At 73.2% G+C, this 55,712-nt stretch carries 51 protein-coding genes (2 of these 51 running past the window's edge); 19 read left to right on the forward strand and 32 right to left on the reverse strand.

Annotation, left to right across the window (positions count from 1 at the left end; translation table 11 throughout):
• The 3 genes from BOQ63_RS32265 to BOQ63_RS32275 form a co-directional block, all read left to right on the forward strand.
• Positions 1 to 1,150: the 3' portion of a DUF5919 domain-containing protein gene (locus BOQ63_RS32265; RefSeq protein ID WP_094742868.1), read on the forward strand. It extends 125 nt beyond the left edge of the window; only the last 1,150 of its 1,275 coding nucleotides appear in the window; the start codon falls outside the window, past its left edge; the stop codon is at positions 1,148 to 1,150.
• A 471-nt stretch (positions 1,151 to 1,621) separates the two neighbouring features.
• Complete coding sequence (locus BOQ63_RS32270) at positions 1,622 to 2,356, forward strand: exonuclease domain-containing protein (protein ID WP_037828831.1); 735 nt, start codon at positions 1,622 to 1,624, stop codon at positions 2,354 to 2,356.
• Entirely contained in the window at positions 2,353 to 2,820 is a 468-nt protein-coding gene (locus BOQ63_RS32275; protein WP_030281749.1) for a GNAT family N-acetyltransferase, read from the forward strand. The genes BOQ63_RS32270 and BOQ63_RS32275 overlap by 4 nt, the downstream gene beginning before the upstream one ends.
• A gap of 3 nt (positions 2,821 to 2,823) precedes the next feature.
• Here BOQ63_RS32275 and BOQ63_RS32280 read toward each other — a convergent pair whose 3' ends face one another.
• From BOQ63_RS32280 to BOQ63_RS32290, 3 genes are all read right to left on the reverse strand, one after another.
• On the reverse strand, positions 2,824 to 3,639 hold the full coding sequence (locus tag BOQ63_RS32280) for a YwqG family protein (RefSeq protein ID WP_167395800.1): 816 nt from the start codon (positions 3,637 to 3,639) through the stop codon (positions 2,824 to 2,826).
• A gap of 33 nt (positions 3,640 to 3,672) precedes the next feature.
• On the reverse strand, positions 3,673 to 4,767 hold the full coding sequence (locus BOQ63_RS32285; RefSeq protein ID WP_223886095.1) for a polysaccharide deacetylase family protein: 1,095 nt from the start codon (positions 4,765 to 4,767) through the stop codon (positions 3,673 to 3,675).
• A 205-nt stretch (positions 4,768 to 4,972) separates the two neighbouring features.
• Entirely contained in the window at positions 4,973 to 5,866 is an 894-nt protein-coding gene (locus tag BOQ63_RS32290) for a phosphotransferase enzyme family protein (RefSeq protein WP_030281742.1), read from the reverse strand.
• Positions 5,867 to 6,302: 436 nt separating this feature from the next.
• Here BOQ63_RS32290 and BOQ63_RS32295 point away from each other — a divergent pair, with 436 nt between their 5' ends.
• The 4 genes from BOQ63_RS32295 to BOQ63_RS32310 all read left to right on the forward strand — a co-directional run bounded on the left by BOQ63_RS32295 (position 6,303) and on the right by BOQ63_RS32310 (position 11,954).
• Positions 6,303 to 8,513, forward strand: a complete 2,211-nt coding sequence (locus BOQ63_RS32295; RefSeq protein WP_030281740.1) for an MMPL family transporter — start codon at positions 6,303 to 6,305, stop codon at positions 8,511 to 8,513.
• 324 nt (positions 8,514 to 8,837) lie between these two features.
• Complete coding sequence (locus BOQ63_RS32300; RefSeq protein ID WP_030281737.1) at positions 8,838 to 9,044, forward strand: cold-shock protein; 207 nt, start codon at positions 8,838 to 8,840, stop codon at positions 9,042 to 9,044.
• A gap of 170 nt (positions 9,045 to 9,214) precedes the next feature.
• Entirely contained in the window at positions 9,215 to 10,966 is a 1,752-nt protein-coding gene (locus BOQ63_RS32305; protein WP_150476196.1) for a DEAD/DEAH box helicase, read from the forward strand.
• A gap of 274 nt (positions 10,967 to 11,240) precedes the next feature.
• Entirely contained in the window at positions 11,241 to 11,954 is a 714-nt protein-coding gene (locus tag BOQ63_RS32310) for a ricin-type beta-trefoil lectin domain protein (RefSeq protein ID WP_030551135.1), read from the forward strand.
• A 64-nt stretch (positions 11,955 to 12,018) separates the two neighbouring features.
• Here the strand turns inward: BOQ63_RS32310 and BOQ63_RS32315 are convergent, their stop codons facing one another.
• The gene (locus BOQ63_RS32315) at positions 12,019 to 12,867 is read right to left on the reverse strand and encodes a helix-turn-helix transcriptional regulator (RefSeq protein ID WP_030551132.1); all 849 of its coding nucleotides are present in this window, start codon (positions 12,865 to 12,867) and stop codon (positions 12,019 to 12,021) included.
• 113 nt (positions 12,868 to 12,980) lie between these two features.
• On the opposite strand from BOQ63_RS32315, the gene BOQ63_RS32320 reads away from it, so the two are divergent.
• From BOQ63_RS32320 to BOQ63_RS32330, 3 genes are all read left to right on the forward strand, one after another.
• A complete protein-coding gene (locus tag BOQ63_RS32320; protein ID WP_143174812.1) occupies positions 12,981 to 13,991 on the forward strand; it encodes a hypothetical protein in 1,011 nt (336 codons plus the stop codon).
• Positions 13,992 to 14,267: 276 nt separating this feature from the next.
• Complete coding sequence (locus tag BOQ63_RS32325) at positions 14,268 to 14,489, forward strand: type II toxin-antitoxin system VapB family antitoxin (RefSeq protein ID WP_030281729.1); 222 nt, start codon at positions 14,268 to 14,270, stop codon at positions 14,487 to 14,489.
• A complete protein-coding gene (locus tag BOQ63_RS32330) occupies positions 14,486 to 14,896 on the forward strand; it encodes a PIN domain-containing protein (RefSeq protein ID WP_030281727.1) in 411 nt (136 codons plus the stop codon). Before BOQ63_RS32325 ends, BOQ63_RS32330 begins: the two co-directional genes overlap by 4 nt.
• Before the next feature lie 12 nt (positions 14,897 to 14,908).
• Here BOQ63_RS32330 and BOQ63_RS32335 read toward each other — a convergent pair whose 3' ends face one another.
• From BOQ63_RS32335 to BOQ63_RS32385, 11 genes are all read right to left on the reverse strand, one after another.
• Positions 14,909 to 15,637, reverse strand: coding sequence for a sirohydrochlorin chelatase (locus BOQ63_RS32335; RefSeq protein ID WP_191093606.1), 729 nt, complete (start codon positions 15,635 to 15,637; stop codon positions 14,909 to 14,911).
• A 10-nt stretch (positions 15,638 to 15,647) separates the two neighbouring features.
• Positions 15,648 to 16,541, reverse strand: coding sequence for an ABC transporter permease (locus BOQ63_RS32340; protein ID WP_030281723.1), 894 nt, complete (start codon positions 16,539 to 16,541; stop codon positions 15,648 to 15,650).
• Positions 16,528 to 17,331: an ABC transporter ATP-binding protein gene (locus BOQ63_RS32345; protein ID WP_030281720.1), complete on the reverse strand. Its 804-nt coding sequence runs from the start codon at positions 17,329 to 17,331 to the stop codon at positions 16,528 to 16,530. Before BOQ63_RS32345 ends, BOQ63_RS32340 begins: the two co-directional genes overlap by 14 nt.
• Before the next feature lie 179 nt (positions 17,332 to 17,510).
• The gene (locus BOQ63_RS32350) at positions 17,511 to 18,674 is read right to left on the reverse strand and encodes an aliphatic sulfonate ABC transporter substrate-binding protein (protein WP_072655395.1); all 1,164 of its coding nucleotides are present in this window, start codon (positions 18,672 to 18,674) and stop codon (positions 17,511 to 17,513) included.
• Between the two features lie 243 nt (positions 18,675 to 18,917).
• Entirely contained in the window at positions 18,918 to 20,246 is a 1,329-nt protein-coding gene (locus BOQ63_RS32355) for a sulfate adenylyltransferase subunit 1 (protein ID WP_043388332.1), read from the reverse strand.
• Positions 20,246 to 21,184, reverse strand: coding sequence for a sulfate adenylyltransferase subunit CysD (gene cysD / locus BOQ63_RS32360; protein ID WP_030551126.1), 939 nt, complete (start codon positions 21,182 to 21,184; stop codon positions 20,246 to 20,248). Before cysD ends, BOQ63_RS32355 begins: the two co-directional genes overlap by 1 nt.
• Positions 21,181 to 21,777, reverse strand: a complete 597-nt coding sequence (gene cysC / locus BOQ63_RS32365) for an adenylyl-sulfate kinase (RefSeq protein ID WP_072655396.1) — start codon at positions 21,775 to 21,777, stop codon at positions 21,181 to 21,183. The genes cysD and cysC overlap by 4 nt, the downstream gene beginning before the upstream one ends.
• A 35-nt stretch (positions 21,778 to 21,812) precedes the next feature.
• Complete coding sequence (locus BOQ63_RS32370; RefSeq protein WP_030281706.1) at positions 21,813 to 22,514, reverse strand: phosphoadenylyl-sulfate reductase; 702 nt, start codon at positions 22,512 to 22,514, stop codon at positions 21,813 to 21,815.
• Positions 22,495 to 22,674: a hypothetical protein gene (locus tag BOQ63_RS32375; RefSeq protein ID WP_030281704.1), complete on the reverse strand. Its 180-nt coding sequence runs from the start codon at positions 22,672 to 22,674 to the stop codon at positions 22,495 to 22,497. The genes BOQ63_RS32370 and BOQ63_RS32375 overlap by 20 nt, the downstream gene beginning before the upstream one ends.
• 72 nt (positions 22,675 to 22,746) lie before the next feature.
• A complete protein-coding gene (locus BOQ63_RS32380) occupies positions 22,747 to 24,471 on the reverse strand; it encodes a nitrite/sulfite reductase (RefSeq protein WP_030281702.1) in 1,725 nt (574 codons plus the stop codon).
• A 197-nt stretch (positions 24,472 to 24,668) separates the two neighbouring features.
• The gene (locus BOQ63_RS32385) at positions 24,669 to 24,752 is read right to left on the reverse strand and encodes a putative leader peptide (RefSeq protein ID WP_310593185.1); all 84 of its coding nucleotides are present in this window, start codon (positions 24,750 to 24,752) and stop codon (positions 24,669 to 24,671) included.
• Positions 24,753 to 24,941: 189 nt separating this feature from the next.
• Between BOQ63_RS32385 and BOQ63_RS32390 the strand changes: the two genes are divergently transcribed.
• Positions 24,942 to 26,339 carry a YihY/virulence factor BrkB family protein gene (locus BOQ63_RS32390; RefSeq protein ID WP_078958663.1) on the forward strand — a complete coding sequence of 466 codons (1,398 nt, stop codon included), beginning with the start codon at positions 24,942 to 24,944 and terminating at the stop codon, positions 26,337 to 26,339.
• A gap of 126 nt (positions 26,340 to 26,465) precedes the next feature.
• Here BOQ63_RS32390 and BOQ63_RS32395 read toward each other — a convergent pair whose 3' ends face one another.
• Complete coding sequence (locus tag BOQ63_RS32395) at positions 26,466 to 28,217, reverse strand: FtsW/RodA/SpoVE family cell cycle protein (RefSeq protein ID WP_063756531.1); 1,752 nt, start codon at positions 28,215 to 28,217, stop codon at positions 26,466 to 26,468.
• Positions 28,218 to 28,520: 303 nt separating this feature from the next.
• On the opposite strand from BOQ63_RS32395, the gene BOQ63_RS32400 reads away from it, so the two are divergent.
• Positions 28,521 to 29,555: a cytochrome c oxidase assembly protein gene (locus BOQ63_RS32400; protein WP_050366858.1), complete on the forward strand. Its 1,035-nt coding sequence runs from the start codon at positions 28,521 to 28,523 to the stop codon at positions 29,553 to 29,555.
• A 945-nt stretch (positions 29,556 to 30,500) separates the two neighbouring features.
• Here the strand turns inward: BOQ63_RS32400 and BOQ63_RS32405 are convergent.
• A complete protein-coding gene (locus BOQ63_RS32405) occupies positions 30,501 to 31,274 on the reverse strand; it encodes a hypothetical protein (RefSeq protein ID WP_072655398.1) in 774 nt (257 codons plus the stop codon).
• A gap of 656 nt (positions 31,275 to 31,930) precedes the next feature.
• Between BOQ63_RS32405 and rsgA the strand changes: the two genes are divergently transcribed.
• The 3 genes from rsgA (at position 31,931) to BOQ63_RS32420 (ending at position 35,593) form a co-directional block, all read left to right on the forward strand.
• Positions 31,931 to 33,091, forward strand: coding sequence for a ribosome small subunit-dependent GTPase A (gene rsgA, locus BOQ63_RS32410; protein ID WP_079183845.1), 1,161 nt, complete (start codon positions 31,931 to 31,933; stop codon positions 33,089 to 33,091).
• A gap of 334 nt (positions 33,092 to 33,425) precedes the next feature.
• The gene (locus BOQ63_RS32415; RefSeq protein ID WP_079183846.1) at positions 33,426 to 35,030 is read left to right on the forward strand and encodes a DNA-3-methyladenine glycosylase 2 family protein; all 1,605 of its coding nucleotides are present in this window, start codon (positions 33,426 to 33,428) and stop codon (positions 35,028 to 35,030) included.
• Positions 35,031 to 35,083: 53 nt separating this feature from the next.
• Positions 35,084 to 35,593, forward strand: a complete 510-nt coding sequence (locus BOQ63_RS32420) for a methylated-DNA--[protein]-cysteine S-methyltransferase (protein WP_030281687.1) — start codon at positions 35,084 to 35,086, stop codon at positions 35,591 to 35,593.
• 41 nt (positions 35,594 to 35,634) lie between these two features.
• Here the strand turns inward: BOQ63_RS32420 and BOQ63_RS32425 are convergent, their stop codons facing one another.
• Entirely contained in the window at positions 35,635 to 36,144 is a 510-nt protein-coding gene (locus BOQ63_RS32425) for a GNAT family N-acetyltransferase (protein WP_030551120.1), read from the reverse strand.
• Positions 36,145 to 36,241: 97 nt separating this feature from the next.
• Positions 36,242 to 36,757: a MarR family winged helix-turn-helix transcriptional regulator gene (locus tag BOQ63_RS32430; RefSeq protein WP_072655399.1), complete on the reverse strand. Its 516-nt coding sequence runs from the start codon at positions 36,755 to 36,757 to the stop codon at positions 36,242 to 36,244.
• Between the two features lie 144 nt (positions 36,758 to 36,901).
• Here BOQ63_RS32430 and BOQ63_RS32435 point away from each other — a divergent pair, with 144 nt between their 5' ends.
• Positions 36,902 to 38,398 (forward strand): MFS transporter, encoded by a 1,497-nt coding sequence (locus BOQ63_RS32435; protein ID WP_150476198.1) that lies wholly within the window; start codon positions 36,902 to 36,904, stop codon positions 38,396 to 38,398.
• Here BOQ63_RS32435 and pth read toward each other — a convergent pair.
• From pth to BOQ63_RS32455, 4 genes are all read right to left on the reverse strand, one after another.
• A complete protein-coding gene (gene pth, locus BOQ63_RS32440; protein ID WP_030281681.1) occupies positions 38,388 to 38,972 on the reverse strand; it encodes an aminoacyl-tRNA hydrolase in 585 nt (194 codons plus the stop codon). The genes BOQ63_RS32435 and pth overlap by 11 nt on opposite strands.
• A gap of 130 nt (positions 38,973 to 39,102) precedes the next feature.
• Positions 39,103 to 39,735, reverse strand: coding sequence for a DUF305 domain-containing protein (locus BOQ63_RS32445; RefSeq protein ID WP_037828900.1), 633 nt, complete (start codon positions 39,733 to 39,735; stop codon positions 39,103 to 39,105).
• A gap of 101 nt (positions 39,736 to 39,836) precedes the next feature.
• On the reverse strand, positions 39,837 to 40,499 hold the full coding sequence (locus BOQ63_RS32450; protein WP_030281671.1) for a thioredoxin-like domain-containing protein: 663 nt from the start codon (positions 40,497 to 40,499) through the stop codon (positions 39,837 to 39,839).
• Between the two features lie 104 nt (positions 40,500 to 40,603).
• Positions 40,604 to 41,146, reverse strand: a complete 543-nt coding sequence (locus BOQ63_RS32455; RefSeq protein WP_143174813.1) for a hypothetical protein — start codon at positions 41,144 to 41,146, stop codon at positions 40,604 to 40,606.
• 338 nt (positions 41,147 to 41,484) lie between these two features.
• Between BOQ63_RS32455 and BOQ63_RS32460 the strand changes: the two genes are divergently transcribed.
• Entirely contained in the window at positions 41,485 to 43,185 is a 1,701-nt protein-coding gene (locus BOQ63_RS32460) for a protein phosphatase 2C domain-containing protein (protein ID WP_150476199.1), read from the forward strand.
• Between the two features lie 349 nt (positions 43,186 to 43,534).
• On the opposite strand, the gene BOQ63_RS32465 is transcribed toward BOQ63_RS32460, so the two are convergent.
• The 5 genes from BOQ63_RS32465 to BOQ63_RS32485 form a co-directional block, all read right to left on the reverse strand.
• Positions 43,535 to 44,188, reverse strand: a complete 654-nt coding sequence (locus tag BOQ63_RS32465) for a class I SAM-dependent methyltransferase (RefSeq protein WP_072655403.1) — start codon at positions 44,186 to 44,188, stop codon at positions 43,535 to 43,537.
• A gap of 73 nt (positions 44,189 to 44,261) precedes the next feature.
• Positions 44,262 to 44,861 (reverse strand): TetR/AcrR family transcriptional regulator, encoded by a 600-nt coding sequence (locus BOQ63_RS32470; RefSeq protein ID WP_030281663.1) that lies wholly within the window; start codon positions 44,859 to 44,861, stop codon positions 44,262 to 44,264.
• A gap of 86 nt (positions 44,862 to 44,947) precedes the next feature.
• Positions 44,948 to 45,991 carry an agmatine deiminase family protein gene (locus tag BOQ63_RS32475; RefSeq protein ID WP_030281660.1) on the reverse strand — a complete coding sequence of 348 codons (1,044 nt, stop codon included), beginning with the start codon at positions 45,989 to 45,991 and terminating at the stop codon, positions 44,948 to 44,950.
• Between the two features lie 25 nt (positions 45,992 to 46,016).
• Positions 46,017 to 47,738, reverse strand: a complete 1,722-nt coding sequence (locus BOQ63_RS32480; RefSeq protein ID WP_030281658.1) for an urease subunit alpha — start codon at positions 47,736 to 47,738, stop codon at positions 46,017 to 46,019.
• The gene (locus tag BOQ63_RS32485) at positions 47,735 to 48,445 is read right to left on the reverse strand and encodes an urease subunit gamma (RefSeq protein WP_072655404.1); all 711 of its coding nucleotides are present in this window, start codon (positions 48,443 to 48,445) and stop codon (positions 47,735 to 47,737) included. The genes BOQ63_RS32480 and BOQ63_RS32485 overlap by 4 nt, the downstream gene beginning before the upstream one ends.
• 504 nt (positions 48,446 to 48,949) lie before the next feature.
• Between BOQ63_RS32485 and BOQ63_RS32490 the strand changes: the two genes are divergently transcribed.
• Both BOQ63_RS32490 and BOQ63_RS32495 read left to right on the forward strand, forming a co-directional pair.
• Positions 48,950 to 49,495, forward strand: coding sequence for an ATP-binding protein (locus tag BOQ63_RS32490; protein WP_107488674.1), 546 nt, complete (start codon positions 48,950 to 48,952; stop codon positions 49,493 to 49,495).
• A gap of 342 nt (positions 49,496 to 49,837) precedes the next feature.
• Complete coding sequence (locus BOQ63_RS32495) at positions 49,838 to 52,090, forward strand: SpoIIE family protein phosphatase (protein WP_078867202.1); 2,253 nt, start codon at positions 49,838 to 49,840, stop codon at positions 52,088 to 52,090.
• Between the two features lie 31 nt (positions 52,091 to 52,121).
• Here the strand turns inward: BOQ63_RS32495 and BOQ63_RS32500 are convergent, their stop codons facing one another.
• From BOQ63_RS32500 to BOQ63_RS32515, 4 genes are all read right to left on the reverse strand, one after another.
• Complete coding sequence (locus BOQ63_RS32500; RefSeq protein ID WP_072655406.1) at positions 52,122 to 53,195, reverse strand: DUF2637 domain-containing protein; 1,074 nt, start codon at positions 53,193 to 53,195, stop codon at positions 52,122 to 52,124.
• A gap of 237 nt (positions 53,196 to 53,432) precedes the next feature.
• Positions 53,433 to 54,350, reverse strand: a complete 918-nt coding sequence (locus tag BOQ63_RS32505) for a (2Fe-2S)-binding protein (RefSeq protein ID WP_078867216.1) — start codon at positions 54,348 to 54,350, stop codon at positions 53,433 to 53,435.
• Positions 54,351 to 54,508: 158 nt separating this feature from the next.
• Complete coding sequence (locus tag BOQ63_RS32510; RefSeq protein ID WP_223886098.1) at positions 54,509 to 55,396, reverse strand: hypothetical protein; 888 nt, start codon at positions 55,394 to 55,396, stop codon at positions 54,509 to 54,511.
• 224 nt (positions 55,397 to 55,620) lie between these two features.
• Positions 55,621 to 55,712: the final stretch of a hypothetical protein gene (locus BOQ63_RS32515; protein WP_223886099.1), read on the reverse strand. The gene runs 769 nt beyond the window's last position; only the last 92 of its 861 coding nucleotides appear in the window; the start codon falls outside the window, past its right edge; it ends in the stop codon at positions 55,621 to 55,623.

Here is a 55,712-nt window from a genome sequence, read left to right on the forward strand (position 1 = left end):
GGGCGGCCCCGTCGAGGTCCCCGCGCTCGCCTGGTCGGCCGGCGAGTGGGAGGACGCCTACCAGCGGGTCCGGCTCTCCGGTCGCGCCTACGTCTGGCTCAACCTGGTCGAACAGCGGCTGCGCTCCCTCGTCGACGAGGTGCTGCACCCCATCTACGCCCCCGCCCACGGCGAGGACTGGGTCACCGCCGCCGCCGGACCGGCCGGGGAGGAATGGGCCCACCGGGCCGGCGCGGTGCGCGAGGTCAGCCGCCGCAAGGGCTACCTGCTCGACCCGGCCGACGACGACCCGCTGGTCTTCCTCACCCTGCCCCAGCTGCGCGAACTGATGGTGCAGCACTGGCCCTGCTTCGAGCCCTACCTCGCCGACCGGCGCGAGATCGAACTCGCCCTGGACGAGCTGGAAGTGGCCCGGCACGTGGTCTCCCGCAACCGGGTGCTCACCCAGACCGTGCTGGCCCAGACCGAACGCGCCGCCGCCCGGCTGCTCGCCGTCCTCGACGGCGGGGCGGGCGGGGTGCCCGCCGACGTGGTGGAGTCGCTCGTCGCCGGGCGCTACGCGGACGTGGTCGCGGTGCACGCCGACCGGGTCCGGCTGCAGCGCGACCTGCCCGTCGAGGACCTGCTCGACGGCGCCCGCCGCCTGGACGCCCTCGGCATCGGCCTCGGCATGCTCTGCCAGAACTACACCGGCAAGCGGCTCGTCCGCCTGGCCGGCGAGGGCTGCCGGGTGCGGCTGCTGTTCCTCAACCCGGCGAGCAGCGCCGTACGCCGCCGCGAGCGGGAACTCGGCCTGTCCCGCGGCGAGTTGTCCCGATCCATCGAGATGAACATCATGCACGTGCGCAGGGTCCGGGCCCGGCTGCGGGACCAGGGCGGCTTCGAGATCCGGGTCTTCGACGAGACCCCGCGCTTCACCGCCTACCTGGTCGAGGGCCCCCGCCCCACCGGCCCGGTCGCCGGCCGCCGGCAGAGCCGCGACCTCGGCGTCATCCAGCCCTACCTGCGCCGCTCCCGCGGCATGGAGTCCCCGGCCCTGATCCTGCGCGGCGGAGCCGGCCAGCAGCCGGGCGGCACCGAACCGGGGCTGCTGGAGGTCTACCGCGAGGAGTTCGAGGGGATCTGGGCGGACTCCCGCAACGTATCGTGAGACATCCCGTGGTCGGCGGGCCGCCGCCGGTGGAACACTGCGGGCCGTGAACAGCCTCCCCGTCTGGACGCACGGCACGGCTTCGAGGTCGTCCACGAGGACCCGATCGACGTCACCATGCACCGGGAGCCGGCCCGACCCCCGCGGGCCCGGCGAGTTGACGGGTGGAGGGTGTGCGACGTCCGGACAGCCATCGGGCGGCAGGCGCCCGAGGCCCGGGAGACCGAGTCGGCCGGGAACCGGGGCGCGGTAGGAACGCGCCCCGAACTCCGGCCCCTCGAACGGCGTCGACAGCAGGAAGTCGGGGAAGCCGTCGGTGCCCGGCGTCGCCCAGCGGTGCAGGACCGCCGGAGCCCGCCGACGGCGGTTCAAGGCCGCGGAGCAGCCGGGACGCCTCCCCGGGCGGTCGGGTTGTCGGTGGGGCGGGTGATGATGGGGGCTGTTTCGCTGGAGGACGGAAGGACACACCTGATGAGCTGGTGGCAGCAGCCACTGGTCGGCTTCGACCTGGAGACCACGGGCACCGACCCGGCCGTGGACCGCATCGTCACGGCCGCGCTCGTGGACACGGTCGGCGCCGTCCGGGTGGAGGCCGCCAACTGGCTGCTCGATCCCGGGGTGCCGATCCCCGCCGAGGCGGAGGCGATCCACGGGATCGGGGACGCGCTGGCGCGCAGCAGGGGGCGGCAGGCCAAGGAGGCGGTGGAGGAGATAGCCGCGGCGCTGTGCGCGCGGATCGCGGACGGGCGGCCGGTGGTGGCCTTCAACGCGCCGTTCGACCTCTCGCTCCTCGACGCCGAGCTGCGCCGGTACGGGCTGCCGACGCTCGCCGAGCGCCTCGGCCGGCCGGTCGGGCCGGTGCTGGACGCGCTGGTGATCGACCGGGCCGTGGACAGGTACCGCAAGGGCTCCCGCACCCTGCAGCGGGTGTGCGAGGTGTACGGGGTGGAGCTGACGGACGCCCACGAGGCGGGCAGTGACGCGCTGGCCGCCGTACGGGTCGCCGTCGCGCTGGCCGGGCGCTACCCGGCCGAGGTGGGGGAGGTGGCGCCGGCCGAACTGCACGCCCGGCAGATCGGCTGGTACCGGGAGTGGGCCGAGGGCCTCCAGGCCTGGCTGCGCCGCGGCAAGGACCCGCTGGCGGTGGTGGATCCGCGCTGGCCGTCCAGAGTGTCCGAGCAGCAGCTGCCGGGGCCGACCGGATGACCGCGGCCGTACGCCCGGCCCGGCCCGGGGACCTGCCCGGCTTCCTCGCCCTCGCCGCCGAGGTCGAGCACTGGTTCGGGCCGATGGTGGCCGAACCCGGCTTCCACCGCGCGGTGGAGAGGTCCGTCGGCCGGGGGAGCGCGACCGTCGTGGCGGACGACCGGGGCCTGCTCGGCGGCCTGCTGTTCGGCGGCGGGCCCCCGCTGCACCACCTGCACTGGCTGGTGGTGGCCGAGCGCGCCCGCGGTACGGGCATCGGCCGGGCGCTGGTGGAGGACGCGCTGCGCAGGCACGTCCGCGCCCCGGCCGCGGTCGAGGTGGTCACCTTCGGCCCCGACCACCCCGGCGCGGTGACCAGCGGCGCCCGGGTGTTCTACGAGCGGCTGGGCTTCACGCCCGCCGAGGCCGCCGAGCCCGGACCGGAGGGCGGCTCGCGCCAGGTCTACCGGCTGCGCCTGCCCTGACCGCTACTGAAGGTCCAGCCCCACCGGGTGCGCCACGTCCACCGGGCAGACGAACACTTGCAGTTCGCCGTGCCGCCCGACGCACAGACCAGGGTCGCCGCCGCTCTCCACCGTCAGCAGGTGGTTCATCCGCTCGCCGCAGCGGCCGCAGTCGATCGGGACGAGGTCGGTGGAGTGCCAGGACGGCCAGCCGCCCAGCTTCCAGCCGTCCGCGCGGCCGTGGTCGCGCTGGTACTCGATGCCCTGCCGCGCCGCGAACTCCCTGACGGCGTGGGCGAGTTCCTCTTGCAGCTCGTCCCGGTCGGGCAGGTCGAGGACCTGCTCGGGGCGCAGCGCGCACGGCTGCGGCAGGTAGTAATCCTCCTGGCTGCACCGGGGCGGCGGAGGAGTGGCCGGGGCGAGGTCGGCGGCTCGGTGCCAGTGCAGTTCGACGGCGGGGCCGTAGTAGAACCGCTCGCCCTGGATGTCGTCGTGGTCGTTGGGGCACCAGAGCACCTGGAGGAGGTCGGTGCCCTCCGGCCACGGCAGGTGCGGCGCGTCCTCGGCCCGCAGGTGCGCGAGCGTGATCAGAGCCGTTGGGACGGTGGGGGGTACCGGGGCACTGCGGGGGATCAGGTACTCGTCCTCCGGGTGCCTGGCGGTGCAGTGCGGCCAGGGTGCGCCCACCGCCCACAGCGCCGGGCCGCCGATGCCGCTCGCCCCCGGCACGGGCTGCGCGGCGTACGGGTTGAGCAGGGTGGCGGGCCGCAGGTACTCGGCGAGGCCGGGGACGGCGGCCGCGAGTTCGGCAGGGCTGGGCGCGGGCGCGGTGTGGGTCACGGCGCCCAAGCCTAGGCCCGTCGTCGAACTCCCTTACGCGGCGGGGAGGTCGAAGGTGTACCCCTGGGCGACGAGCCAGGGCAGCAGTTGCTTCAGTGCGGCGACGGTCTGGCTGCGGTCGCCGCCGCCGTCGTGCATGAGGATCACGCCGCCGGGCTTGAGCTGCTGCTGCACGGTGGAGACGATCGCGGGCGCGCCGGGGCGGGCCCAGTCGCGCGGGTCCACGGACCAGCCGAGGGAGGACATCCCGAGCCCGGCCGCGATGTGTTCGTTGTCGGCGTCGAAGCCGCCGCCGGGCGCGCGGAACCAGCTGACCTCGGTGCCGGGCCCGCCGGCCTTGACGATCATGTCGTGGGCGGCGCCGATCTCGTACACCGCCTTGTCGTGGGAGAGCTTCTCGAACGGCTGGGGGTGGTGGACGCTGTGGTCGCAGAGCCGGTGGCCCTCCGCCACCACCCGCTTGACCAGGGCCGGGTTGGCGGCGGCGTTCTGGCCGATCTCGCAGAAGGTGGCCTTGACGTGGTACTGGGCGAGCAGATCGAGGATCTGGCCGGTGGCCGGGCCGGGGCCGTCGTCGAAGGTGAGCGCGACGGTGCGGCCGCCGGAGGCGGTGGAGCCGATCACCTTGGTCGCCGTCCCGGGGTGGGCGGGCGGCGGGGCGGGCGTGCCGGTGGCCGGGGTGGCGGCCGGGGAGGTGGTCCGGGCGGTGGCCGCGGGCTGGGCCGGCGCGCTGGGCGTGCCGGACGCGCCGGGCGTGCCGGACGCGCTGGGCGTGCCGGACACACCGGACGTGCCGGGCTTCGCGGCGGCCGACGGGGCGGCCGACGGGGCGGCCGGGCCGGAGCCGGTGGCACCGTCCGAGCCGGTGGCGGGCGCGGTGGTGGAGGCCGCGGTGCCGGTCGGCTGCTGCTGGGGAGAGGCGGAGCCGGGGGTGGCCGCGGCGGTGGTCGGCTGCAGCGCCCCGCTGGCGGTGCCGCACGCGGACAGGCCCAGGACGGCGGCCACCGCGATGCAGCCCGCGACCAGCCGACTGCGGCCGGCGGCCGGGCGCGCCGGACGGACCGGACGGGCTGGACGGGCTGGACGTATCGGGTGGGCGGGGCGGCGGCGGGCGGCGTTCCGGTGCATGGCGGCGGCTCCTGAGGGGCGGGAAGGGTGCCGATCCATCGGTCCATCGGTCAGGACGACTGGGTGACAGGACGCCGATCGTACGTGCCCCGGTTGCGCGCCGGACCGGTCCGGCCTAAGAGGCTTCTCACACCGGGCCGGGTTTGCGTCCACCGCTCGGAAGGAGTAGCGGTGCGCCCCGTGGAAGGAGCAGCGGTGCGCCCGCTCAGAACGGGTACCACCGCACCTCGGTGGCCCCCTCGCGGAGCGAGGCGACCCGGCGGCCGAACTCGGCGAGCGCCGCCGGGTTCCCGGCCGCCTGCTGGGCGACCCAGGAGGCACTGGCGGTCTCCCGGGCCCCGCGCAGCACCGCGAAGCCGGGCCAGTCCCGTACGTCCCAGCCGTAGGCCTCGGTGAACGCCCGGTACTCCTCGCCCGGCACGCCGTAGCGGTCGTGGCTGAGCGCGAGGACCACCAGGTCGTGCTCGCGCAGGTCGCGCGAGACGTTCTCCAGGTCGAGCAGCACCGGCCCGTCCGGGCCGACGTGGACGTTGCGGGGCAGCGCGTCACCGTGGATCACTCCGGGGTGCAGTCGCGGCACGAGGTCGGGCAGGGCGGCCTCGAAGGCGTCCCGACGGTGGCGCAGGAAGGCGACGTCCGCAGGGTCGACGTGCCCCTCGGCGGAGGCCAGCCAACGCTCGACCGGCGCCAGCAGGTCGCGGCGGCCGAGCGGGAAGGGCGGCAGCGGCAGCCGGTGCAGGGCGCGCAGCAGCGGGGCGAGGTCGGCCGGGCGGGCCGGACGGACGGCGGGGGCGAGCCGGTGCCAGAAGGTGACCGGGTGACCGTCGGCCGACTGCGGTTCGGGCACCACCGCCTCGTACGGGCGGACCACCGGCACGTCCTGCCCGGCCAGCCAGTGCGCGACGGTCAGCTCGCGGTGCGCCCGGTCGTACAGTTCGGGGCCGCGGCCGACCTTGGCGACCACGGCCGGGTCGCCGAGGTCGAAGACGGCGTTCTCGCCGAGCGCGAGCAGCCGGGCGTCGCCCGGGGCGGGGAGTCCGGCGGACTCGCAGGCGTGGGCGAGCAGCAGCCGGGCGCGGCCCTCGTCGAAGGGGATCATGGCTGGGCTCCGTTCCGCCGTCGTCCGTCCGGAGGGCTCCGGACGGAGATCATCATGGCGCACGGGGCGGGGCCGGGACCTTGGTCCCGGGGGGCGGGGTGGGGTTTTCCCTACCCGGGGACCCTGATGCCTCCTCCTCGGAGGTAGGGGGCGGGCTCCACCCTGAGGGGGAGAAGACTCCACCCGGAGCACGAGGTCAAGGGAACTGCGGCCGGGAGAGAATGGGTCGGGGCCGTTCGGGGCGGCCCGCAACGGGGGTTGGACGACGGGGGCTTCCTTGCCGCGCGGCAAGCACGTACTCGTAGGATGACGCCCAGACCTACTTACCTGCCGACCGGCTAGGGAACGCCAGCGTGCGTGGCCCGCCCGGTCCTGCCGTCGCCCAGCGTCCCGTCCCCCAAGGGCTGCGGTGAACCATGCCCAGGAGGCATCGAGCATGTTCCACCGACTAGGACACTTCGTCGTCCGCCGCGCCTGGTGGGTGATCGCGGCGTGGGTCGTCGCGATGATCGCCATCTTCATCTCGGCGCCCAAGGTCAGTTCCCAGGCGGACGAGGCGTCGTTCCTGCCCAGGCACTACGAGTCCATCCAGGCCGCGGAGGTGCAGGCACGGGCCTTCCCGTCCGCCTTCACGCCGGACGCCCTCGCCCTGTTCGAGCGCAACGACGGCGCCGCCTTCACCGACGGTGACAAGACCGCGATCGGCAAGCTCGTCCAGGACCTGACGGACAAGAAGATCGACGGCGTGGTGAAGATCATCCCGCCGACCAAGGACATGGGCTACTCGCAGGACCAGAAGTACGCGATGGCCCTGGTCTCCATCGACAAGGCCAAGCAGCAGGACCAGAACCTGATATCGGACGTCGCCAAGGCACTGCGCGACGACGGCAAGGCACTGGCCACCGGCACCGACCTGAAGTTCCAGCTGGGCGGATCCGCCGCACAGGCCCTGGACCAGAAGGACGCCTCCGGTTCGGCCGAGGGCATCATCACCATGGCCACCCTGCTGCTGGTCATCGTGATCGTCGGCATCATCTTCCGCAGCATCCTGGCCGGCCTGCTGCCGATCGTGGTCTCGCTGATCATCGGACTTCCCACCTCGATGGGGCTGATCAACTACGCCACCAAGGCCTTCGACCTCAAGAGCACGCCGATCCTGATGGCGATCCTCATCGTCGTCGTGCTCGGCGTCGGCACCGACTACTTCCTCTTCCTCGCCTTCCGCTACCGCGAGCGGCTGCGGGCCGGTGACGACCGCAAGGAGGCCGTGGCCAACGCCGTCGGCCGGGTCGGCGAGGCGATCGCCTCCGCGGCCGGCGCCGTCACCATCGCCTTCGCCGCGCTGATCCTCTCCAGCCTCGGCATGTTCCAGGCCCTCGGCCCGGCGCTGGCCATCGCCGTCGTCGTGACCGCCCTGGCCTCCGTCACCCTGGCCCCGGCCCTGCTCGCCGTCATCCCGGCCCGGGCCGTCTTCTGGCCCGGCAAGAAGTGGATGCGCGAGCCCAGCGACGCGCGCTTCACCGCGATCGGCCGGGTCGTCGAGAAGCGCCCGGCACTCACCGCCATCGCCTCCGGCGGCGTGCTGGTCGCCCTGACCTTCGGCGCCCTCAGCTACAACGGCCTGTTCGACATGGCCGGCAGCTCGATGCCCAAGACCGCGGAGTCGATGGTCGTCCAGGACACGATGTCCACCGCCTTCTCCAAGGGCGCGGCCGACCCGAGCCAGGTCTACCTCAGCAGCACCGACGGCAAGAAGCTCGACCCGGCCTCCTTCAAGGCCTACGGGGACAAGCTCCAGGGCGTCCCCGGCGTCGCCCAGGTGATCCTGCCCAGCACCGCCTCCGACGGCCAGAGCAAGACCGTCAGCGCCGACGGCACCACCGCGCAGTTCACCGTGATGCTCAAGGACGAACCCTCCAGCAACGCGGCCATCGACACCGTCACCGAGCTGCGCACCGTCGCCCACGCGCAGGCCCCGGCCGGCACCGAGGCCAAGGTCGCCGGCCTGACCTCGGTGTTCAAGGACATCAACCTGGCGATGACCCACGACTACAAGCTGGTCTTCCCGATCGCCGGGCTGCTCATCCTGCTCATCCTGGCGCTCCAGCTGCGCAGCGTGGTCGCCCCCTGGTACCTGATGGCCTCGGTCGGCCTCGGCTTCGGCGCCACCCTCGGTGCCACCACGCTGCTCTTCCAGAAGATCGGCCACGAGACCGGCCTGATGTTCATGATGCCGATCCTGATCTACCTCTTCGTGGTGGCGATCGGGACGGACTACAACATCCTGATCATCGCCCGGCTGCGCGAGGAGGCCCGCGAGGGCCGCTCCCCGCGCGAGGCGGCCCGCGAGGCGCTGCGCCACGGCGGCCCGACCGTCGCGGCGGCCGGCTTCATCCTGGCGGCCTCGTTCGGGACCTTCATGCTCGCGGGCAACACCTTCATGCTGGAGTTCGGCTTCGCGATGGCCTTCGGCATCGTGCTGGCGGCCTTCGTGATGGCGATGTTCTTCACGCCGGCGCTCACCGCGCTGATCGGCAACAAGGCCTGGTGGCCCGGACACGGTGCGGACGCCCGCCCGGGCCACGGCGGGGGCCCGGCCCCGCGGGTCGGCACCACCGTGCCGGCGGAGCCGGTCGGCCGGCGATGACCGACGTGCGGCCGTTTCCGATCAAGGTCTGAACGGCGGCCGAACACCAGGCGGCGCCCCGCTCCGGCGGGGCGCCGCTCCCCGTTTTCCGGCAGCGTCAAACGTGATCTGTCGGGCACAAAAGTCCCCGGTCAATCGGGGTGCGACCGTGCTACAGTCGAAGCAGTTGCAGTTTTGGTTCCCATGAACGTGTGTGTGCGCCTGCTGGTACCAACCAACAGGCGCATTTGTTTTGTCCGGTGTTTCAGTCTCCGGATGGGGATCGCGGCTACTTGGGGATTCACGAGGTGTGGATCCCTGATGCCCCAATAGGAGGAGACGGTTATGGCTACCGGCACCGTGAAGTGGTTCAACAGCGAAAAGGGCTTCGGCTTCATCGAGCAGGACGGCGGCGGCCCGGACGTCTTCGCCCACTACTCGAACATCGTCGCCCAGGGCTTCCGTGAGCTCGTCGAGGGTCAGCGCGTCGAGTTCGACGTCACCCAGGGCCAGAAGGGCCCGCAGGGCGAGAACATCCAGGTCATCGCCTGACGTCAGCTTCACGCTGATGCGCGATCCCCTGTGATCCCGTGAAGCGGGGGCCCGCACCGCTCGACGGTGCGGGCCCCCGTTCATGCCGCCGTACGGCCGGGGCGGCACACTCCCAGACGACGGCCGACCAGTCCGCGACCGCGGGCTGACGACCGACGGACGGAGACCCCGTGACCACCCCTGCCCGCACGCCCCGCGACCGCGGCGACCGCACCACCGACCGCACCGCGGACCGTTCCGCCGCCCGCTCGGGCGAGCAGGGCCGCACCGGCCGCCCGCGCCGCGGCGCGGACACCCCGGACCGCACCCGCAGCAGCGGAGAGGGTGCCGACCGCGCCCCCCGCAAGCCGCGCAACCGCGCCGGCGCCCCCAGGACCGGCCGCACCGCCGTCCCGGAGCCCGCCGACTTCACCGTCGTCGAGGGCACCCCGGCCCGGCCGCCGGCGGCCTCCTTCGCCGAGCTGGACCTGCCCAAGGCGATCCTCTCCGCGCTCACCCGCGAGGGCGTCACCGAGCCGTTCCCGATCCAGGCCGCCACCCTGCCCGACTCGATCGCCGGGCGCGACGTCCTCGGGCGCGGCCGCACCGGCTCCGGCAAGACCCTGGCCTTCGGCCTGCCGCTGCTCGCCCGCACCGCCGGTCGCCGCGCCGACTCCCGCCACCCGCTGGCGCTCGTCCTGGTGCCCACCCGCGAGCTCGCCCAGCAGGTCACCGAGGCGCTCACCCCGTACGCCACCGCCGTCAACCTGCGGATCACCACCGTCGTCGGCGGCATGGGCATCAGCCGGCAGGCCAACGCGGTGCGCCGCGGCACCGAGGTGCTGGTCGCCACCCCCGGCCGCCTGGACGACCTGATCGGGCGCGGTGACGTCAACCTGTCCGACGTCGCCATCACGGTCCTCGACGAGGCCGACCAGATGGCCGACATGGGCTTCCTCCCGCAGGTCAGCAAGCTGCTGGAGCAGGTCGCCGAGGGCGGGCAGCGGATGCTGTTCTCCGCCACCCTGGACCGCAACGTCGACCGGCTGGTCAAGCGCTTCCTGACCGACCCGGTCACCCACTCGGTCGACCCCTCGGCCGGCGCGGTCACCACCATGGACCACCACGTCCTGCAGCTGGAGCCCACCGACAAGGCCTCCGCCACCGCCCACATCGCCTCCCGCGACGGGCGCGTGATCATGTTCGTGCACACCAAGCACGGCGCCGACCGGCTCGCCAAGCAGCTGCGCGCCACCGGCGTGATGGCCGCCGCGCTGCACGGCGGCAAGTCCCAGCCGCAGCGCAACCGGGTCCTCGACCAGTTCCGCGACGGCGAGGTCACCGCGCTGATCGCCACCAACGTCGCCGCCCGCGGCATCCACATCGACGGCCTCGACCTGGTCGTCAACGTCGACCCGCCGATCGACCACAAGGACTACCTGCACCGCGGCGGCCGCACCGCCCGGGCCGGCGAGTCCGGCACGGTCGTCACCCTCGTGCTGCCCGAGCAGCGCCGCGAGGTCAACCGGCTGATGACGGTCGCCGGGATCCGCCCCACCGTGACCAGGATCCGCCCCGGCGACGCCGACCTGGCCCGGATCACCGGCGCCCGCACCCCCAGCGGCGTTCCGGTCGCACTGGCCGTCCCGGCCGCCGCCCAGCCCGCGGCCCAGGCCGCCTCCGCCGACGGCAAGGGCGCGGACGGCAAGTCGGGCAGCCCGCGCCGCCGCCCCGGCAAGCGCTCCGGACTGCCCACCGACGTCGACATGAACGGCAACCCGCGCCGCCCGCGCCCCAAGCAGCGCCTGGGCGCCGCCGGCCAGGGCGAGCGGCCGCAGGCCGCCGGGTTCATCGGGCGCTCCTCCGGCCGGGCCCGGCCGGGCAGCGGCTCCAAGTCCGGTGGCAACTACGGCACCGGGCGCCAGCGCCGCAAGTTCGACTGACGGTCGTCCCCGGACCGAATCCTGCCGAACGGGCTCCGCTTCTTCCCCGCCACGGGGGAGCACGGGGCCCGTTCCGCGTTTTCCGGGCAGGCTCGCCCCGGCCGGGGCCGGCAGCTGAGATGAACCCGTCGCAGTTCGCCTTGAACCAACGCTTGACGGAGGACCGTCCAGCCCGGATTCTTTTACCCGGCCCACACATCTGTCGCACAGTCACCACGGTTGTGCAGATGTTGAGTTGACGTGATTCGCCGACCCCGGAAGGACCACCGTCCCGATGCGCCGAACCTCCGCCCTGCTGTCCACCGCCCTGCTCGCGGGGGCCGCCGCCCTGGCCGCACCGGCCACCGCCGCCCAGGCCGCGCCCGCCTGCAGCGCCTTCGTCGCGGGCTGGAGCGCCGTCGGCAGCTGCAGTGGCCTCGACCCGATGCAGACCTGGTCCGTGGGCGCCACCTGTTACTACTGGAACTCCACCCACACCGTGCAGTTCAGCCGGCCCGCCATCGGCGGCGTGGCCGTCGGCGACGGCAGCCTCTCCGCGGCCTGCGGCGTCGGCGACAGCGTGATGTTCCCGCACATCATCATGGGCGCCACCCCGCCGGCCGGCCCCACCGGCCAGATCACCGGCTACGTCGGCAAGTGCGTGGACGTGCGGGGCGCCAACCTCGGCAACGGCACCCCCGTCCAGATCTACGACTGCAACGGCACGATCGCGCAGAAGTGGCGGACAGGCGTCGACGGCACCGTCCGCGCCCTCGGCAAGTGCATGGACGTCTCGGGCGGCGGCACCGCCAACCACACCATGGTCCAGCTCTACGACTGCAACGGCACCGGCGCCCAGCAGTGGCAGTACCGCGCCGACGGCTCGCTGCTCAACCCGCAGTCCGGCCGCTGCCTGGACGACCTCGGCTTCTCCACCGCGAACGGCAACCAGCTCGGCATCTGGGACTGCAACGGCGCCGCCAACCAGAAGTGGAACCTGCCAACCTGATTTTCCGACAAATTCGCTCCGCCGCCTGGTGGTTCGCGCCGGGCGGCGGGCCTCTGCCCGATGGCTACACCGTGACGGGCATGGGAGCCAGTCGGCGCAACCGCTCCGCCGTCTCCGCGTCACGCGGCGACATCACGATCAGCTGCAGCCCCTCCGCCGCCAGCAGCACGTGCTGGTCGATCCGCAACACGCCCAACTCCTCGTGCCGGAGCACCTTCTCGGCCCCCGAGCGCTCCGCGACCTGGTGCTCGTCCAGCCAGCGGTCCGCCTCCGGGTGCTCGCCCCGCACGTGCTGGATCATCCGGCCCAGGTGCCGGCCCACCGCCGTCGCCTCCCCACCGCGCTCCGCGTACGCCGCCCGCAGCTGGGCCAGGAAACGGCGGGCGTGCTGCTCCCAGTGCTCCACCCGCCGGCGGTGCACCGCGTTGCCGAACACCACCCAGGCCAGGTTGCACTCCTGCGGCGGCCGACCGGACAGCTCGAACAGCGCGTCCGCGCCCGGATTCCAGGCCCGCAGGTCCCAGTTGGCGTCCATCACCCAGGCCGGCGCCGGCCACTGGGCGTGCATCAGCCGCAGCAGCGACGCCGGCACCTCCGCGGGCGCGCCCACCTCCCCGTCCAGCGGATGGCTGCCCGCCAGCCGGAACAGGTACGCCGTCTCCGCCCGGTCCAGCCGCAGCGTCCGGGCCAGGCTCGCCAGCACCTCCGGCGAGGGATGGATGTCCCGGCCCTGCTCCAGCCACGTGTACCAGGTCACCCCCACCCCGGCCAGCAGCGCCAGCTCCTCTCGCCGCAGCCCCGGCGTCCGCCGCCGGCCCCCCGGCGCCAGCCCCACCTCCTGCGGCGTCAACCGGGCCCGGCGGCTGCGCAGGAAGCCCGACAGCTCGGTGCGGCGCTCCTCCGACTCGGCCATGTCCCCCGTCCTTCCTGGTGGTCGAACTACCAGTATCCCCACGCACTGCCGCGGCCCCGGCCCGAGCGGCAGGCTTGATCGCGACAGCGCAAGCCAGCTCCGAGGGATCCGTGATGAACCGTCAGAATCCAACCATCCGCCGCACTGTGGTCGCGATCGCGGCCGCCGCCCTGCTCGGCACCGCCGGTACGCTACCCGCCGCCGCGGCCGCCCACCGCCCGACCCCGGCCGTGATCGTCGGCCACGCTCCCACCCTGGTCCCCGAGGCGGGCGTCTGGGACGCCTCCCACCACCGCTTCCTGCTCGGCTCGCTGCGCCACGGCACCGTCTCCGCCGTCGCCCTCGACGGCAGCGTCCGCACCCTGGTGCAGGACCCCGCGCTGACCGAGATCGCCGGTCTGCGGATCGACCCCGTCCACCGCCGCGTGCTGGTCACCGACCTCGACAACGGCATCGGCGAGCGCAGCACCGCCGCGACGCTGGGGAAGATCGCCGGGATCGGGGCGTACGACCTGGACACCGGCCGCCGCCTCTTCTACACCGACCTCGCCACCGTCGCCGGCGACGGCGGCAGCCACCTCGCCAACGACATCGCCGTCGCCCCCGACGGCACCGCCTACGTCACCGACTCCTTCGCCCCCGTCGTCTACCGGGTGACGCCGGACGGGACCGCCTCCGTCCTGCTGCGCGACCCGCGCCTGACCCCCGCCCCCGGAACGTACGGCCTCAACGGCATCGTCTACCGGGAGGGCCACCTGATCCTCGGCAAGTGGGACGACGGCACCCTGTGGCGGGTCCCGTTGGGGAACCCGGCCGCCCTGCGACGCGTCGAGGTGGCCGGTGGCGCGTCCCTGCTCCACCTGGACGGCCTGCTCGGCCGCCCGGACGGCACCATCGCCGGCGTCACCAACGCCCTCTTCGGGGCCGGCCGCGATGCCGAGCTCGAACTGCGCTCCGACGACCACTGGCGCACCGCCCGGCTCACCGCCGTCCACCCCTCCCCGGACGCCACCCCCACGGCCCCCGTCGCCGGGCCGGCCGGCAGCCTCTACCTGCTCTCCGGCGGCCTCGCCGCCGCCGCCTCGGGCCACCCGACGGACGCCTTCACCCTGCGCCGGATCTGAGCGGCTCCGGCCCGGGCTACTCCACCGCCGACGGCAACCAGCCGGGTGTCCGGGACCGCGACCGCGCCGCCAGACAGAAGTGGAACCCCCGCCTGATCCCAACCGGCCGGCACCTTCACCTGGCGTTGGTCCGATCCATCCGGCGTGCGCGGCCCCGGCCGCGCGCCGTCGACGCCTCCGCGTGCCGCGCTCCCGGGAAGCTGGATCCTCGCCTCGCCATTGTTGGTGACATACAATTCCATGTACATCACCAACATCGGTCGACGGAGGTGCTGGATGTCCGTGACACAGATCGACATCGATGAAGAGGCGCTGGAGCGGGCGATGGCCCTCGCAGGCGTGCGGACCAAGAAGGAAGCCGTCAACCTCGCGCTGCGCTTCTATGCGGAGCAGCAGGAACGGGCCGCCCGCATCAGTAGGCATTTCGAGCGCGCCCGGCATTGGGGCGCAGTCGAGGACGCCGAGCGGCTGCACCGAGCCGAGAAGGACACCCGGTGATCTATCTGCTCGACACCTCCGCGCTGGTCCGGCTGCTGCGCGAGCCGAAGCTTCAGGCGGCCTGGTACGACGCGATCGACGCGGAGTCGATCGCGTCGTGCTATCCGCAGCGTGCCGAGTTTCTCTACAGCGCGCGCGACGGCCGGGAGTACGACGAGATCTCCGAGATGTTCGCCGACCTCTACCCGGACGTCTCAGTGCCCAAGAACGCAGGGCGCTGGATCGACACGGTGCAACGGCGGATGGCGCTCGCCGGGCAACATCGCAGTGCTTCCGCAGTTGACCTCATGATCGCGGCGACTGCTGCGCACCACGGACTCACGGTCCTCCACGACGATGCGGACTACCGCACCGTGGCGCGTTGTGCCCCGGATCTCAGTGAGCACAGCATCCTGGACTGCGCCTGAGGCTCGTGACCCTCAGGCGGTAAGGGCAGGAACCACGGGAGCCGTCAGGCGTGCCCGGTCGTAGCGTTGCAGCAGCAGGGCCGCCAGTTCGGGGGCGGGGCCGAGGGGGTCGGCCACGGTGTCCGCGTCGGTCGAGGCCGCTGCGATGCGGTCCGGCAGCAGGCCCGGGGCGAGCAGGTAGGGGGCCACGGCGGTGTGGGTGGCGCCGGCGGCGCGCAGGGCGGCGAGGGCGTCCGGGACGCGTGGGCCGGCGGCGGAAGCGTAGGCGACCTCGGCGGCGGCCCAGCCGCGGGTGCGGCGCCACTCGGCGGCGACGGCGCGGGTGGCGGCGTCGGCGGCCGGGTCGGAGGAGCCGGCCGCGGCCAGCACCACGCCGGTGCGGGAACGCACTGCCGCCGAGCCGACGTCGAGTCCGGCCTCGGCCAGGCGGCGGTCCAGGGCCGCGAGCAGCAGCGGGGAAGGCCCCAGGACATCGGCGAGGGGCAGCGAGGAGCCCGCGGCGCGCAGGGCGGCGGGGATGTCTTGCTTGGCGTGGAAGGCCCGGTTCAGCAGCAGCGGGACGGCCACCGCGTCCGCCAGCCGGCCGACCACCTGGGGGATCCGCGGGGCGCAGTGGTCCAGGTAGGCGGTGGCTACCTCCAGGGCGGGCCGCTGGGCCCGCACCTGCCCGACCAGGGCGGCGACGGTCGCGGCGTGCCGCGGGTCGCGGCTGCCGTGGGCGATGAGCAGCAGGGCGGGCATCAGCGGGGCCTCACTTGGTGGAGGCCAGCAGGCCGCGGTCGCGCAGCACCCGGCGCTCGACCGGGGTGAACACCAGCAGCTCGATGGCGATGCCGACGAACAGGATGAGGACGATGCCGAGCAGCACTCCGGACATGTCGGAGAACTCGCGCTGGTCCTCCAGGAACCGGCCGAGGCCCCGGCCGAGGTCGGGGGAGGAGGCGACGAGTTCCGCCGCCATCAGCGAGCGCCAGGAGAACGCCCAGCCCTGCTTGAGTCCGGCCAGGTAACCGGGCAGCGCGGCGGGGATGAGCACGTGTCGGGCCCCGGTCAGCCCGGTGGCGCCGAGGGTGCGTCCGGCCCGCAGGAACAGCGGCGGCACCTGGTCGATGCCGGCCACCAGGCCGTTGGCGATGGAGGGGACGGCGCCCAGCAGGATCACCGCGTACATCATCGAGTCGTTGATGCCGAGCCAGATGACGGCGGCCGGCACCCAGGCGACCGAGGGCAGCGACTGCAGGCCCTGGAGCACCGGGCCGATGGCGGTGCGCACCGGCCCGACCCGGGCGACGACCAGGCCGATCGGGGTGCCGATGACGACGGCGAGCAGGAAGCCGGACAGGCCGCGCCACACGCTGGTCCAGATGATCGAGAACAGCGTGCCCTGGTACCAGAGGTCCTGGAGGGAGCGCCAGACGTCGGCGGGGCTGGGCAGCTTGTACGAGGAGGTGAGGTGGAGGCTGTACGCGCCCTGCCACAGCGCCAGCACCACCAGCACGCCGATCAGCGGCGGCAGCGCCTTGGTCCGCAGCACCTCGCCGAGCGAGCTGCGCTGGGCGGCGACGGAGTCGAGGGCGTCCAGGCCCGCACCGACCTCGGCGGTGTCGCCGTCGTTCCTGGCGGGGGCGGTGTCAGTGCTGGACATGGCGACGGATCTCCCCACGCAGTTCTTCGGTGATCTCGATGGACAGGTCGGCGACGCCGGAGGACTCGATGCGGCGCGGCTGCGGCAGGTCGATCCGCCACTCGCGGGCGACCCGGCCGGGCCGGGAGGAGAGCAGGACGACGCGCTGGGCCAGGCGCACGGCCTCGCGCACATTGTGGGTGACGAACAGGACGGACAGCTGCCGCTCGGCCCAGATCCGGGTGATCTCGTCGTGCAGCACGTCGCGGGTGATGGCGTCGAGCGCGGCGAACGGCTCGTCCATCAGCAGCACCTTGCTGCCCTGGGCGAGGGCGCGGGCCATCGCCACGCGCTGGCGCATGCCGCCGGACAGCTCGTGCACCCGCTTTCCGTAGGCGCCGCCCAGGCGGACCAGTTCGAGCAGCCGCTCGGCCTCGGCGCGGCGCTCGGGGCGGGGGACACCGGCCAGCTTGAGGGCCAGCTCGATGTTCTTCCCGGCGGTGAGCCAGGGGAACAGGGCGTGCTCCTGGAACATCAGGGCGGGCCGGCCGCCGGGGACCTCGATGCTGCCGCGGCTGGGCTTGTCGAGGCCGGCGACCAGGTTGAGCAGGGTGGACTTGCCGCAGCCCGAGGCGCCGAGCAGGGTGACGAACTCGCCGGGCGCGACGTCGAGGGTGATGTCGTCCAGCACGTGGGTCTGGGCGCCCGGGCGGCCGAAGGACTTGTGCACGTGCGAGATCCGGACGGCGGGCGCGCCGCCGTCGCTGTCGAGGACGGGGGCGTCGGCCTCGGTGGTCAGTGCCGGGGTCATCGGGGACCTCCTGCTGAGTGATCTGGCAAAGGGCTGCGAAGCGGGGGCCGGGGTCCGGCCCCGGCCCGTCCCGGTGGGCATCGATCGGGGATCGACCGGGCGGGCGGGGACCGGACCGCGGATTCTGGGGCGGACTTCCGTACGGCTGGCGCTACTCGCGCTACTCGCGCCGGTCGGCGCTACTTGGCGCCGAGTCCGGCGTCCGCCACGGGCGCCTGGCCCTTGGCCGCGAGGACCTTGTTCAGCAGGGTGAGGTCGTAGATGCCGTTGAGGTTGGGCTTCTTGAGGAGCCCGGCGGTCACGGCGTGGTCGGCCTCGGCCTGCAGGGTGCCGGCCAGCGGGTCGTCCAGGAAGTCGATGTCGGCCCAGGCCGGGTCGAGGACGGCCGGCTCCAGGGCGTTGCCGGCCTCCTTCTTGATCGCCTCGTTGGCGTCGGCCTTGGCCTTGTCGGGGTTGGCCTTGATGAAGGCGTTGGTGTTCACCGAGCCGCGCAGCACGGCCTCGACCACGTCCGGGTGCTCCTTGAGGAACTTCTGCGAGACGATGAGGTTGGTGATCACGAACTTCTTGTCCGGCCAGACGTCCTTCTCGTTGAGCAGGACCTTCGCGCCGAGGGTGACCAGCTTGGAGGCGGTGGGCTCGGGCACCCAGGCGCCGTCGACGGAGCCCTGCCGGTAGGCGTCGGGGGTGACCTTGTTGTCGGTGCGCACCACCGAGACGTCGCCCGCGCCGGACGCCGCGTCCACCTTGAAGCCCTTGCCCGCCAGGTAGTTGAGCAGGGCCACGTCCTGGGTGTTGCCCAGCTGCGGGGTGGCGATCTTCTTGCCCCTGAGGTCGTCCAGCGAGGAGATCTTCTCCGGGTTGACCACCAGCTTGACCCCGCCGGAGGCCGAACCGCCGATGATCTTGAGGGACTTGCCGTCGGACTTGGTGTAGCCGTTGATCGCGGGGGAGGGGCCGATCCAGCCGATGTCGATGGAGCCGGCGTTGAGCGCCTCGATCTCGGCCGGGCCCGCGTTGAAGACCTGGGTCTTGATCTGGGTGGCGCCCAACTCCTTCTGGAGGATGCCCTCCTGGAGGCCGACCAGGGCGGTGCCGTGGGTCAGGTTGGCGAAGTAGCCGATCTTCACCGTGGGGGAGGACAGCTTGGCGCCCGAGGCGCCGGTCGCGGCGGCGGTGTCGGCCGAGCCGCCGGAGCCGCTGTCGGCGGCCTTGGAGCCGTAGCTGCAGGCCGACAGCAGGGCGACGGCGGTCAGGCCGGCGAGGGCGGCCGCGGCGGAGCGTCTGATCCGCCCGGCGTTGGGGCGGACGAAGGCATGGGAGGAGGCCGGGCTGGGTGCCATGGTGGTGGGTCCTGTTCGCGGACGGACCGTCGGAAAGCGGTCCCGGGTGGTCTGTTGGAAGTGGTGTGCGCGGCACGTCGGTGCCGGGGCAGGCCGGGCTGCGGTGGGGACGCGGCCCGGTGACGGGGCGTGCTCAGCCCCGTCGGCCCACACATCGGGTCAGGCCGCCCTGGCCGCTGCCGAGGACGCCGCTGCCGATGCGGCCGCCTTCCTTGTCCATGCCCGAGAACGCCTCGCTGGGCATCAGACCCAGTCCTCCTCTTCGGATGCGCCGGGAGCGTCGTCGCCGTGTACGGCCTCGAAGGCCTCGCCCGCCATGCCGGCGGTGAGGGTGGTGCCGTCGGCCGGGTCGATCAGCAGGAACGAGCCGGTGCGGCGGTTGTCGGTGTAGTCGTCGAGGGCCAGCGGTTCGGCGGTGCGCAGCTTCACGTGGCCGATGTCGTTGACGTTCAGCCCCTCGGCGCCGGAACGCCGCTGGAGCGTGTCGATGTCGATCCGGTAGGAGATCTCCTTGACCAGCGCGCGCACGGTGCGGGTGGTGTGCTTGAGCAGCACCTTGTCCCCGGCGCGCAGCGGCCGCTCGTTGAGGTGGCTGACGGTCGCCACGATGTCCTTGGTGGGGACGGGCGCGGCCCCGGCGGCGATCAGGTCGCCGCGGGAGATGTCGAGGTCGTCGGCGAGCCGGACGGTGACCGACTGCGGCGCCCAGGCGATGTCGCTCTCGCGGCCGAGGGCGTCGATCCCGGCGACGGTGGTGGTCAGGCCGGAGGGCAGCACGGTGACGGCGTCGCCGACCCGCAGCACCCCGGAGGCCAACTGGCCCGCGTAGCCGCGGTAGTCGGGGTGCTCCTCGGTCTGCGGGCGGATCACGTACTGGACGGGGAAGCGGGCGGGCTCCCGGCTCGGGTCGCTGCCGACCGGGACGGTCTCCAGGTGCTCCAGCAGGGTCGGGCCGCCGTACCAGTCCATGTGGGCGGACGGTTCGACGACGTTGTCCCCGGCGAGGGCCGAGATCGGGACGGCGAGGACGTCCTTGACGCCGAGGGAGGCGGCGTAGGCGCTGAACTCCTCGGCGATGGCGGCGAAGACGGGCTCGGCGTAGTCGACCAGGTCCATCTTGTTGACGGCCAGCACGACGTGCGGCACCCGCAGCAGGGCGGCGACGGCCGCGTGCCGGCGGGTCTGCTCGACCACGCCGTTGCGGGCGTCGACCAGGACGACGGCGAGCTCGGCGGTGGAGGCGCCGGTCACCATGTTGCGGGTGTACTGCACGTGCCCGGGGGTGTCGGCGAGGATGAACCGCCGCCGGGGGGTGGCGAAGTAGCGGTAGGCGACGTCGATGGTGATGCCCTGCTCGCGCTCGGCGCGCAGGCCGTCGGTGAGCAGCGCGAGGTCGGGCGCCTCCTGGCCGCGGCCCAGGGAGACGCGCTCGACGGCCTCCAGCTGGTCGGCGAGCACCGACTTGGAGTCGTGCAGCAGCCGGCCGACCAGGGTGGACTTGCCGTCGTCGACGGAGCCGGCGGTGGCGAAGCGCAGCAGGGAGGTGGCGCTGGTCTCGATGGTCGTGCTCATTAGAAGTACCCCTCGCGCTTGCGGTCTTCCATCGCGGCCTCGGACAGCTTGTCGTCGGCGCGGGTGGCGCCGCGCTCGGTGAGGCGGCTGGCGGCGATCTCGGCGATCACGGCCTCGATGGTGGTGGCGTCGGAGTCGACAGCGCCGGTGCAGGACATGTCGCCGACGGTGCGGTAGCGGACCAGCCGCCGCTCGACGGGCTCGCTGTCCTTGGGGCCGCCCCACTCGCCGGCGGTCAGCCACATGCCGCCCCGGGAGAAGACGTCCCGCTCGTGCGCGTAGTAGATCTCCGGCAGCTCGATGCCCTCGCGCTCGATGTACTGCCAGACGTCCAGCTCGGTCCAGTTGGACAGCGGGAAGACCCGCACGTGCTCGCCGACCGCGTGCCGGCCGTTGTACAGCGACCACAGCTCGGGGCGCTGGCGACGCGGGTCCCAGGCGCCGAACTCGTCGCGCAGCGAGAAGACGCGCTCCTTGGCGCGGGCCTTCTCCTCGTCCCGGCGGCCGCCGCCGAACACGGCGTCGAAGCGGTTCTGCTCGATGGCGTCGAGCAGCGGGACGGTCTGCAGCGGGTTGCGGGTGCCGTCGGGGCGCTCGCGCAGCACGCCGCGGTCGATGAAGTCCTGGACGTGGGCGACGTGCAGGCGCAGGTTGTGCTCGGCCACGACGCGGTCGCGGTAGGCGAGCACCTCGGGGAAGTTGTGCCCGGTGTCGACGTGCAGCAGCGAGAAGGGGACGGCGGCGGGCGCGAAGGCCTTGAGCGCCAGGTGCAGCATCAGGATGGAGTCCTTGCCGCCGGAGAACAGGATCACCGGGCGCTCGAACTCCCCCGCGACCTCGCGGAAGATGTGCACCGACTCGGCCTCCAGCGCGTCCAGGTGGGACAACGCGTACGGAGTGTCGTCGGTGCGGACCGGACTGTCGGTCGCGGTGGTCATGCCAGGCCCCTCTCGGTCAGGAAGGCGTGCAGCTCGGCGGCGGAGTCGGCCACCTCGCGGCCCTGCGTCTGGATCCGCAGCTCCGGGTTCTCCGGAGCCTCGTACGGGTCGTCGACGCCGGTCAGGCCCGAGATCTCACCGGCGGCCTGCTTGGCGTACAGGCCCTTGACGTCCCGTTCGGCGCACAGCTCGACCGGGGTGGCGACGTGGATCTCCAGGAACTCGGTGCCCGCCGCCGCGTGCCGCTCGCGCACGGCGGCGCGGGAGCCGGCGAACGGGGCGATCACCGGGGCGAGCACCTTGACGCCGTTGGCGGCGAGCTTCTCGGCGACGAAGCCGATCCGGGTGACGTTGGTGTGCCGGTCCTCGCGGGAGAAGCCGAGGCCCTTGGAGAGGAACTCGCGGATCTCGTCGCCGTCCAGGACCTCGACCTTGTGGCCCTCGGCGCGCAGCCGCTCGGCCAGTGCGAAGGCCAGGGTGGTCTTGCCCGCGCTCGGCAGCCCGGTCAGCCACACGGTGGCGCCGCGCTCGCAGGGGGCGGCCGCGCGGGCCGCCTCTGCGGCTCCGTCGGCTACCGAAGTGTCAGCTGTCACGGTTCTTTCCTAACGCGAGAGTGGTGATGGAATCGTCAGAGGTGGATGCCGCACTCTGTCTTGCCGGAACCGGACCAGCGGCCGGCCCGGGCGTCCTCACCCTCGCCCGGCTTACGGGTGCAGGACAGCGGCGAGCAGCCGATCGAGGTGTAGCCCTCCCACAGCAGCGGGTTGAGCAGCACGCCGTTGGCGGCGACGTAGGCGTCCACGTCCTCCTGCGTCCACCGGGCGATCGGGGCGATCTTGACCTTGCGGCGCTTCGGGTCCCAGGCGACCACCGGGGTGTTCGCCCGGGTCGGGGACTCGTCGCGGCGCAGCCCGGTGGCCCAGGCGTCGTAGCCGCCGAGGCCGCGGTCCAGCGGCTCGACCTTGCGCAGCGAGCAGCACAGGTCCGGGTCGCGGTCGTGCAGGTTCGGGCCGTACTCGGCGTCCTGCTCTGCGACGGTCCTCAGCGGGGTGAGCGTGATGACGTTGACCGGCATGGTCGCCGCCACCGCGTCCCGGGTGCCGATGGTCTCCGCGAAGTGGTAGCCGGTGTCCAGGAACACCACGTCCACGCCGGGGAACACCGACGCGGCGAGGTGGGCGACCACCGCGTCCTCCATCGAGGAGGTGACGCAGAACCGCTTGCCGAAGGTGTCGGCGGCCCAGCGCAGGACCTCCTGCGGCGTGGCCTCCTCCAGGTCGCGGCCGGCCCGGACGGCGATCGCCTCGTAGTCAGTCGCGGTGCTGCTCATGGGACGTACCCCCGTTGGTCGGTGACAGCAGGCCGAGGAACTTCAGCTGGAAGGCGCGGCGGCACCCGTGGCACTCCCAGGCGCCGTGGCCGGCCTCGGACGGGCGCAGGTCCTCGTCCCCGCAGTACGGGCAGAAGAACGGCGCCGCTCGCTCACTCATCGCCCACCTCGCTCCGCTCGGCGTTCGCTTCGCGAACACGCCCTGCCCTTTCGGTTCGCTCGCTCCGCTCGCTCACGACAACTGTTCCTCGGTGGCGCGGGCCGTCCACTGGGCGAAGCGCTCGCCCTCGGTGCGGTCGGCCTGGTAGCGGGTCAGCAGGCGCTCGACGTAGTCGGGCAGGCCGGCGCTGGTGACCTTGAGGCCGCGGACCTTGCGGCCGAAGCCGGCCTCCAGGCCGAGCGCGCCGCCCAGGTGCACCTGGTAGCCCTCGACCTGGTTGCCGTGCTCGTCGGTGACGAGCTGGCCCTTGAGGCCGATGTCGGCGACCTGGATGCGGGCGCAGGCGTTCGGGCAGCCGTTGATGTTGATGGTCAGCGGTTCGGCGAAGTCCGGGAGGCGCTGTTCGAGTTCGTCGATCAGGGAGCGGCCGCGCTCCTTGGTCTCGACGATGGCGAGCTTGCAGTACTCGATGCCGGTGCAGGCCATGGTGCCGCGGCGGAACGGCGAGGGGCTGACCCGCAGGTCGAGCGACTCCAGGCCGGCCACCACCGACTCGACGTGCTCCTCGGCGACGTCGAGGATCAGCATCTTCTGCTCGGTGGTGGTGCGCACCCGGTCGCTGCCGTGGGCGGCGGCGAGGTCGGCGATCCGGCCGAGCAGCTTGCCGTCGACCCGGCCGACGCGCGGGGCGAAGCCGATGTAGTAGCGGCCGTCCTGCTGCTGGTGGACACCGACGTGGTCGCGCCAGCGGGCGACGGGCTCGGCTGGCGCCGGGCCGTCGATCAGGCGGGCCTTCAGGTACTCGTCCTCCAGCACCTGGCGGAACTTCTCCACGCCCCAGTCCGCGACCAGGAACTTCAGCCGGGCGCGGTTGCGCAGGCGCCGGTAGCCGTAGTCGCGGAAGATGCTGATCACACCGCCGAAGACGTCCGGCACCTGCTCCAGCGGGACCCAGGCGCCCAGCCGCACGCCCAGCTTGGGGTTGGTGGACAGGCCGCCGCCGACCCAGAGGTCGAAGCCCGGGCCGTGCTCGGGGTGGACCACACCGACGAAGGAGACGTCGTTGATCTCGTGCGCGACGTCCAGCAGCGGGGAGCCGGAGATGGCGGCCTTGAACTTGCGCGGCAGGTTGGAGAACTCCGGGTTGCCGATGAAGCGGCGCTGGATCTCCTCGATCGCCGGGGTGCCGTCGATGATCTCGTCCCGGGCGACGCCGGCCACCGGGGAGCCCAGGATGGCGCGCGGGGTGTCGCCGCAGGCCTCGGTGGTGGACAGGCCGACGGCCTCCAGCTTCTGCCAGATCGCCGGGACGTCCTCGATCCGGATCCAGTGGAACTGGATGTTCTGCCGGTCGGTCAGGTCGGCGGTGCCCCGGGCGTACTGCTCGGAGACCTCGGCGACGGCGCGCAGCTGGGGGACCGTCAGCCGTCCGCCGTCGATGCGCACGCGCATCATGAAGTACTCGGCGTCCAGCTCGTGCGGGTCCAGGATCGCGGTCTTGCCGCCGTCGATGCCCTCCTTGCGCTGGGTGTAGAGCCCCCACCAGCGCATCCGGCCGCGCAGGTCGGCCGGGTCGATCGAGTCGAAGCCGCGGTGCGCGTAGATCGTCTCAATGCGTGTCCGCACATTGAGACCGTCGTCGTCCTTCTTGATCTGCTCGTTGGCGTTCAGGGGGGTGTAGTGGCCCATGCCCCACTGGCCCTCGCCGCGATGGCGGGTCACCTTGCGCGCTGCGGCGGGGCGGCGCGCGGCGGTGCGGTCGGCCGTGGGCTCGACGGTCTCGGGAGAGGTGGCCATGCTGAAGTCCTTCGGGGCAGGTGGCGCTGACGCAGGGTGGGTCGCGGAGCGTGCTCGGCCCTGCGGCGCTGCTGTGACCTGCGGGTTTCTCAGGTTCCGGGAGAGCAGTGGCCGGGCCGGGCGGGCGCCTGCGCATCCGTTGGTGCGGGGATGGCGGTGGGTCGGCGCCGGGTGCGGTGGTGCGGCGGGGTGGCGGCTCAGGTCACCGGACAGATGGCGCTGGACACGCGAAGGAGATCGACGTGGAGTCGACCTACTAGGGTGGTTCCGGCGCTAGGCATGGCAAGAGATTCGCACGGCCCGGGACTCCCGGTCCACTAACATCCGGATGCTGGACGCTGTGGTTTCGAGATGTGGGACGGTCGGGCGTTCCCGCCGCTCCCCGCCGGGCGCCCATACCTGCGGTGCGCACGCGCCCGTACCCCTGGGGGAGATCAACCGGAGCGTCCCGGCCCGATACCGTTAGCGCTGTGCAAGCAGCAGGCGATACGAGCAGACCGAACCCCGAGCGGCCGTCCCGGCGTCGGGGCAAGGGCTCCCGGCGCGCGGCCAAACGGGCCACCTGGCGCCGTACGGCGTGGGACTTGGTCAAGGACACCACCAACACCTGCGTCGAGTACCGGGTCACCGGCCTCGCCGCGGAGGCGGCCTTCTTCACCCTGCTGTCGATCCCGCCGCTGCTGCTCGGCCTGGCGGCCACCCTCGGCTACCTCGACAAGTTCCTCGGCGCCGGCACCATCGAACGGCTCAAGCACGACATCGTCTCGGCCTCCGGGACGGTGCTCTCGGAGTCCTCCGTCAACGAGGTCGTCAAACCGCTGCTCAGCCAGGTCTTCGACCACGTCCGGCCCGACCTGATCTCGATCGGCTTCCTCTTCTCGCTGTGGTCCGGATCCCGGGCGCTCTACATCTTCATCGACACCATCACCGTCATGTACGGGCTGGACGGCAAGCGGGGCATCGTCAAGACCCGGCTGATGTCGCTCGGCCTCTACCTCGGTGCCCTCGTCATCGGGTCCCTGGTGCTGCCGCTGATGATGGCCGGGCCCGGACTGGTCGAGAACGCCGTGTCAGGTCTCACGGGGGTGGTCAGCGCCGCCTACTGGCCGGTCGCGATCCTGCTGCTGATCGTCTCCCTGACCACCCTCTACCACCTGGCCGTACCGGTCTCCACACCCTGGCGCGAGGACATCCCCGGCGCGCTGGTCGCCCTGGTGGTGCTGGTCTTCTGCAGCGTCGGCCTGCGGATCTACCTGGTCAGCTCGATCGAGGGCCCCTCGGTGTACAGCTCGCTGGCCGCGCCGGTGGCCGTGCTGCTGTGGATCTTCGTGGTGGCCCTCGCGGTGCTCATCGGCGCGGCCATGAACGCCGCGATAGACCGCCGCTGGCCCACCCTGGAGACCGCCGACGCGCGTGCCGAGAACGAGCGTGCCCACGAGGAGGCCGCCGCCGCCGTGGTCCGCGAGGTCGCCGCCCGGCGGGCCGTCGAACGGGCCCGGCGCGCCCGCGAACTGGGGCTGGCCGAGGGCGTCGAGGAGGAGTGGGGCGAGGAAGAGGCGGACGACGTCGACGCGCCCGCCGAGTACCCCGAGCGGTGGGCCGACGTGCTGGCGGCCGACAACGTGCGCGGGCGCCTCACCGCCCGGCCCGGGCCGCACCACCGGCCCGCTCCGCCGCCGCCGGACAGCGACCGGCCGGTGGGGCCGTCGCCGGGGGCACCGCCGGGGGCGTCGGGGGAGCAGCCGGGGTCGGGGCGGCCCGGGCCGGGAGCGCAGGGGCCGCAGGGGCCTGGGCTGCCGCCGGAGCGGCCGGGGTCGGGGCCGGGCTACCCGTCCAGGCCGCCGCGGCCGCCGTGGGAGCAGCGGTAGCTGGTTCTCCGTCGGCAGGTACGGGACAGGGCCTCCCTCGCGGGTCGCGGGGGAGGCCCTGTGCGTTCGTCCCGGGTGTCCCGGGTGTCCCGGGTGTCCGAGGTGTCCGGGGTGTCCGGGGTGTCCTCAGGCGGACGGGTTCGAGGGGAACGGGGACTGCGGCGGCAGACCGTAGCCCTGGGTGTGCTGCTCGTTGACCGGCGGGTAGCCGTACGAGGCCTGCGGGGCGGGCGGCTGGGGCCCGGCGGGGTGCGGTGCGGCGGGCGGGCGACCGAACGCGGGCCGCAGCTCGGTGGCGGCGCCCGGGTCCGCGCCGGGGCCAGCGGTGGTCTGTGCGCTCGGGTCGGATTCCGGGGCCAGGGGTCGGCCCGCGCCGCCCAGGGTGTGGCCCGGGCCGGGGTTCGGGCCCCGGCCCTGGCTCCCGCCGGGCGGGGCCGGGTCGGTGGCGGCGGGGCGGTCACCCGGGCCGGTCTGTGCGGGGAGCGGCTCGGGGGAGGTCTGGACCGGGTCGAGGGCGGTGCGTCCCGAGGAGTCGCTGAGCTTGATCAGCAGCGCGACCATCAGCCAGTTCGCCAGCAGTGAGGACCCACCGGCCGCCAGGAACGGCAGCGCCTTCCCGGTCAGCGGGACCAGCCCGCTCACGCCGCCGACCACCACGAAGATCTGCAGCGCGAGCGCCGCCGACAGCCCGGCCGCGAGCAGCTTGCCGAAGGGGTCGGTCAGGCCGATCGCGGTGCGCAGGCCGCGCTGGATCAGCAGCACGTACACCAGCAGGACGGCCGTCACCCCGGCCAGGCCCAGCTCCTCGCCGATGGTGGTGAAGATGAAGTCGCTGCGTCCGGCGAAGCCGATCAGCCACGGCCGGCCCGATCCCAGGCCCGTCCCGGTGATGTGGCCGGTGCCCAGGCTGAACAGCGCCTCGGCGGGCTGCTCGGAGATCGCCGGGTCGTGCACCGGCTTGTAGTAGTCGAGCGGGTGCAGCCAGGCCTCGACGCGGCCGTGCACGTGGGGTTCCAGGGTGCCGACCACCGTCGCGCCGCCGACCGCCATCAGCAGGCCGAGCACCACCCAGCTGGTGCGCTCGGTCGCCACGTACAGCATCACGATGAAGAGGCCGAAGAAGATCAGCGAGGTGCCGAGGTCGCGCTCGAAGATCAGCACCAGCAGGCTGACCGCCCAGATCGCCAGCACCGGGCCGGCGTGCCGGCCGCGCGGCAGGGTCATCCCCCAGACCTTCCGCCCGGCCAGCGCCAGGGCGTCCCGGTTGGCCATCAGGTAGCCCGCGAAGAAGATCGTGATCGCGACCTTCACGAACTCGTCCGGCTCGAAGGACGGCAGCCCGGGGAGCTTGATCCACCGCTTGGCGCCGAAGCTGTCGGTCGGCGAGAACACCGGTGCGGTCAGCAGGACCAGGGCGCCCGCCATCATCACGTAGACGTACCGCTGGAAGAAGCGGTGGTGCTTGACGAAGACGATCAGCGCGATCGCCGCCGCCACCGAGATGAACACCCACATCATCTGCGAGGGCGCGGCGGGGAGCTTCTGGTAGTCGCCCTTGCCGGGGTGCGCGGCCTTGTAGCTGAAGTCCAGCCGGTCCAGCAGCATCAGCCCGAAGCCGGTCAGGAAGACGCCCAGTGGCAGGATCAGCGGGTCCGCGTACGGCGCGAACCGGCGCACCGCCAGGTGCGCGACCGCGACCAGCGCCCCCAGGGACAGGCCGTGGACCAGCAGCCCGGACGGCAGCTTGCCGGTCAGTGCCAGCGAGGCGTCGATGTGTCCGGCCAGACAGACGGCCACCGCGAGCGCCAACAGGCCCAGCTCGATGTTGCGGTGGCGCGCGGCCAGCCGGCGGCCCTCGCCGCGTGCAGTGCTTTGCACCTCTTGTCGTCCCCTTGTTGTCACCCACGTGGCCGGTATCGCGCCGACGGTGCATCCTGCCAGACGAACGCGGCCCCGCGCCGGTTGCGCCTGCGGGCCCGGCAAGGGCAGAACTTTGCCTTGGCAAAGCTTTGCCGGGCTTCGGTAAAGCTTTGTTCAGGGCCGGGTATAGAGGTGGGCCCCGGCTGCGGCGGGGCGGGTCGGAAGGGACATCATGGCCGGGCGCCGCGGCCCCTGCCCGGCGACTCCCGGCGCCCTCCCCGGCGACCCCGGGGAGCGGGTGCGGACGAGGTGGGCGGACGGATGAACGGCGCGGTGGATGTCGCGGTCCAGGCGCTCGGCCACGGTGGCGCGGCCCGGGCGCTCGCGTACAGCGGACCGCCCGCGTGGCAGTGGTCCGACCTGGCCACCTCCTGGACGCTCGAACCGCTCGTACCCGCCCTGTCGGTGCTCCTCGGCGGCTGGTACCTGACCGCGGTGCGCACCGTCCACCGCGGCGACGGCCAGCGCTGGCAACCCACCCGCACCGCGGCCTTCCTCGGCGGGCTGCTGCTGTGGATCTGGTGCACCTGCTCCGGGCTCGGGGTGTACGAGCGCATCCTCTTCACCGACCGGGCCGTGCAGGTCGTGCTGCTGCTCATGGTCGTCCCGCTGCTGCTCGCGCTGGGCGCGCCCGTCTCGCTGCTGGTCGAGTCCTCGCCGGAGCACCGGCGGGAGCGGATCCTGCGGGTGCTGCGCAGCAGGCCGTCCAAGGTGCTGATGTTCCCGGCGGTCTCCACGGCGCTGCTGATGGCGCCGCCGTGGCTCCTCTACTTCACGCCCTGGTACGAGTGGTCGCTCTCCAGCGGGGTCGGGAACGTGGTGCTGCACCTGGCACTGGTGCTGCTGGGCCTCGCCTACTTCTGGCCGCGGCTGCAGCTCGACCCGGTCGGGCACGAGTACCCGCACCTGGTCGGGCTGTTCATCACCTTCGCCGAGGTGATCTTCGACGCCGGGCTCGGGATCGTGCTGATCTACGGCGGCCACCTCGTCGCCGAGCACTACTACGTCGCGCTCGGGCGGCCCTGGGGGCCGAGCCTGGCCCAGGACCAGACCTGGGGCGGCAACGCCTTCTGGGTGCTGGGTGACTTCGTCGGGCTGCCGTTCGTGGCCGCGCTGGTGCGGCGGATGGTGGTACAGGGGCGCGAGGAGATCAAGGCCGTGGACGCCGAGCTCGACGCCCGCTTCGAGGCGCAGGCCGCGCAGGCCCGGGCGGCGGGGCTGCCGGAGGAGGAGGAAACGGGCATGCGGCCGTGGTGGCTGGACGACCCGAACCTCAAGCACCGGTACGGCGGGTAGTCCTCGTTCCCCGACCCGGCGACCCCGGCCTGGTTCCATCAGCCGGTAGGCCTCGTACCGGAGCTTGTTGGTCTGCAGCGGCCTGCCCAGCTCGTCCAGGATCACGTACCCGGAGTCCCGGTGGGCATCGCATGCTGCGAGCTTTTCGCGGACGCGGGTAGCCTTCAGTGCCCGGAACACCGGATACGGAAGCGGAAGCACTCGCCCACCGGCATCCGTCTTGGGCCCCTTCTCCACGACCTTGGTCCTACTTCCCCGCTCCCGGTCCTTGTCGTAGACCAGCGTCCGGGTCTTCCGCAACAGCAGGTGTTGTGAGTACCGGGGCTTCCCCACCACGTGGATGGGCAAGCATCTCGACTGCCTGGACTGGCTGCGCATCGACCGGGCGCGTCGGCTGCGGCGGCGGTGTGGCGAACGGGGTCCGGGCGGGCTTCGGCTTCTTGTCCGCGGCCGGCGCCATCACGGTGTCCTCGGCGGGAATGCTCTCCAGGGCCTGCTTCGCAGGTGGGGTCTCCTCGACCACCAGGACCGGGGTCACCGGTCCCCTGAAATGCAGGGTGACGGATAGTGCCACTCCTTGCCAAAAGCCGGATCGGCGACCGGGAGGGATTCTGCTCCTAAGGTCTTGACGATTGCCGCCCCGGTCTAATGTGCGTGGCTCTCGTTCTGCCACATGAGGACGGATTGTGCGGCGCAGGGGCGCAAAAAGCTGTAAGGCATCTTACAAACATAGCCGCCATTGACAATGGCGGGATGGGTGTGAGATTGCAGAAAAGGGCGTACCAGCAGAACGGAACGAAAATTATTGTCATTGACGCGACACTAATTTGGCTCCTCATGATCTATCCCCGCAGGCAGCCGTGATCGAAGAGATGCCCCCTCCTGGGCGGCATGAGAGATCACCACCCAAGAGAGGGCATCAGCTTCCACATGAAGGAAGGCGGGTCAGCGCCTCGTCTGCTGCGAAGACGAACCAGCGCCAACCTGGGAGCCGCTCCTGACCTTCGGCGTCCCGTTCGGAAGGGCCTGGATGCGAACCGGGTGCTGCATCTGCCGAAGCGGCGGCTGCACAGCATCAATCTTCTGGCGAATCCGCTTGCTCATGCGGGTGATCTGGTCGCCAGTGACCTCTTGCCAACCAGTTGAAGCCGTGACCTGGTCCACGCTGATGTAGTCACCGGACTGCAGCTGAAGCGGGCCGGGCACCGCGCCCATGAAGTCGACCTGGCCCGTATAGCCGGGGATGAACCAGCCGCGCAGGGCGAAGTCGGAGACCGGGGTGCCACCCTTCTGGTAGTAGAGCTGCTGCTCGGTGGGGTCGCACACCTCCTGGATGATGATGTAGCCGGTGCCGTCGCCGTTGTCGATGAAGCACGTTGAGTTGGTCAACGGATCACCGAGCATCTCCAGCAGCTCGTGGCTGGCAACGCCAGTCCAGGGCACGTTGTTGTCGTTCGAGAGCTGGGCGAAGATGACCCCGTAGGGGTTGTAGTTGGTGTCAAGGGAGTGGTACCCAAGAGCACCCTGGGGGTCGTTCGGTCCGGGGTTGTCCACGATGGTGATCGGCCAGCCAGTGCCGCCGATGTCGATGGTGGCGTCAACTCCCCACGCCGGAGCGAAGTCCTCACTGACTTGAAGCTGGAGGTCGTTGACCGCCGACTCAAGATCGGCGTCGGAGACGACCGAGCTCATGTTGAAGAAACTGACGTAGTACGCCACTGTGCCTCCACAAGCGTGTGTCTGGGGTCGGTGAGTGACCAACCGCGAGCTGCGGAGAAGATTCCGCGAACAGAAGGGAAGGTTCATAGACTCACCGAGATCATCCAGCCACGTACCATGAGACCCTGCCACTGGGTAGAGCCGTTCGCAGGAATGGCCATCATGTGTCCACGTAGATCCAGTAAGCAGGCGCTTCGCGCCTTCATGGACATTCGGGGTTATTGCCAAGCTGTCGCCCCTCCTGGGGCTCCTGATGGCCTCACAGCCCCGTCGTGGAAGGCGCCCGGCGGACAAGCCGACCCTCCTGCCGCAGCTTGGCCCCTGTATATCCGCATCCCGCACGTAACGCCCGGGCCGTGTCACACCCGTGTCACAGACCCCGTTTGGACTCCCTGGACGTCCCGAACCGGCGGTTCATCCGCAGGTCAAAAATGTGTTGGCTGTCGCCGCGGCCCCCGCTAGCGTGTGACGCGTCAGGTTCGGGGGCCGTTGGGCCGCCCGAGGAGTAGAGAGCAGGAGGTGAACCCCGTGGTCGTTGTCGCCCCGATAGCTGCCCTGGGCAGCACTCGCGTTCACCTCCTCTTCCCGGCCGCCGGCTGAGCCCTCCGCGCCAGCCGTAGCCCGCCGGGACCATCTCCTCCCGAAGGGCCACTGCGTTGTTCAACGCTGCCTCCGTTCCGTCGTTCTCTTCCTCCTCCTTCTCCGGCGACACCTTCGCCGACAACCTCGCCGACCCCGCAGTCGCGGGCTCCCCGCTGGCCGGCTACGGCTGGACGCCCGAGCTCGACGAGCTCTTCGCCCCGCTCGCCGAAGCCGGGCTGCTCCCGGCCCGGATCGTCCGGGTCGACCGCGGCCAGTGCGACGCCGTGCTCGCCGACCCGGAGACGGGCGCGCTGCGCACCGTCCGGTTCGACACCCGGCGGGTGGGCGACGCCGACATGATCAACTGCCCGTGCACCGGCGACTGGGCCGCCGTCGACCTGCACGCCCAACCGATGGCCGCCGTCACCGCGCTGCTGCCGCGCTCCACCGCGATCATCCGCAAGGTGGCCGGCAAGCGTTCCGACGGCCAGGTGCTGGCGGCCAACGTCGACACCGTCCTGATCGCCGCCTCCCTTGCGGCCGATCCCGATCTCGGGCGGATCGAGCGCTTCCTCGCCCTGGCCTGGGAGTCCGGCGCCGAACCCCTGGTCGTCCTCACCAAGGCCGACCTGGTGGACGACGCGGACTTCATCCGGGCCGACGTCGAAGCGGTCGCCCCCGGCGTCACCGTGCTGGTGGTCAGCGCCGAGACGGGCGAGGGCATCGACGTGCTCCGCGCCTGCGCTCCCGGCACCACCGTGCTGATCGGCCAGTCCGGCGTGGGCAAGTCCACCCTCACCAACGCGCTGGTCGGAGCCGAGGTGATGACCGTCCAGCAGGCCCGAGAGGTCGACCAGAAGGGCCGCCACACCACGACCACCCGCGAACTGATGGCACTGCCCGGCGGGGGCGTGCTGATCGACACCCCCGGGCTGCGCGAGGTCGGCCTCTACGGTGGCGAGGGGGTGGACCTGGCCTTCGCCGACATAGCCGAGCTGGCCGAGGGATGCCGCTTCCACGACTGCAACCACCACACCGAGCCCGGCTGCGCGGTGCGGGCGGCGCTGGCCGACGGCACCCTGCCGCAGCGCCGGATGGACAGCTACCTCAAGCTCCAGCGCGAGAACGAGTGGATTGCCTCCCGCTCGGACGCCCGGGTGGCCAAGGCCCGGCTGAACAAGTGGAAGGCGATCACCAAGTCGATGCGTGCGGCGGGAGGTCCGGTGAAGCGTTGAGCGGACGGGTTCCCGGCTCAGGGGACGGGCGTCAGCCGGGCCCGGCTGGTGCTGGACAGTTGCGCTGACCACCTGGCTGTTGCGGCCACCTGTAGTGCCACCTGTTCTGGCCGGCCGCCAGCGGCCGGCCAGAACAGGTGGGGCTGGGGCGCGTGGGTGTGGTGGGCACGGCGGGCGCGGTAGATGGACGCGCGGTGGTGGCGGCGGGTGGGCGGGGGAAGGGGGAGGGGCCCAGAGAACCAGGTGGCCGATTCCCACCTGATCGTTCCGTCGCCGCTCCGGCGCTGCCGGAGCGGCGACGGGCAAACAGCCGATGGGCAACCCCTGAACGGTGATGTCCGATTCCCGCCAGTCACCCCCTCGTCGGTGCCGCAGACTGGACAGCGTGATCGACGACGACATCCGGTACCGAGCCGTGGACAGCCGGGACTCCCGCTTCGACGGGGTCTTCTTCACGGCCGTCACCTCCACCGGCATCTACTGCCGACCGAGTTGCCCCGCCGTGACCCCGAAGCGTGCCAACTGCCGCTTCTACCCCAGTGCCGCGGCCGCTCAAGGCGCCGGGTTCCGGGCCTGCCGCCGTTGCCGACCGGATTCCGTGCCCGGCTCCCCGGAGTGGAACCACCGCGCCGACCTGGTCGGCCGCGCGATGCGCCTGATCGGCGACGGCGTGGTGGACCGCGAGGGCGTCGCGGGCCTGGCCGGTCGGCTCGGCTACAGCGCGCGGCAGCTGCAGCGCCAGCTCATCGCCGAGCTCGGCGCCGGCCCGATCGCGTTGGCCCGCGCCCGCCGCGCCCAGACCGCCCGGCTGCTCCTGCAGACCACCGAGCTGCCCGTCACGGACATCGCGTTCGCGGCCGGGTTCGCCTCCGTCCGCCAGTTCAACGACACCGTCCGGGAGGTCTACGACCGCACCCCCAGCGGCCTGCGCGCCGAGGTCGTGGCGGGCCGCCGCACCGCGACCCCGGCCGGCGGCCTCACCCTGCGCCTGGCCTACCGCGGCGCGATCGACAGCGACCACCTGATCGACTTCCTCGGACTGCGCGCCGTCCCCGGGGTGGAGGAGGTCGTGCCCGGCGCGCGCCCCGGCGTGCGCACCTACCGGCGCACCCTCGCGCTCCCGTACGGTCACGGCATCGCCGAGGTGGACGGCCTGGCTCCGGACGAGCCGCGCACCCGCGGCTGGCTCGACTGCCGCCTGTTGCTCGCCGACCTGCGCGACCTGCCGACCGCCGTCCAGCGCCTGCGCATCCTGTTCGACCTGGACGCCGACCCCGACGCCGTCGACGACCAGCTCGGCGCCGACCCGGTGCTCGGCCCGCTGGTCCGGGAGCGCCCCGGTCTGCGCTCGCCCGGACATGTGGATCCGCACGAGCTGGCCGTCCGCGCCGTGCTCGGCCAGCAGATCACCGTCGGCGCCGCCCGTACTCTGGCGGGCCGGCTCGCGGAGAGGTACGGCGCCGCGCTGCCCGAACCGAGCGGTGGCCTGCGGCTGCTCTTCCCCACGTCGGCGGCGCTGGCGACCGCCGACCCCGAGGACTTCGCGATGCCTGCGGCCCGTCGCCGCGCGCTCACCGGCCTGTGCGCGGCGCTGGCCGAGGGCGTGGTGCGGCTGGACGGCGGGGTGGACCGGGAGGCAGCCGCCGCCCAGCTGCTGGCGTTGCCCGGCATCGGCCCGTGGACGGTCGGCTACCTGCGGATGCGCGCCCTCGCCGACCCCGACGTCTTCCTCCCGAGCGACATCGGCGTCAAGCACGGCCTGATCCGGCTCGGTGCCCCCGGTGACCCGAAGGCCGCCGCCCTCGCCGCCGAGGCCTGGGCCCCGTGGCGCTCCTACGCCGTCCACCGGCTGTGGGCCGGGCCCGTGAGCGCCGCCCCGGGCGGCGTCGGAACGGGAACCGGCACCGGCACCGGAGCCGACACAGGCACTGGCACCTAAACCGGACCCAGCACCAGCTTCAGCACCAGCACCGGAACGGAGAACGACCCGGCATGAGCACCACCGTCTACACCACCATGGAGAGCCCCCTCGGCCGTCTGCTGCTCAGCGGCGTGCTTCCCGAGGGCGGTGGCGCGGCGGCCCTCGCCACCGTCACCGCGCCCGGGCAGAAGTACGCGCTGGCCGAGCCCGCCGACGGCTGGGAGTTCGACCCCGAGGCCCTCGCCGAACCGGTCGCCCAGCTGACCGCCTACTTCAGCGGCGAGCGCACCACCTTCGACCTGCCGCTCGCTCCCGAGGGCACCGAGTTCCGCCGGCGGATCTGGGCCGCGCTGGACGAGGTCCCGTACGGCACGACCGTCACCTACGGCCGACTCGCCGAGCTGGCGGGCGAGTCGCCGCGGATGGTCCGGGCGGTCGGCGGCGCGGTGGGCGCCAACCCGCTGCTGATCGTGCGCCCCTGCCACCGGGTGCTCGGCGCCAACGGCTCGCTCACCGGCTTCGCGGCGGGCGTGGACCGCAAGCGCCGGCTGCTGGAGCTGGAGAGCGGCACCCTCTTCTGACCCGGCGCGTGCGGCGCGCGAAGCCTGCGGGGTGAAGGGCGTCAGTCCCGCAGGTCCACCCGCCAGTTGTTGCTGCGCATGAACCGGCCGGGCGGGAACTCGAACTCCGTCTCGCCGAGCAGCGTGAACCCGGCCTTCGCGCACACCGCGTTGGAGGCGGGGTTGTCCACCGAGGGGAAGGCGTGCAGGAAGCGGTGCGCGGCCTCGCGCCGGGCGGCCGCGACGGCGGCCCGGGTGGCGGTCACGGCGATGCCCTTCCCCTGGTGCCCGGGCAGGACGTTCCACCCCATCTCGTGGACGGTCCCGCCCGCCCAGGTGCGGGTGCCGTAGCCGACCGTGCCGACGGCCTCGCCGCCGGGCAGCAGCACGATCCGGTACATGCAGCCCAGGCCGGAGGGGACGAAGTCCAGGTAGCGCCCGTGCCGGACGAGCAGCTGCTCCTCCGTCTCCGGTCCGCCGACGTGCTTCTTCATCTCCGGGGTGTTCACCCGGCGCAGCAGCGCGAGGTCGGCGTCCGTCCAGGGCTCGATCCGTACCGCGATCTCGGTCATGACGGGGACGGTAGTGGCCTCCGGATCCCGGCGGCCACCCGATTTCGACCGGCCGCTTCCACTGTCCGCTTCGACCGTCCGCCTCGGACGTCCGCGTTCAGCTGCTCCCGGGCCCCTCGGTGAGAGCGCCCGGCTGCGCCAGGGCGCGGGCGAGCTTTTCGAGCGCGGGCAGCGCCTGGACGACGGCCTCGCGGTCGGCCGGGGCGAGGGTGCCGAGCGCGGTGGCGATCCGGCGTTCGTGGGCGTGCTGCCAGTCGTCCAGCTGGCGGCGTCCGGCCGGGGTGAGGGCGATCCGGGCGGTGCGCCGGTCGCCGGGGTCGGCCTGGCGGTCGACGAATCCGGCTTCCAGCAGCTTGCCGACCAGTCCGCTGACGGTGTTGGGGGCGAGCCGCTGGCGGGCGGCGAGCTCGCCGACCCGCAGCGGGGCGGCGGCGAGGGTCTGGAGGAGTTCGACCTGCGCCATCGGCAGGGACTCCCACGGGTAGTCGGTGCGGATGCTGCTGCGCAGTGCGCGGCGCAGCCGGGTGACGGTGTCGGTCAGCCGCCGGGCGTGCTCGACCGCCGGGTCGTGGCTTTCGGCGGCGGAGTCGGGAACGAGCGGTGACGACGGCATGGCGGACAGCGTATCGCCTGGTACGGGGCGTTCCGGGGGCGCTGTCCGCTGCTCGGACGCGGGGTGGACGCACCGCGAGATCCTTCGTATCGCAGCACGAGCAACTCGTAGAGAGAACATATCTGCATCCGATATATTTGTGGCATGAACGCCACCGCTCTTGTCGCGCGCCTGCTCACCGAGCGGCCCCGGCCCCGCGGCATAGCCGGCTGGCGCCACGCCCACTGGCTGGCCGTCGGCACCGTCTGTCTCGGAGCCTTCCTGGGCCAGCTCGACGCCAGCGTCATCGCCCTGGTCTTCCCCGCCCTCGGCCGCCACTTCGGCGCGGGCTTCGCCGCCGTCGAGTGGGTCGCCCTCGCCTACCTGCTCGTCCTGGTCGCCCTGCTGGCCCCGATCGGCTGGCTATCCGACCTGGTAGGCCGCAAGACCATGTACATCGGCGGCTTCGCCGTCTTCGGCCTCTCCTCGCTCGGCGCCGGGTTCGCCGAGAGCCTGTGGATCCTGGTCGGCTGCCGCGCCGTGCAGGCCGTCGGCGCCGCGATGATGCAGGCCAACAGCGTCGCCCTGGTCGCACGCGGCGTCCCCGAGCACGCGATGCGGCGCGCCCTCGGCATCCAGGCCGCCGCCCAGGGCCTCGGGCTGGCGCTCGGGCCCAGCCTCGGCGGGCTGCTGGTGGAGCACGCCTCGTGGCAGTGGGTGTTCTGGGTGAACGTGCCGATCGCCGTGTTCGGCATCGTGGCCGGCTGGTACCTGCTGCCCCGCACCCGGACCTGCCCGCCGGCGGCGGTCCCGACGACGGTCCCGCAGCCGCGTGGCCGGGCGCCGCGTGGCCGGGGACCGCGTGCCCGGAGCCCGCGCGAGCCCCGCTTCGACCTGCCCGGCATGCTGCTGCTCACCGGCGCGACCACCGCGCTGCTGCTCGCCCTGTCCACCGCCTCCGGCCTGCCGCTGCCCGGCTGGGCGGTCGCGGCCCTGCTGCTGGCCGCCGCCGTCCTCGCCGTGGCGCTGGTGCGCCAGGAGCGGCGAGCGGCCCGGCCGATCCTGGCGCCGGGGCTGGTCAACACCCCGGGAGTGCGGTCCGGGCTGGTGGTGGCGCTGATCGGCTACCTGCTGCTGTTCTGCCCGTTGGTGCTGGGCCCGGTGCGGCTCACCGGCGCGGGCGTGTCGACGGCCGCCGCCGGGCTGGTGGTCACGCTGCTTCCCGCCGCGTTCGCCGTCGCGGCGACGGTCGGCGGCGGACTGCTGCCCCGGGGCTGGTCGGACGTCACCCGGTGCCGCTTCGGCGCCGGCCTGGCCGCCGCCGGACTGCTGCTGTTCGCCGCACTGCCGGCCTCGGCCGCGGCCGTCGCGGCCCCGCTGCTGGTCGCCGGGTACGGGCTGGGCCTGCTGCTGCCCGCCAACAACGCCCTGGTGATGCGGGCGATCCCGGCGGAGTGCTCGGCCGTCGGTGGCGGCATGGTGAACATGGCGCGCAGCCTGGGCACCGCGCTCGGCATGGCGCTGTCCGTCCTCGGTGTCCACCTGGCGGGCGCGGCGTCCGGTGGGCGGACGGTGCTGGCCGTCCTGGCGGCGGTCGCGGTGGCGGCGGTCGCGCTGACCCGGCCCGCCGCCCCTCGGAGCCGTCCGGCGGCTACGCGCTGACGTTCAGGGCGTCCTGGGCCCGGTTCAGCCCGAGCCGCACCAGCGTCTCCAGGGCGTCCGCGCAGCGGTCCGTCACCTGCGGCATCGCGGCGAGTTCCTCGTCCGAGAACTTCTTCAGCACGTAGTCGCCGACGCTCTGCCCCTTCGGCGGGCGCCCGATGCCGAAGCGCAGCCGGACGAAGTCCCGGGTGCCGAGCACCTCGCCCACCGACCGCACCCCGTTGTGCCCGCCCGGGCCGCCGCCGCGCTTCAACTTGCCGGTGCCGTAGGCGAAGTCCAGGTCGTCCTGGACGACCACCAGGCGCTCGACCGGCACCCCGTAGCGGCGCAGCAGGGCGGCCACCGGCCGGCCGGACAGGTTGATGGACCACCACAGCGGCTTGGCCAGCAGCACCTGCCGGCCGTCCACCTCGATCTCCGCGACCACGGCGCCGATCCCGCGCCGGCGGAACCGCGCGCCGTACCGCTCGGCCAGCCGGTCCACGGCCAGGAAGCCGGCGTTGTGCCGGGTCAGCCGGAACCAGGGGCCGGGATTGCCCAGTCCGGCGATCAGCCAGGGCGCATCGGTGGTCATGCGGGAGTGCTCCAGGAGGGGGTGCGGACAGCGGAGGGGTGCGGACGGCGGACGGCCGGGGCGCGGTACGGGCGGTCGCGGGACCGTCGTCGCGCCCCGGCCGTCCGGGGGAACGAGGGGCTTGCGGGAGTCAGGACGCGGGCACGCCGGGGGCGGCGCCGCGCTCCTTGAGCATGCCGGTCATCAGCTCCAGCTCGGACGTCTGGGCGACCACCATCGACTGGGCGAGCCGCTTCTCGACGTCGTTCTTCGCCATGTCGACGTAGCCCTGGGCCATCTCCACGCCGCCCTTGTGGTGCTCGATCATCAGCTGGAGGTAGTACACCTCGGCGTCCCGCCCGCTGAGCGTGCGCAGCTTCGCCATCTGGGCGTTGGTGGCCATGCCCGGCATCAGCGAACCGTCGTGCGCCTGGTAGTCGTGGTCCATCTTCATCCACGTCATCGGCTTGGCGGTCGAGTGCTGCGACAGCCCCCACTGGTCGAGCCAGCCCGTCATCATCCCGCGCTGGTTGGCCTGGGTGTTGATGATGTCGAAGGCGAGGGTGCGGGTCGGCTCGTCGCTCGTGCGGTCCCGGACGATGAACGACAGGTCCACCGCCTGCTGGTGGTGGGTCGCCATGTCGCGGGCGAAACCGGCCTCGGGCGAGTCGTCCGCGGGGACGGCGATCGAGGACGAACCGGAGGCCGAGGTCCCGCCGGCCACCAGGGCCGGCACCCCGAGCGCCAGCGCCACCACGGCGGCCAGCACGGCCGGCCACCACATCCGGCGACGGCCGGGTCGCTCCGCGGTCTGCTCCTCCGGCTCGCCCGCTGCGTCCGTTGCGCCCGCTGCCGAGGTCTCCTCGGGGCGGGTCCCGTCGGCGGTCACATCTCCCCCATGGTGCAGGAGGCGCCCGGCTCCTGGGTCTGCTTGCCCTGGACGTACTTGGTGAAGAACTGGTTGACCCGCGGGTCACTCGCGCTGTCCACGATCAGCTGGGTGCTCCAGGCGTTCAGGGTGATGGTGCCCTGCTCGTCCGGGTACGGGCTCATCAGCGAGTACGGGGTGGCCTTGACCTTGTCGGTGAGGATCTTGATGTCGTCCGCGGTGGCCTTGCCGTTGTACGTCACCCAGACCGCGCCGTGCTCCAGCGAGTGGACGGCGCGCTCGTTCTCGACCGGCTTGTCGTAGACGTGGCCCATGCAGTCCAGCCAGACCGCGTTGTGGTCACCGCCGACCGGCGGGGTCATCGGGTAGTTGACCTTGTCCTTGACGTGGTTGCGGCTCAGGTCGCCGAAGGTCTTCACGCCCGGGATGTCCGCGTTGGCGGCGGCCTCGCGGTCCTTCTTCTTCTGGTTCTGGTCCATGACGAACCAGGTGCCGGTCGCGATCGCGCCGATCACCAGCACACCGGCGGCCACCGAGGCGATCACCTTGTTGCGGCGGTCGCGGCGCTGCTCGGCGGCGCGCAGCTCGGCTATCCGGGTGCGGCGGTCGACGCCGCCCTTGCCGCCGGGCTTGTTGGACTGCTTAGAGGCGGAACCCATGATGGTTGTCCTTGTCCCCGCCGCGCACGGCTTGTGGCGGCGGTCGGCTGAAGAGGGGGGAGTGGCGGACCCGCCGAAGGGAAAGCGTCGGCGGTGGGTTCCGCTCAGGACCGGTGGACCTGGAGCTCGTGCAGATCAGGGGCCGGGTGCGGGCCGTCCAGCAGTCCCGCGGGCACCACCCGGGGCAGCGCCTCGGGTGCCGGGGAGACGAGTGGCCATGCGGCGGGCTGCGGATGCGGCGGCGGGTTCGGCAGCTGGGCGTCCTGCGGGCAGAACGGGTGGCTGGAGCAGCCGTTGTTGTGCGGCGGCTGGCCGTCGGCGGTGCACAGGATCCAGTGATCCTGCTGCTCCGCGATGCGGTGGTGGCCGTCGGAGGCCCGGGCGGCGTCGCGCGCGGCGTCACGGGCGGTGTCCCGTGCCGCCTCACGCGCGAGCGGGGTCTGCGCGGTGGCCTCAGCCGCGGTGACCACCGAGACGGCGCTCACCGGGCCCGGCCCCGGACGGGCGGACGCGTCCGCCTTCGCCAGGCCCGTACACGGCAGCACGGTCAACAGGGCGACCAGCAGCAGGCCCAACAGCGCACCCGCCGGGCGGCCCGCCGATGCGGCCCTCCCCGGTCGGGGTGAGCTCGGGGCCGACGCGGTCATGCGCACATTTAATCAGCCGAACGGGTGAAGCGATGCCCCTCATCGGCCCTCATTTTCGGCCGCCAACACCCCGCAATCTCCAGGAAACGCCCTGCTCGGGGCACATCCGGCAAGCGCGGACGGAACGGAAACGCACGCCGTGACGACGGCCGTACCGTCTTGCCGCCGCCCTGCCGCCCCGCCGCCGGCTAAGCACCAGGTGAACGCGGTGGCCGGGATGATCCGGTCGGTGACCGGTTGTCGCCGAAACCCGGACAGCGTCGTTGCACTTGGAGACAATGACGCCAGTCCGGCCCCGCCGGGGGCGGCGCGACCACGGACCGACCAGGAGCCGCCAGATGAGCAAGCAGGGTGCACCCGCACAGCCGCCCCGGCCCGACGACGGCTGGTGGGACACCGTCTACGACGGGCCGGCGGGCACCCTCCCCGACACCCCGCACGCCGACCCGGGCGACGGCAGCGTCGACGACTGGTTCGACACGGCGGCGGGACTGATCGGGCAGCAGCGGACGGCGGTGCCGGAGGTGGCTGCGGAGCCGGTCACGGAGCCGGTGGTGGCGCCTGCTGCCGAACCGGCTGCGGAGCCGGTCACGGAGCCGGTGGTGGCGCCTGCTGCCGAACCGGTGGTGGCGCGGGACGGCCTCGACGACTGGTTCGACACCGCCCTCGGCGTGATCGGGGGGACCGGCGGCATCGGACGCCAGCGCCGCTCGACCGAGACCGCCGCCGACGCGCCGGAGCCAGAGGCCCCGCCCACCCCGGTCTCCCTGGAAAAGCCCGCCCCGGCCCCCGAACCCGAACCCGAACCTGCACCGTCCGTGGAACCGGAATCCTCTGCGGAACCGGAACCGGAACCGGAACCGGAACCGGAGCCGGAACCGGAACCGGAGCCGGAACCGGAACCGGAGCCGGAGCCGGAACCGGAGGCCGCTCCTGCCCCGGCACCGGAGCCGGAGGTCGCCCCTGCCACCGAACCGGAGGTCGCTCCTGCCCCGGAACCCGTCGCCGTCAAGGAACCGGCCCCCGAACCCGAACCCGACCATGCGCCGCAGCCCGACCCGGAGCGCTCCGCCCCCATCCCCGACCCGCGCCTGGCCATCCGCGCCCCGCTCACCGACAGCGGCCCCGCCGTCCCGCACGTCGGCGAGCGGCCCCCGACGTACGGGCCCGAGCCGACGGCCGTACCCGAGGCCGACCCGGGCACGCTGAACGCCGTCGTACCGGACACCGCGCTGGAAGGCGCCCAGTACGGGACGACCGTGCTGCGCGCCGTCTCCGTCCGGGGTGACTCCGCCCGCTACCGGGGTGAGCCGCGCCGGGACAGCCTGCTCGTCACCAGGTTCGGCGACGGCCCCGACGGGCTGCTGCTCGCCGTCCTCGCGGGCTACGACCGCACCGACGGCGCCGAGGACGAGTCGTTCACCGCGCAGGCCGTCGCCGCCGCTACCGGCGAGGCCTGCCGCCAGCTCGCCGCCGCGATCGGACGCAGCCGGGCCGGCCTGGCCGCCGACCTGCGCGAGGGCGCCAGGGACCGCCTGCGCTACGGCCTCCAGCGCCTGGCCACCGGCGCCGCCGCCCCGCTGCGTGCGCTGGCACCCCGGAAGGAGGGGGACGACTCCCCGTTCCCGGCCTCGCTGCACTGCCTGCTCGTGTCGCTCGACCCGGCGGCGGGCTACCGCGCCGCCTTCGGCGTCGGCCCCGGCGGGCTCTACCTGCTGCGCTCCGGCCACTGGATCGACGCCTACGCGGCCCGGCTGCTCCACCACCCGGACGGCCAACCGCCCGTTCCGGAAGCCCCGGTACCGGACCCGCGCCCGTTCCGCTTCCGCCTCGTCCCGGCCACCCCGGGCGACATCCTCCTGCTGTGCACCCCGGGCCTGTCCCACCCGATCGCCGACGAGCCCGCCGTCGCCCACTTCCTCTCCGCCCATTGGGCCCACCCCCACCCCCCGGGCACCGTCTACTTCCTCCGCCAGGTCCAAGTCCGCGCCAAGGGCTACGCCGACGACCGCACCGCCGCCGCCATCTGGACCGAGTAGACACGGCCCCGCACCAGAAGTCGGCCCACCCGACTTCTGGTGCGTCCGGTCCCGCTCCGGGCCCACACCCGCGGGCCCGGGAACCGGGTTTGCCGCTTGGGGTGATCGGCCTGCGGCCACCGGTGCGTGGATGCGGTGTCGCTGTTGCCCGCGCCCGGCCGGGCCTGTCTGTCTGCCGGTCAGTCGCCCGGGGCCGTTGCGCCGGAAGTCGGCCTGGTCGACTTCGCCTGCGGGCCCCGGCTGCCTCCTCGCGTGGGCGCCCCAGCGCCCCAGCGCCCCCGCGGTGTCGCGGGGCGCGCAGGTGTGCGGCGATACGGCATCAGCGGCCTCGCCGCGGGAGTGAGCCCCGTCAAGGCGCCTCGGGTTTGCGGGCCAGCAGGCAGGCGCGCGGTCTGTTCGCCCGCCCGCCGGGTTCCTGTTCCAGCTTCGCGGTGACCACGAGTCCGGCCTGCTCCAGCAGGTCGACCATGCGGTTCAGGGGCAGGAGGTATGACTCGTAGGACACCGGTTGGCCGTAGCCCCGGGTCGGCTGCAGCCGTTCGTCGCCGACGTAGTCCCCCCAGAGGAGGTAGCCGCCGGGCGCGAGCGTGCGGTGGAACTCGGCGAACACCGCCGGCAGCCACTGAGGGGGCGTGTGGTGTGTGGAGTACCAGGCCAGGATGCCACCGAGCTCGTCGTCCTCCATCTCCAGCGCGGTCATCGATCCCACGGTGAACCGCAGGTTCGGGTGGGCGTGCCGGGCCAGCTCGATCATGTTCGGTGACAGATCGACGCCGAAGGCGGACACTCCCAGCTCGGCCAGGTGCGCCGTCACGCGGCCGGGGCCGCATCCCAGGTCCGCGACGAGACCGGGACCGGCCGTCCGCACGAGCTCGGCGAGCCCCGCCAGCATCGCGCGTGACAGCGGATCCATCGCGGCTGGAGGCGGAACGCGTTCGACGTAAGCGGCGGCGACGGTGTCGTACGACTCGCGGACGGCGGTCAGGAAGGAGGGCTCAGCCATGCGGGCGACCCTAGACCAGGGGAACGACGACCCTTGTCACGCCCTTGAGTTGACGGATGGGGGCCGCAGGGGTTCAGGTGCGGAGGAGGGTGGTGGCGACGGAGGTGGCGTGGGTGAGGGCGGTGGGCGGGTGGGCGTCGGGGAGACCGATGGCGATGGGGACGGCCAGGCCGTCGAGGAGGGCGCGGAGTTGGGCGGCGCGGGCGGGGGCGGGGCCGGGGGTGAAGTGGCCGGTGGTGGTGCCCTGTTCGATGAGGGTGACCAGGTCGGCCTGCCAGGGGGTTTCGATCTCCTGTTGGCCCCGGCGGAGCTCGTCGCTGGCGGGGGAGCGGCCCCAGACCTCGACCCAGAGGATCCAGCGCGGGTCGCCGGGGCCTTCGGGCAGGTAGAGGCGCAGGTAGGCGTCGAGGCGCTGCCAGGGGTCGAGGGTGGGGTCGGTGAGGGCTTCGCGGCGGCGGGCGCCGAGTTGGTCCTCGCTCCAGCGGAGGGTTTCCAGCAGGAGCTGGTCCTTGGTGCCGAAGTAGTAGAGCAGGTGTCCGGCGCTCATCTGGAGCTGTTTGCCGAGGCCGGCCATGGTGAGTTTGGCGAGCCCGTGTTCGGCGATGGCGGCCCGGGCGGTGGCGAAGACCTCCTCGCGGGGGCGCGCCGGTCGGCGCGGGCGGGGGTCGGCCATGGTGGGGCTGCTTCCTGGGAGGAGGTGGGCAGGACCGGAGGGTACCGGGGTGGGGGCGGGTGCCCCCACCCCGGTGGCCGGGGGCGTCAGGCCTTGGGCTGCTGCTGGGTGATGCAGTGGATGCCGCCGCCGTTGGCGAAGATCTCGCGGGCGTCGACGAGTTCGACGGTGCGGCCGGGGTAGGCCTCGGCGAGGATGTCGGCGGCCTGCTGGTCGCGCGGGTCGTCGAAGGCGCACAGCACGACGGCGCCGTTGGCGACGTAGTGGTTGATGTAGGAGTAGTCGACCGGCTCGCCGTCCTCGTCGAACAGGACGGTGGGGGCGGGCAGTTCGATGACCTCCAGCTGCCGGCCCCGGGCGTCGGTGGAGGCGCGCAGGAGGGTGACCAGTTCCTGGCAGACGGCGTGGTCCGGGTGGGAGGGGTCGGGCTGGACGTGGGCGACGACGACGCCGGGGCGGACGAAGGAGGCGACGATGTCGATGTGGCCGCGGGTGCCGAACTCGTCGTAGTCGCGGGTGAGTCCGCGCGGCAGCCAGATGGCCTTGGTGGTGCCGAGGAAGGCGTGCAGCTCGGCCTCGACCTGCTCCTTGGTCCAGTCGGCGTTGCGGCCCTCGCCGAGCTGGACGGTCTCGGTGACGAGCACGGTGCCGTCGCCGTCGACGTGGATGCCGCCGCCCTCGTTGATCAGCCGGGAGGCGAAGCGCTGGACGTCCGCGAGTTCGCTGATGTGTTCGGCGATGTGCTGGTCCTTGTCCCAGCGGGCCCAGGACTGGGCACCCCACCCGTTGAAGATCCAGTCGGCGGCGGCGAGCGAGCCCTTGCCGTCGATCAGGAAGGACGGGCCGATGTCGCGCATCCAGGCGTCGTTGAGCGGGCGCTCGACGATCTCGACCTGCTCGGAGACGTACTTGCGGGCCTCGGCGGTCTCACCGGTGTTGACGATCAGCGTGACCGGCTCGTACCGGACGACGGTGTCGGCGACGGCGGCCCAGGCCTGGCGGCCGGCGTGCAGTGCCTCGGGGCTGTCGAAGGTGGGGTTGGCGGTCGGGAAGGCCATCCAGGTGCGGTCGTGGGGGTGCCATTCGGCGGGCATCCGGTAGCCGAGGGAGGCGGGCGTGGGGGTGGTCATCGTGGGAGTCCTCAACAAGGGGGGATCAGAGGAAGTAGAGGCGGCTGAGGGAGACGCTGTCGGCGGGTTCGGAGCGCAGCGGCGAGCCGTCGAGGGAGACCAGCCCGGTCTCGGTGACGTCGACCTGGCCGACCCGGGCGTTGCGCACCATGTCGCGCGGCCCGATGCCGCGGGTGCCGCGGACGCCGACGCGGCGGCGGCGGGTGGGCAGGCCGTCGGCGGGGCGGTCGAGGTAGGCGGCGTCGGCGGCGGCCTGGGCGACGAAGGCCACCGAGATGTCGGCGGCGGTCGCGCCGTGGGCGCCGAACTGGGGGCCGAGGACGAGCGGTTCGCAGCGGTCGGTGGAGGCGTTGGGGTCTCCGACGACGCCGTACGCGGGGAAGCCGGACTTGAGGACGAGCTGCGGCTTGGCGCCGAAGTGGTCCGCGCGCCACAGCACGATGTCGGCGAGCTTGCCGACCTCGATCGAGCCGACCTCGTGGGAGAGGCCGTGGGCGATGGCCGGGTTGATGGTGAGCTTGGCGATGTAGCGCAGCACGCGCTCGTTGTCGTCGCCGCTCTCGGTGGTCCCGTAGGAGCCGGTGCCGTCGAGCGGGCCGAGTTCGGCCTTCATCTTGCCGGCCATGGCGAAGGTGCGGCGCACGGTCTCGCCCGCGCGGCCCATGCCCTGGGCGTCGGAGGAGGTGATGCCGATGACCCCGAGGTCGTGCAGCACGTCCTCGGCGCCCATCGTCCCGGCCCGGATGCGGTCGCGGGCCATGGCGGCGTCGCCGGGCAGGTCGACCTTGAGGTCGTGCGCGGAGACGATCATGCCGAAGTGCTCGCCGAGGGCGTCGCGGCCGAACGGCAGGGTGGGGTTGGTGGAGGAGCCGATGACGTTCGGCACGCCCGCCATCTTGAGCACGTTGGGGACGTGACCGCCGCCGCAGCCCTCGATGTGGAAGGCGTGGATGGTCCGGCCCTCCAGCACCTTCAGGGTGTCCTCGACCGACAGGCACTCGTTCAGCCCGTCGGTGTGCAGCGCGACCTGGACGTCGTACTCCTCGGCGACCCGCAGCGCGGTGTCCAGCGCACGGGTGTGGGCGCCCATGTCCTCGTGCACCTTGAAGCCGGAGGCGCCGCCCTCGGCCAGTGCCTCGATCAGCGGGGCCTCGTCGGAGGACGAACCGCGGCCCAGGAAGCCGATGTTGACGGGCCAGGCGTCGAAGGCGTTGAAGGCGTGCCGCAGCGCCCAGGGCGAGTTGACGCCGACGCCCCAGACCGGGCCGAACTCCTGGCCGATGATCGTGGTGACGCCGGAGGCGAGCGAGGCCTCCATGATCCGCGGCGAGAGCAGGTGCACGTGGGTGTCGATGGCGCCGGCGGTGGCGATCAGGCCCTCGCCGGAGACGATCGTGGTGCCGGTGCCGACGACCACGTCCACGCCGTCCAGGGTGTCCGGGTTCCCGGCCCGGCCGATCGAGGCGATCCGGCCGCCGATCAGGCCGATGGACGTCTTGCGGATGCCCTGGATCGCGTCGATGACCAGGACGTTGCTGATCACCACGTCGCAGGTGTCGCGGACGGCGGCGGGCTTGAGGTGGAGGCCGTCGCGGGCGGTCTTGCCGAAGCCGGCCAGGAACTCGTCGCCGGGCGCCTGGGAGTCGGACTCGACGCGGACGATGAGTCCGCTGTCGCCGAGGCGGATCCGGTCGCCGGCGCGCGGGCCGTGGACGGAGATGTAGTCGTGCGGGGTGATGGAGCTCACGAAGGCACCTCCGAGTCGTCGAAGTTGGTCAGGTAGCCGGTCGCGCGGGCCTTCTCCAGGGCGGCCTCCTTCGCGCCGGGCGCGTCCAGGGGGCCGTCCACCAGTCCGGCGAAGCCGATCGCGACCCGGTCACCGCCGATCGGGACGAGGCCGACCTCGACGGTGCTGCCGGGGTCGAAGCGCACCGAGGAGCCGGCCGGGACGGCCAGGTGGGTGCCGTAGGCGGCGGCGCGGTCGAAGGCCAGGCGCGGGTTGGCCTCGAAGAAGTGGAAGTGCGAGGTGACCGAGATCGGCACCGCGGACGTGTTGTGGACGGGGAGGAGCAGCGTCTCCTCGATCGGGTCGTAGCCGGCGCCGTCGCCGACCAGCGCGCCACCGGGGGCCTCGTCGCCGAGCGAGCCGGCGCCCTTGAAGGGGTCGTTGACGACGGCGAGGCGGGTGCCGTCGTCGAAGACGGCCTCGACCTGGACGACGGTGACGACGTCCGGCACGCCGGGCAGCACGTCGTCGGCGGTCAGCACGGAGCGGCCGGCCTCGATGGCCTCGGCCAGGCGCCGGCCGTCGCGGGCGGCCTCGCAGACGGTGTCCGCGATCAGGGCGGTGGCCTCGGGGATGTTGAGGCGTACGCCCCGGGCTCGGCGGGCGCGGGCCAGTTCGGCTGCTGTGAAGATCAGCAGTCGGTCCCGCTCGGTGGGGGTCAGTCGCACGGTTCCTCGCTCGCGGTCGCCGGGGAGGGGGGTCGGCTCGGGGGGCCGGGGCTTCCGGGGTGATGTTAGAACGGCGTTCAAACATCTCGGGTCATTGAACCCGCGCAGGGGCGTCGTGTCCAGCGTTGCCGCTCCGCGGAGGTTCGGCTTGTCGGGCGCGCGGCGGGGGTGAGGGGCGTGGAGGACGGAGTGCGCGGGGGTCCTGGCGCGGTGGTGGCGGAGACGGGGCGCGCGGCCCGCGCGCGGTCCGTACGGGCGCCGGGTGTGCGCGGGATCGAGGGGGAGCGGGCTCGAAAGCAGCCTCTGCGCTTCGCAAACCTGTCCGGCGCGGGCAGTTGGATCACGTGAACCTCCCCGTGCCCCTTTCACCCCACGTGATCGGACGCACACTGTTGCAAACGCCGTCAACTGGGCATGAGGATGGGTGGTCAGAACGAGGGGGCCACCCGGCCGGCGGGGGATCCGGAGGCGGGGGCCCGGATTCGAGGGCGGGGGCATGTGGTGATGGACGGTCAGTCGCGATTCCCGCGGCAGCGGACGAGTTCGGGCGACGCCTACCGGTCCGGGACGGCCCAGGGCCCGGTCAACGGCACCGGCACCGGCGTCGGCATGGGAACCGGCACCGGGACGACCCTGCCGGGTGCGCCGGCCCCGGGGTGCGCGCTGCACCGCCGGCTGCACCTGACGCTCGACCCCGCCGACCTGGTCGCGGTGGGCGCGGTACGGCACCGGCTGCGCACGGCACTGAGCCACTGGGGGGTGCCGGAGCTGTCCGACACCGCCGAGCTGCTCACCTCCGAGCTGGTCACCAACGCGCTGCTGCACACCGCCAAGGGCGCGGTCTTCGACGCGGCGCTCGGCTCGGACAGCCGGCTGCGGGTCGAGGTGCAGGACGGCACGAGCCGGCTGCCCGGGCGTCGGCGCGATCCGGAGGCCGAGTACGCGACCTCGGGCAGGGGACTGCTCCTGGTGGAGGCGCTCGCGGACTCCTGGGGCGTGCAGCTGCTGGGCGACGGCAAGGTCACCTGGTTCGAACTCGCCCTGCCGTAGCCCCGCCTCCGCCCCGCACGACCCACGGCGCGAACCGCACCGCACGCCCCGCACGAACCGCACAGCGCGCCCGCAGGATTGTTCGCCGTCGATTGATCCGTTATCGAAGCACGCCCTGAACGCAAGGCGGGGCGCAAGATTTCCGGCCCGTTGCCATTGCCGCTCGGCCGAACATTGGCCAGGATGGTGGGAATGTGTGTCCACGTGCGGGAAGCAGCGGGGAGACCGAACCTCGACTGACCACCGTCCGTCGGCACCGTCCGATCCAGCACGACCCATCACACCGCCACGCGGCCCGTCCGGACGGTCGGCGCGGTCCGCCACGGCAGCGGCAGGAGCAGCATGCCCACTGAGCCCGAGTCGCAGGGGCCGTCCCTTCCTCCCGGCGCGCCCGCCGTGCAGCCGCCGCCAGCCGTCCGGCCGCCCGCCCAGGCCACCCGCCGTAACTCCGTGCGCACGCCCCCCGCGCTCGCCTCCGGGCGACTGGCGCCCGTGCTGTCCGGCGGACTGCCGCCCTCCTCCGGCGACTCCATGCCGGACTGGCTGGAGCCCGCGATGGCCGCCAACGGCATCGGCTCCTTCGACTGGGACATCCGCCGCGACGTCCTGGAGGGCGACCAGCGGGCCTGCACGATCCTCGGCCTGGACTCCGTCGAGCGGGACCGCTTCGACCGCACCGCCGCCTCCTTCCTGTCCCTGCTGCACCCCGAGGACGCGCCCGTGGTGCGCCGCCGGGTCGAGCGCGCGGTCGCCGAACTGGGCCAGTGCGGCGCCTACTACCGCACCGTCGGGCCGAACGGGACGATGCGCGCGGTGCGCTTCCGGGGCCGGGTGCTCGCGGACGCCTTCGGCCGCGCCTCCCGGATGGTGGGCTTCGTCTGGGACGCCACCGTCGAGCTGCACAAGCGTGACCGGGCCGACCGGCTCGCCCAGCTGCGCGAGGAGCGTTCCCGGTTCATCAAGGAGGCCGCGCGCGCCCTTTCCGAAGCGGTCACCGTCCGTGACGTGGCCCGGGTGTTCACCGAGCTGCCGCTGCCCGGACTGCCGCCGGACGGCCTGGTGCTCGCCGCCTTCGAGGCCGGACGGGCCCGGATCCTCGGCGCCTCCGGTTACCGCTCCCAGGCGCTCGCCGTCTGGGACCGCGCCGTGCTGCCCGCCGGCCACCCGGCCGCCGAGGCGCTCAGGAACCGCGCCCCGGTCTTCATCTCCAGCCGCGAGGACTTCCGCGACCGCCACCCCGACGTCTGGGAGCAGACCAGCAGCACCGGCCGCGGCTCCTGGGCGTACCTGCCGCTGGTGGCCAGCGGCCGGGCGATCGGCGTGTGCGTGGTCAGCTTCGACGACGAGCGCGAACTGGACGCGGACGAGCGCACCCTGCTGTCCACCCTGGGCGGACTGGTCGCCCAGTCACTGGCCCGGGCCCGGCTGCACGACGCCGAGCACGAGCTGGCGGCCGGCCTGCAACGGGTGATGCTGCCGCGCACCGTCCCGTCCATCTCCGGCGTGACCACCGCGGTGCGCTACCTCGCGGCCGGCTCCGGGCTGCAGATCGGCGGAGACTGGTACGACGTGGTGCCGCTGCCCGGTGGGCACGTCGGCCTGGTGATCGGCGACGTCCAGGGCCACGACGTGCACGCCGCCGGGATCATGGGCCAGCTGCGGATCGCGCTGCGCGCCTACGCCGCCGAGGGCCACCCGCCGGCCGCGGTGATGGCCCGGGCCTCCCGCTTCCTGGCCGACCTGGACACCGACCACTTCGCGACCTGCACCTACGCCGAGGTCAACGTGGACTACGGCGTGGTCTACGCGGTGCGGGCCGGTCACCTCGACCCGGTGGTGCGCCGTGCCGACGGCACCGCCGCCGTGGTGCCGGTGGCCGGCGGGCTGCCGCTGGGCATCGACCCGGACCAGGAGTACCGGGTCACCCGGTTCAGCCTGGACCCGGGCGAGACGGTGGTGCTGTGCACCGACGGCCTGGTCGAGGCACGCGGCATGGACCTGGACGAGGGCATCGGCCGGCTGACCGGCACCCTGGCCCGCCCGCTGCCGGTCGCCGACGAGGCGGCCCGCGACCCGCTGGAGGAGCTGGCCGACCGGATCGCCTCCCAGGCCGCCGACTCCAACGAGCGTGAGGACGACATAGCGCTGCTGCTCCTGCGCTGGGACGGCCCGGCGGGCGGGCTCGCCGCCCAGCAGCTGCGCCGCCGGATCGGCCAGGCCGACCTGGCGCGGGTCGCCGAGGTCCGCGCCGAACTGCGTGACGCGCTGCGCCGCTGGGGCGTCGCCGAGTTCATCGACACCGCCGAACTGCTCTCCTCCGAGCTGGTCACCAACGCGATCCGGCACACCGACCGGGACGCCATGTTCACCGCCCGGCTCTACCGGGAGCCGGCCTCGGACGGCGGCCGGGCCCGGCTGCGGGTCGAGGTGGAGGACGAGTCGGACCTGTGGCCGACCCGCCGGACGCCGGGGGAGCAGGCCTCCTCCGGGCGCGGGCTGATGCTGGTCGAGGCGCTGGCGGACGCCTGGGGCGTGGAGCCGCGCGGGTCCGGCAAGCGGATGTGGTTCGAGCTCAGCGGGGCGAGCGCGGCCTGACCGTTCCGGGCCGGGGCCGGCCCGGAACGGATCAGCCGAACTGCTGCTCCAGGTCCTTCAGTTTGCGCTCCAGCGAGTCCAGCCGGGGCAGCGTGACGGTGTCCTCGTCGACGGTGAGGTCGATGGTGCGCCGCTCCGGACGGGCCGGCAGCCCGGGCTGGACGACGGTGCCCTCGGCCGCCTCGACCTCGCGCGCACCCGGCTCGGCAGCGGCCGGCGCCCCGACCTCCCGCGCGCCCGCCGGCAGTTCCGCCCCGGGCCCGCCGGCTATCGCGGGCTCCGAGCCGGCCGGCTCCAACTGCCGTGCGGCACCGCCGCGTCCGCGCCAGTGGCTGCTGCCGCGGTTGATCGCCCGGATCTCGGCCCGCTCCCGGCGGCCGGCCAGCTTGCGGCGCTCCTTCTCCAGTGCGCGCTCCCGCTTCTCGTCGCGGACCTCGTCCACCGCCTCGTCCAGGCTGCGCACGCCCTCCAGGAGCATCAGCGACCAGGCCGCGTAGGTCTCGCGCGGGGCGCGCAGCCAGCGGACGATGCGGATCTGCGGCAGTGGGCGGGGCACCAGGCCCTGTTCGCGCAGTGCGGCCCGGCGGGTCTGCTTGAGCGCCCGGTCGAACAGGACGGCGGCGGACAGCGACATGCCGGAGAAGAACTGCGGGGCGCCGGCGTGGCCGAAGCCGCGAGGGGCGTGCACCCAGTTGAACCAGGCGGAGGCGCCGGCGAAGAGCCAGACCAGCAGCCGGGATCCGAGTGCCGCGTCGCCGTGGCTGGCCTCGCGGACGGCGAGCACCGAGCAGAACATCGCGGCGCCGTCGAGCCCGAACGGGACGAGGTACTCCCAGCCGCCGGAGAGGCCGAGGTTCTGCACGCCGAAGCCGACCAGTCCGTGGAAGGAGAGCGCGGCCGCGACCCCGGCGCAGCAGAACAGCAGCGTGTAGGAGGCGGCGCCGTACAGGGATTCCTTGTTGCGGCGCCGTTCCTCGGAACGCTCCCAGGAATCCCCGCCGGCGGCGGATCCCCGGCTTCGGGCCAGGGCCACCAGGAGTGCGCTGACCAGCAGCCCCACTACCCCGGTGACGGCCCAGCCGAGCGGTATGTCGGACAATTTCATCGCCGGAACCAGCCTCGCTTTCTGCGTCGCGCGTCGCGTTCCTGCGCCGCCCACTGCGCTCCAGCGGCGCGGCGGGGACCATCATGACGGATGCCCGACGGGCGAAAGGCGGATTCGCCGTCAATGCGCTGGGGAGAGGGATTTCTGACCCGTCGCCAATCGCATGGTCATATGAATTCGACGTGGGAGGTTCCCGGAATTGCGGGCTTTTCGAATCCTGAATCGTACGGACTTTCGTCAACGCCGCGTGACGCGGGGGCAGCCGCCGCACATCTCCCCGGGTTCCACGGTGTAGACGAGGCAACAGCTGGCCCGGGACCGGTCGGTGCCCGAAGCGCCGGTGCGGCCGGGCGCCGGGGGCGCGAAACCGGCGCCGGGGGTGAAGGGGGCCGGGGCGGGAGCGGGGGTCGGGCCCGCGCCGGGCGCGCACGCCGACCGCTCCCCGGGCACCAGCAGCGCGGACAGTTCGGCACGCGCCCGCTCCCGTTCCCCGAGCAGCCCGCCCGCGTACCAGAGCCCCTCGACCACCGCGTCGGTGGCCATCGCCCACAGCACCCGCGGCCCGCGCCGCACCTCCGGCCGGAAGGCGGTCAGCACCGGGGCGAGGAACTCGCCGAGCGAGCACCGCAGTCGGGCCGCCAGCGCGTTCTCGTCCGGCGCCGTACGGGCCCCGGGCGAGCCGGCCGCCGGGTCGTCCGGCAGGCAGACGAAGGCCTCCGGGCGCACCGTCAGCTCCGCGGAGGCGGGGCCGCGGCGCAGCGAGACGTCGTCGGGGCCGAGCAGCGGGACGCGCCGCTCCAGGAACCACGGCACGGTGAACAGCAGCGAGACCGGCCAGACCAGGCGGTGCAGCCCGAAGCCGGCCGCCACGTCGGGGCGCAGCGGCCGCCCGTAGCGGGCGAGGCCCTGCCGGGCGTCGTGGGCGACCAGCTCGCGCACGGCTCCCGGGTCGGCGGTGAGGTCGGCGACGGGCAGCCAGCCGCCGCCCCGGCGGGGTGGGGCGCAGCGCACGTCCAGGATCGGGGTGAGCGCGGTCAGCCGGTGGTACGAGGGCGCGCAGGGGGTCGGGGTGTCCGGCGCGTGGGCCGGGGTGTGCGCCTCGGTGGTGCGGGGGGCGCACGGCGCGGGGCCGGGCCGGGTGCTGCTCGCGGTCATGGCGGGCCCCATCGGGTCGACCGGGGCGCCGGTGGTCCGGCCGGTGGCCGCCCGGCCGCGAGGCGCCGGGCCCGGCCGGACCGGGGCACGGCGGTGCCCGGGGGACAGCAAGGCGACCTGCCCGGGGCGCTGCTCACCCCAGGCAGGTTAGGCTCACCTTAGCTGATTGCCCCTCGGGTCTCGCCGGTGATGCGCCCGTCCGGGGGAGGCCCCGGCGTGGGGACACCGTCCGGGGGAGACCCCGGCGTACGGACACCGCCCGGGGGCGTGCTGGACAACTGGCGTGCCAGCCAGACCGGCACCCCGCCCAGGGCGTGCACCAGACGGGCGGCCTCGGCGCGCAGCCGCACGGCCTCGGTGGGCTCGGACACCTCGGCGAGCGCCGCGAGCGCCGGCGCCACCCCCACCGTGAAGCCGAGTTGCTCGCGCAGCCGCAGGGAGGCGTCGAAGCCCTCCCGGGCGTTGCCGCGCTCCCCCCGGGAGAGCGCCAGTGCGGCGAGGTGCCGCCAGGTGTAGGAGCGCAGCAGTTCGTCCCCGCGCTCGCCGGCGCCCTCGTGCGCCCGGCGGTAGGCGATCCAGGCGGCGCCGCGGTCGCGCAGCAGGTTCTCGGCGACCAGTCCGCGCCGGAAGTCCAGCAGCGGGCGGCCCGGGGCGTCCGGCGGCAGCAGGGCCGAGGTGCGGCCGAGTGCGGCCTGCGCCTCGTCCAGCCGGTCGCGCGGGCCGAGCACGCTGGCCAGGTAGGCGAGGAAGCCACGGGCGCAGGCGGCGGCCGCCCGCTGCTCGGTGCCCTCCGCCAGGGCCTCGGCCAGTCGTAACGCCTGTTCCGCCTGGGGCCACTGCGAGGCGGTGAACAGGCACTGTTCGATGAGGAGTTCGGCCCGTGCGAGGGCCGCGGCCGGGTCGTGTTCGGCGGCCGGTCGCAGCAGTTCGGCGGCCTCCTGCCAGCACCCCCGGGACCGCAGCCGCCACACGGTGTCGCCCGGTTCCTCCGCTGCCGCCCGCCCCCGTCCGTCCGGGCCGTTCGGGCTCCATCCGTGCTCCGACAACGCCACCTCCTTGTGTGCGCCATCCAGCAGGGCACGGACCTGCCCCTGGGGCCCTGCCGCCACGACCGTGCGCATGGCGACGGCAGGGCGAAAGGCCCGCGCTGTGGCGGCAATTCAACACGGGGGCGAGCTTGTGCACCAGATCACGAGCGGAGGTTGTTGCTTTTGCCGGGGAAATGATCTAGAGGGGTAGGCGGTCGGGGCAGGAGGTCTCGGCGGTCGGGTCAGGAGGTCCAGCCGGTCTCCATCAGGGCCTCGGCGGCGCCGTTGGCGGGCTGCGGCACGCCGGCCAGGTCCAGGCTGAACAGGGCGACCA

Source organism: Streptomyces viridifaciens (genome assembly GCF_001888885.2).
Classification (GTDB): domain Bacteria; phylum Actinomycetota; class Actinomycetes; order Streptomycetales; family Streptomycetaceae; genus Kitasatospora; species Kitasatospora aureofaciens.

Excerpts from the sequence above, each read along its gene's own strand:
- BOQ63_RS32270 (WP_037828831.1), top strand. The coding sequence starts at position 1,622 with ATGAGCTGGTGGCAGCAGCCACTGGTCGGCTTCGACCTGGAGACCACG.
- BOQ63_RS32275 (WP_030281749.1), top strand. The coding sequence starts at position 2,353 with ATGACCGCGGCCGTACGCCCGGCCCGGCCCGGGGACCTGCCCGGCTTC.
- BOQ63_RS32285 (WP_223886095.1), bottom strand. The coding sequence starts at position 4,767 with ATGCACCGGAACGCCGCCCGCCGCCGCCCCGCCCACCCGATACGTCCA.
- BOQ63_RS32290 (WP_030281742.1), bottom strand. The coding sequence starts at position 5,866 with ATGATCCCCTTCGACGAGGGCCGCGCCCGGCTGCTGCTCGCCCACGCC.
- BOQ63_RS32295 (WP_030281740.1), top strand. The coding sequence starts at position 6,303 with ATGTTCCACCGACTAGGACACTTCGTCGTCCGCCGCGCCTGGTGGGTG.
- BOQ63_RS32300 (WP_030281737.1), top strand. The coding sequence starts at position 8,838 with ATGGCTACCGGCACCGTGAAGTGGTTCAACAGCGAAAAGGGCTTCGGC.
- BOQ63_RS32310 (WP_030551135.1), top strand. The coding sequence starts at position 11,241 with ATGCGCCGAACCTCCGCCCTGCTGTCCACCGCCCTGCTCGCGGGGGCC.
- BOQ63_RS32315 (WP_030551132.1), bottom strand. The coding sequence starts at position 12,867 with ATGGCCGAGTCGGAGGAGCGCCGCACCGAGCTGTCGGGCTTCCTGCGC.
- BOQ63_RS32320 (WP_143174812.1), top strand. The coding sequence starts at position 12,981 with ATGAACCGTCAGAATCCAACCATCCGCCGCACTGTGGTCGCGATCGCG.
- BOQ63_RS32325 (WP_030281729.1), top strand. The coding sequence starts at position 14,268 with ATGTCCGTGACACAGATCGACATCGATGAAGAGGCGCTGGAGCGGGCG.
- BOQ63_RS32335 (WP_191093606.1), bottom strand. The coding sequence starts at position 15,637 with ATGCCCGCCCTGCTGCTCATCGCCCACGGCAGCCGCGACCCGCGGCAC.
- BOQ63_RS32340 (WP_030281723.1), bottom strand. The coding sequence starts at position 16,541 with ATGTCCAGCACTGACACCGCCCCCGCCAGGAACGACGGCGACACCGCC.
- BOQ63_RS32345 (WP_030281720.1), bottom strand. The coding sequence starts at position 17,331 with ATGACCCCGGCACTGACCACCGAGGCCGACGCCCCCGTCCTCGACAGC.
- BOQ63_RS32350 (WP_072655395.1), bottom strand. The coding sequence starts at position 18,674 with ATGGCACCCAGCCCGGCCTCCTCCCATGCCTTCGTCCGCCCCAACGCC.
- BOQ63_RS32355 (WP_043388332.1), bottom strand. The coding sequence starts at position 20,246 with ATGAGCACGACCATCGAGACCAGCGCCACCTCCCTGCTGCGCTTCGCC.
- cysD (WP_030551126.1), bottom strand. The coding sequence starts at position 21,184 with ATGACCACCGCGACCGACAGTCCGGTCCGCACCGACGACACTCCGTAC.
- BOQ63_RS32370 (WP_030281706.1), bottom strand. The coding sequence starts at position 22,514 with ATGAGCAGCACCGCGACTGACTACGAGGCGATCGCCGTCCGGGCCGGC.
- BOQ63_RS32375 (WP_030281704.1), bottom strand. The coding sequence starts at position 22,674 with ATGAGTGAGCGAGCGGCGCCGTTCTTCTGCCCGTACTGCGGGGACGAG.
- BOQ63_RS32380 (WP_030281702.1), bottom strand. The coding sequence starts at position 24,471 with ATGGCCACCTCTCCCGAGACCGTCGAGCCCACGGCCGACCGCACCGCC.
- BOQ63_RS32385 (WP_310593185.1), bottom strand. The coding sequence starts at position 24,752 with ATGCCTAGCGCCGGAACCACCCTAGTAGGTCGACTCCACGTCGATCTC.
- BOQ63_RS32400 (WP_050366858.1), top strand. The coding sequence starts at position 28,521 with ATGAACGGCGCGGTGGATGTCGCGGTCCAGGCGCTCGGCCACGGTGGC.
- BOQ63_RS32415 (WP_079183846.1), top strand. The coding sequence starts at position 33,426 with ATGTCCGATTCCCGCCAGTCACCCCCTCGTCGGTGCCGCAGACTGGAC.
- BOQ63_RS32420 (WP_030281687.1), top strand. The coding sequence starts at position 35,084 with ATGAGCACCACCGTCTACACCACCATGGAGAGCCCCCTCGGCCGTCTG.
- BOQ63_RS32425 (WP_030551120.1), bottom strand. The coding sequence starts at position 36,144 with ATGACCGAGATCGCGGTACGGATCGAGCCCTGGACGGACGCCGACCTC.
- BOQ63_RS32430 (WP_072655399.1), bottom strand. The coding sequence starts at position 36,757 with ATGCCGTCGTCACCGCTCGTTCCCGACTCCGCCGCCGAAAGCCACGAC.
- BOQ63_RS32435 (WP_150476198.1), top strand. The coding sequence starts at position 36,902 with ATGAACGCCACCGCTCTTGTCGCGCGCCTGCTCACCGAGCGGCCCCGG.
- pth (WP_030281681.1), bottom strand. The coding sequence starts at position 38,972 with ATGACCACCGATGCGCCCTGGCTGATCGCCGGACTGGGCAATCCCGGC.
- BOQ63_RS32445 (WP_037828900.1), bottom strand. The coding sequence starts at position 39,735 with ATGTGGTGGCCGGCCGTGCTGGCCGCCGTGGTGGCGCTGGCGCTCGGG.
- BOQ63_RS32450 (WP_030281671.1), bottom strand. The coding sequence starts at position 40,499 with ATGGGTTCCGCCTCTAAGCAGTCCAACAAGCCCGGCGGCAAGGGCGGC.
- BOQ63_RS32455 (WP_143174813.1), bottom strand. The coding sequence starts at position 41,146 with ATGACCGCGTCGGCCCCGAGCTCACCCCGACCGGGGAGGGCCGCATCG.
- BOQ63_RS32460 (WP_150476199.1), top strand. The coding sequence starts at position 41,485 with ATGAGCAAGCAGGGTGCACCCGCACAGCCGCCCCGGCCCGACGACGGC.
- BOQ63_RS32465 (WP_072655403.1), bottom strand. The coding sequence starts at position 44,188 with ATGGCTGAGCCCTCCTTCCTGACCGCCGTCCGCGAGTCGTACGACACC.
- BOQ63_RS32470 (WP_030281663.1), bottom strand. The coding sequence starts at position 44,861 with ATGGCCGACCCCCGCCCGCGCCGACCGGCGCGCCCCCGCGAGGAGGTC.
- BOQ63_RS32475 (WP_030281660.1), bottom strand. The coding sequence starts at position 45,991 with ATGACCACCCCCACGCCCGCCTCCCTCGGCTACCGGATGCCCGCCGAA.
- BOQ63_RS32490 (WP_107488674.1), top strand. The coding sequence starts at position 48,950 with ATGGACGGTCAGTCGCGATTCCCGCGGCAGCGGACGAGTTCGGGCGAC.
- BOQ63_RS32495 (WP_078867202.1), top strand. The coding sequence starts at position 49,838 with ATGCCCACTGAGCCCGAGTCGCAGGGGCCGTCCCTTCCTCCCGGCGCG.
- BOQ63_RS32500 (WP_072655406.1), bottom strand. The coding sequence starts at position 53,195 with ATGAAATTGTCCGACATACCGCTCGGCTGGGCCGTCACCGGGGTAGTG.
- BOQ63_RS32505 (WP_078867216.1), bottom strand. The coding sequence starts at position 54,350 with ATGACCGCGAGCAGCACCCGGCCCGGCCCCGCGCCGTGCGCCCCCCGC.